Origin of the sequence: Achromobacter xylosoxidans (assembly GCF_002192695.1) — a bacterium.
Taxonomy (GTDB): Bacteria; Pseudomonadota; Gammaproteobacteria; order Burkholderiales; family Burkholderiaceae_B; genus Achromobacter; species Achromobacter xylosoxidans_C.
Genome location: NZ_MTLG01000002.1, coordinates 111,684 through 156,919, shown reverse-complemented (window position 1 = coordinate 156,919; position 45,236 = coordinate 111,684). Strand labels below are relative to the sequence as shown.

The following is a 45,236-nucleotide window of genomic DNA, read 5'->3' as shown; positions in this document are numbered from 1 at the left end:
GTCAGTTTTCGATGCAAACGCTGGGTCAGTTTTCAGTGCAAACCAACACGCAGATGCCAGCGCGCAGCCACGCGATGCAACACGAGCGTGCGGTCGTCTTCCATGTGGCGATTGGCAATCACCTCATTGCCATCTGGATCGACAAAGTAGGCTGCCGGCAGATCCTGGCCAGGCGCGAAGCGCAGCCACGTTTGGGCGCCGTCATCCCACGCGGCTTCGGGTCCGATCGCCGTATCACCGCTCATGGTGTAGCTTTGCCAATTGATCGCGAGGTCGGCGCTGGCCAGGTCGCGCTGTACCTGTGCCTTTTCCTGCTCTGCGACAGTCTTGGCCTCATCGACCTCAGGGTAGCGCAGCACCACTCGGAATACCTCGCGCCCCTTGCGTTCCTTGGCGTATTTCAGGAGGAATGAGTAATTCCGTTTGGTCGTGATGTAGAGCAGGTTTGTGTCTGCCTGCTCCACGATCGGCTTGAGCAACAGGTGCTTGCCCTTTGGGGCGAAGTCATAGGCCGCTGAATCCCCGAAAGCATGGGTCACATACTCTTCGTCGTCGTTGAGCTGGATGTGGGTGGCCACGCCCAGTGTGGTGTCAACTTGAATGACATCGGCGGCGTCATAGTCGGTCCAACGAATTCGCTGATCCTTGGGCGACGCCTGCGGCTTGTCCAGCGACCAGGCCGGCGGTGCGGCCGCGCAGAGCGCGACCACCGCCATGGCCAAGAATGCCTTTAGGCGATTGTTCATCGGTTGTGTTCCATTCCGTGACTGTTTTCGCGGGCGTGATGGTGCGCATGCTGTAGACCCATTTCCGACTGTTTTTCGTGGTCTACGTCGCGAACCAACCCCACGCCGCCAACCGCCTTGAAGGGATAGCTGATCGCCAGTGCCTCTTCCTTGCCGGTCACTTCGAACGAGTGGTTGAGCGTGGTGCGGGCATGAACGATGAGGTCGCCCGTGTCCTTGTCGAGCTGCACCAGGCAGTTCGGCGTCGTTCCGACGACCGGCCCACGATATTCCCGACCATCCTCGGGTTGGCGGATCTGACGATCTTGCTCGCCGTAGAGCTCAACCGGCCGGCGGGGCTCACGAGTGCGCTCTTCGAAGTGTTTGCCGATTCGGTCAGCTGCGAGCATGACTGTCGGCAGGCGCAGGTCCGCTTGCTTGTGCAAATGATCTTTTGCCAGGCGAGATGCGCCATAAAGGTCAGCCTTGGCATACCGCTCGAGATCGCGAAGAAGCGCGACGCGCTCGGCGTTCGTCAGCCGATGGGCGTTTTCGAGGCGGCTGGCGAGTTCGTTGATTTGCTCTTTTTTCATGGCGATTACCTCAGCACTTCGATTTCGGGGTTGTAGGTGACGACCTGAAAGCCCAGTGGGTTGAGCCACCGGTCCTTTTCCTTCATGTCCGAGTTGACGTAGCGATATGCGACCGTGGCCACGAGATGCTCGGGCGGCGGCGTTTGGGCCGGGCCTTCGATGGCCCGTGTGAAGCGCACGGTCGCCGTGTTGTTGGGGCCCAAGGTGATACTGGTCACGCTGGGCTTCAGGCGAGTATGGTTGGCGTAGCGCTTGTCCAACGCCTCATAGCCTGTCTTCGGGTTGTCTTGGAACTTGGCGTGGAACGCCCTTTGGACATCCGGAGAACTAAACAGGCCGCACTGGTTGTAAGTGTTCTGAATGGTGTTCCAGTCATAGCTTTCGCAGGCCATTACGTACGCGAAGATGCGTGCCTTGTCGGTGCGCTCGCCATAGCTTTCCACCGCATCGCCCAGGCGCGTCACGTGCTCAATCTCGCCAGTGGCGTCATTCACGCGAACGACGAGCGGAGGCGGTGGTTCGAACATGAAAAGCACATGGGCCGCAATGGAAATTGACACCAAGGAGATGAAGTAACTAGCCCAGCTGTGGCGCCATGCTTTACTGCGGGAATCCAAAAGCATGGTGAGCAGATCGCGCTCGAGGCCTCGCGTTCGGTCCAGTTCTTGCTGCAGCGAGAGCTTGGGATCATCGGAGGACATGGGTGCCTCCAGTGGCCAGACGGACGTTTTGAGTGTGTCGCACGAAAAGTACGGACGACAGAAGGCGAGCCGCGCTAAGCGCGGCCGAAATGGCGTGCTTCATCGGTTCTCCGCAGAGAAAGTGGGGGGAGTTAAATCAGGGCGGCCTGGCAGGTGCCAGATCGAAATAGAAAGGCACAGCGAATGCTGTGCCCCGAGTAACGCAAGTGAATACGGACTTCCGCGAAATCCTATTGCTTGAGCGAATTCGTCATTCTGCGGGTCATCTCATCACTCTGCTGTTGTGCATGTTCTCTCCAAAAGCGATCCATGCGGTCATCGTTACTTTTCCGAGATGCTTGCGAGGGAAGGATTAGCATCACAGGCCACTTCACGCACAAAAGCCAAAGTGGCCGGATCAACCAAGTCCACGTGGCACGAGCCAAACTTATCCACTGAAAGGCGGAGATAGGCTTCTCGCCCGTGGTCGTGCTCCCGAAAGAAGGAACTTGAGCGGGCAGATCTGCGCTTGGCAGGGACTGTTGCGAAAGTGGCTTACCCAGTGGTGTGATCGGGGCCATCTAAAGTCCTCAAGTCTGCGGGCTATATATTGGAAATCCGCGTTGCTAAAGCATGTTTAATCTTAGCCGATCTTCCCGATTACGGGAACAGCAATTCCACCGCCACCACCGCCGGTAACCTTGCCTGCCACGATCGACACTTGCTCCAGCATGTACTTGGAGCACATCATAAAAAAGACGAGCGCCGTGAGCATCGAGAAGATATTGATCTGATCGGCCTTCGTGAGATCAAGTAGGCCCTTCTGCAGCATGCCAAACATCCCCATGATGAACATGAAGACAACCATGAAGAGCCCCGCATAAATTCCGTAATACAGGGCTTGCCGTAGCCACATGACGAAAACTTCCTTTAGCGGATTGAACAGCAATGCCAAGATGCAAAAGGGTCCCATTACAACCACTAAGCCCATTCCGACTTTCACAGTTATGAGTACCAGCATGCCGATGGCACTCATGATGGCGGATATGACCGTGATGATCAGGGCGACGATGACGAACACAAATGCCCGTCCGATGTTGGAGACACCATCGGGCGCACGTTCTTGAATCTTAGTGCCAATTTCCGCTCCCTTGTTGGCCGCGTCATCCATCATTTCGGAGGGTGTCTTCAAAGTTCCCGTAAATATCTGCGCTACGGAACTCGGCAGGTCTAGCATGGCACCAGCAATTTGTTGCTGATAGAGACCGCCGGTGCCTGCGATGCCCACGATGACACCGATATTCACTACCCTCCTTGCGGCGGAAAGCACTGGCGTTCGAATGGCGCCTGACATCATGAGCCAGCCATACCAGACCAGCGCGATTGACAGGCCCAATGATACGGCAGGCAGGATCTTTTCCGTGACCGAGGCTACCATCGGGGTAATGACGCCGGTAAGCATCGTGGTCACCGATTGATCGATCCAGTTGGCGATTTCTCCGAGACTGGTTAGGGCAACCGCGGTCGTGGCCATTAGCGTGCTCCTGGAAGCGGGGCGCGGATTGCGTCGATGCTGAAGGAAGACTCCGCCAACTTCGCCTTCTGCTTTTCGATCAGCGCAGCCTCGCGCTCCAGCTGACGCTGCAGGCTGTCGATGTGCATCTGATCCGCCGCCACATTGGCCTGTTCAACCAGCATCCGGGCGTTCAGTTCAGAAATGCCCTTCGCATCCGTGGTCTGGTTGATTTCCGCTTGGAGCTTTTCGAGCTGGCGCTTTCTTGCAGCCGTTGCGTAGTCAATGTTCTCCAACAACGCCTTTGCGGCGGTGAGGTAATCCCATTCCCGATCCTCGACTTTCTGCTTGTCGGAAATGTAGATACCGGACAGCGTTTCCTCGCTCTTGATCCGCTTCACGGAGCGCGAAATCGAGCCATAGGACTCCTCCGCGCTCTTGAGCACCTCTTGAACATCTTTCGGGAGCGCTTTTCGGATCTCGGGGTCGTTCCAGATGTCCCCGAGATTGCGCGTTCCCGAGAAGCCCTGTAGCTGGGCGCGGGCGGTGTCGAGCTGCGCCTTGAGCGTTGCGATCTGTTCAAGGTACTTGGCGATTGTGGCCGCATGCTCTGCGGCCCGCGCGCCGATGCTCGCTGCATCGACGACGGGAATCCCGCTGGCATGGGCGGGCGCCGTGCTGTTCGCAATAAATACGCTTGCCAGGATGATGGCGAGGCTGTTCCGCCGGGATGAAATCACTTTGGACATGGTTAGCTCCTTGTCGCCTCATCGGCGAGTTTGAGATACAGCGGCAACCACTGCTCAGGGTCGTTGCCAAGCTTCAGAACGGCTTCTTCGGCAAGCTCAGCCATGTCGGCGGAGCCAGAGAAAACGAGAAGGGAATCGGGGCACTTGGAGAGGTCCAGTTCTGCTGTGACCGTCGCTTCGCCCTGCTTGATAAGGAATTGACGGCTGAACTCGCCCAGTTCCTTGATCAGCTTGAACTCCGATGGCGTGAGCTTGAAGTCATTCACGTATTCCCCCTCGGAGGCCTTGGGGTTGGGTAGGTAGATTTGCGTAGCAGATTGTTGAATCATCGACCGTCCCACTGGATTGCCGCTGATGGCTTCAGGCTCCTGCGTTGCGAAGACGAACACGCCGTTCTCCTTGCGGATGGTGCGGCTCTTGTCCTGCATGAAGGTCTGAAAGTACGGGACCTTCAATGGGTGTTGCACTTCATCGAAGAAGTAGGCAAATCTCCGTCCGTCGAGCATTTGTTCAGTTCGATAGAGCAGGTACGTGATCGCGGCATCACGTATTTCACCCTTGTCGAGAAACTCCGTCAGATCGAATCCGAAGAGATCGGTGCTCGACAAATCGAGTTCGTCGGTCTTGTTATCGAACATCCAGCCATTTTCATGACCCGCGCACCAGCGTTCGAGCCGGTCGCGCAAGCTAAGGGACATGCCCTCTGACGGTGCGGCGGGGAGGAACTGCAGCAGCGTCGACAGTTGGCGTTGCGGTCTGTCGATAAACTCCACCAGCTTCTTGATTGCTGTCTCGATTTGCTTTTGCTCCGCCATGGTCGCTGGATCTGCCCCATTGGCGGCGAGCTGCTTCGTCATGCTGGCCATGAAAGTGACATTGCTCTTGGTTGGCTCGAGTTGAAGGTAATTCCACCCGGTCGACACTCCCCTTTGCATGGGGAAGTATTTGCCGCCCATCGCCATGACCGTGACCTGTAGACCCCGGTCTTTGTCGAATACCGCAGCCGTGTAGTCGAACTTGCGCGCCTGTGCGACCAGATGCCCCAACAGGACGGTCTTGCCCGTCCCGGATTGCCCCAGGATGGACGTGTTGCCAAGGCGACGCTTGCCGGTTTCATCGACTTCCGCGAGCGAGGCATGAAAGTTCATGTAATAGGGCGTGCCGCCGGTGGTCTTCAGCATGGTGACCGCTGGGCCCCAAGGGTTGCCCGCCGGCTTCCCGAAGAGGTAGTTGTGCATCGACGAGAAGCACAGGAAATTGGGCGACGTGATCGGGCACGGGCGCGGTCGCCAGTTCCAGTTCCCCGGCAGCTGAGCGGCCCAGGCCGCGATAAGGGAGCGATCAACCAGGCGTGCCACGACCTCGCTGCTGGCAAGGGCGCCGCTGATGTCGGCCGCTGCTCGCAGGGCCTGCTCACTATCGTCGCCGAAGACCTGCAACGTCGCGTGGTGATCCCCCATGACGAACTTGCCGGCGGACAGATCGTCGCGAGCCCTCTTCAGATCCGCGATCTGCGATTCGGAGTAGTCTCCAGAGTCTTCGAGCCATTTGATCTGGCGGGACAAGGCTTTGAGCCCATCGGCCTTCGACATGGAGCCGAAGGATTGAGAAAGGATGAACTCGTATGGCTGATTCAGCAGACTGTTCAGGTGGCCGGGTTTCGTGTTGTTGCTGTACTCGCGGACCTCCAGCATTACGTAGCGCTTCGTCCAGTCAGGCCCACGCATTTCGGCCTGCTCCCCGTGCGTTGAAAAGAACTGACGGCTGGTGGGAAGATAGTTGTAGAGGCGCGCACTGGTGACGGGCACGGGCGAGTGCTTCCCATTGAGCAGCAAACCGAAGAACTCCGCAGGTTCAGAAAAGTGCCCTGTGCGTTCCTCACCGGCAACATCAAAAGACCGCTCGACGATGGTCAGCTTCTCGGGTCCGTAGCGTTTTAGCGTGCCTGCTAGCTTGCGATTGATGTCGTTAAGCTGCTCGATCGCCTGCGATTGCCACGCAAGGGCTTGACGCGCTGTACGCTTCTCGAACCTGGAAAGAAGGCGCAACGTCGGATCGACCTGAGCCCGCGTCAAGATCGTGAGGTACATCTCGTTGATCATCGGGGGCTTGCCATCGAACACCTTGCTGTATGCGGCGTCATGGGCGCGAGAGAAGGCGTCGGGATAGTCGCTCTGGGGGTATTCCGAGACGCGCCGACGGACGAGATGCGACCAAAGCCCAAAACCTGTGGGCCAACCACGCAGGACGTTGTTGAGCTCTTCGATCCATTCCTTGTGCTCGGCTTCGGAGTATCCCTGGAAGGTTCGTCCGTCAATCCGCCAGGCGCTCAGGTACTCCCAGTTGCGTGTGGCGATTACGGAGTCTGTGACGTGGTGTGAGAACGGCACATACTGGCTGACCGCCGGCTCGTAGGCAGGCATCGCCGGTGAGATTTGAGTCATGTCTTTTTGGCTCCGAGCATCCGGCACCAGCGCCGGCGCTTGCTGTAGGGAATCGGCGTGAGCGATATGGCACCCCAGAAACGTTTGTTTGGGGCCAAGAGCTTTGTCTTGAACCACAGTTCCCATATCCAGAACGCGCGATCATCATTGCGGCTCAGGACCGCCAGGATCGGGTAGAGGATCGGGCCGAGTAGCCATCCCCAGAGTGTGAACATGGCGGCGGTGACAGTGAGAAAGACCAGGGCCACGAACGCTCGGGTCGGCACGCCACCTTTGATCGTGGCGATGCGGGTGGCACCCTTGAACAGAGGGTACTGATTGGGCGGCACGGCGGATCCGGCAGAAGGCTGTGTAGACGTGGCTGCAGGCCTTTCGGCGAGCGCCTTCGCTCGCGCGGTCATGCTGTGAAGAAGAGCTTGATGATGCCGCCGGCCAGCGCGCCGGCGAAGATCACGCCGCCGGCCCACTGGATTAAGGTGTCCTTGCGGATCACTTCCATCGAATAGAGAAGCCCTAGGACGCCTGCGATGATCAGTGCAGCAACCGGGATGAGAACCCACAGCCAGTCGCGCAATGTGTCTGCCGCTTGCGTAACCTTGGCCAACTGCGCCATTGCCAGGTCGGGGTGAAGAAGCATGAGCGCGATAAGCGCTATGTTCGCGGCCAGGGAGAACAGGCGGGAAGAAGGACGTGCTGCGATTTGCATTTGCAAACTCCATAGAAGACCCCGCCCAAGGATTAGCCTGGGCGGTATAGGTAGATAAGCGGGGAGGGCGAGCGCGGCGTTTAGCTGCTAAACATCGGGTGAACTGCTAGCGGGGAGAGTCGGCGCGCGGGCGGCTTATCGGCGTACCGAACACTGACTCGGAGGGCTTGTTGAAAGCGTCTGGATGAGCATTGCTGAAAGCGTCCTTGCGGCCTTTCTGAAAGGCGTCCGGCTTGGAAGCGATGCCGGATTCCTGCGTCTTGGGCTGCTTGGGCGGAGGTGCTCTGGACGCTTGCGCATTCTTGACGATGGCGGGCACAGGGAGACCGGCGCCCGCAATAAGCTTGCCGACATACCCGTTCTTGAAGCCCGCCGTCAGATTTCCTGTGTTGTAGCAACTGAAGGCCGCGTAGAGGGCGTTTTGGCCTGGCCCGTGAAGTTCCGCAGCGCGCTTGTAGCAGTTCACAAGAACACGCTGAGCAGATGCCAGATTCACGCAGGGATCAAAGATCGTTTCGGGGGTGACGCCGAGCCACTTCCAGTTGCGAACATTAATCTGGCCGTAGCCGACGTCGAAATCCACGCCCTTGTCCATCAGCTTGCGTACTTCGTCGACTGCTTCGGACTTGGACGCCGGCCGGATACTTCTGTGCGGCTTGCTGTTGACGCCGATTACCAGAGGATTGAAACCCGACTCGTGGCGCACAACGGCGGCCAGGGTGCTGATGTGAACATCGGGAGCACACTGGCGAGCCAGTTCGGGGAAGTCCATGGTTCAGTTCCCTCCCCAGCCCGTGTTCTCCCTCGCGGCCTTCTTCGCAGCCTGTTCGCGCTCGTAGCGGGCCAATGCCCCCGGGTAATTCTTGGGATCGACCCAGAAGCCGTCCTCATCCGGCTTTCCGACATACAGCGGCATGTCATCTTTAAGGTTTGTGTACGTGTTCAGGATGTACGCGGAGCAGTACGTTGGCATGACATTCGAGATTCGTGTACCGCTGCTGCCAGCATCGCCTCCGAGCCCGATGGTCTGCCGCAAAGTTGCGTTCAGCGTGGCGGCATCACATTGTCCGGCGCCGCGGGCCAGTGCTTTTGCGAGATCGCTCATGCCTGCGATGCTGCCGACCACCGGGCACAGAGCAAGAAAGGCCTCTCTGGCGCTAAGCGTATCGGAGAGCTTCTTCTTTTTGATGCCAAAGAACTTCGACAGTGCAGGGCTGCATTCCTGCGGAGGGCTGCTACCGGATAGGCAAAGAAGGGCTTCGCAAGCAAGGGCCGCAGCTCCTGACAATACTGCTTGCGGGACCGGCCCTTGCGCGGCGACTGGCGTGGTCACTTGTGCGAGCGCAAGCGCGCCGACTAGAAAGAGGCGCTGTATGAATCGCATCAGTTGTCTCCCGAGGCTACTGGCAGATGTAATGGTTGGCTACGTCGATGAGCTGGCTTCCGATCCGCGTTTCCGTTCGGACGGTGCAGCCTTCCACCGAAGTGATATTCACGGAGTAGGTGCGGCCGACGCAAAAGTCGCCGTCACCGCCGCTACTCGTGTCGCAGCTCCCGTACAGCGTGGCTGTCCGGTTCCCGTTGGATAGCTGGCAGTTGCCCGCGGCACCTTTGTTGACGGAGCCGCCAGGCGAGGACAGTTGACCCATCCATATCCGGTTGCCGTCCGATCCGGTGGTACCGGATGCAAAAATGCAGTTCAGTTCGGCAGTCGGGCGATAGATCGTGGCCCCGAATGTCGTCCCGTAGGTGACCTGCATTTGCGCAGCGATGTTGCCAGCGAGGGAGTTGGGAAAGTGCTCCCCCGTTTCCGATCCACGCGCCTTGGCGATCACGACATCGAGCACACCGCTTGCTCTTGCGGCGGTGCAGCTGTCCTGCCAAGCCCCCCAGGGCTCATAGGCGATGTCATATGCATTGGCCTGCAGCACGTATGCCAAGCGATAGCGGATGCGTGATCCGGTGGTGCCGGCGGGGCACGCCGCCGTCTCGGACTGCGTGTCCGCGCGCCTGCATCCGCCATACCCACTGTGCCAGGCATACCCGGAGACGCATCCGCCGAGTGGTAGTGGTGCCCCCTGGTCCACACGGACGAACATACTGCCGAGATCCGTCTGTAGCTGCATGTCGGCCTGGTTCGCGGAAGAAGCTTGGCCCAGCGCTGGCACAAGCAGAAGCAAGAAGGCAAGCCAAAGGCCACGCCTTCCTCGTGACGAGGGTAGGAACATGATTTTCTCCAATGTAGGTTCTCCCTCCCGCATTGCGCGAAAGGAGCGAATTGCCCCCCAAGGTGGAAGGGCTAGTTCTTGCAGCCTTGGATCACGGATGCCCGCGCATTGAAGTCGGGCGGCGATATCACAATGCGGTCGCCAGCAACTGAGGCGCGTTGGGCTGTGCGGACATAGCTATTACCGGAGTTCTGGAAAGAACCACTGAAAGAACCACCGACTGTGACCGCGCCGGCCGCGTTCACATAGCCGGATCCCTGGATGCTTCCGCCGATCGCGCCGCCAATGTTGACGTCTCCTCCGCGCGCTGTCGCTTCAATTGCTTGCAGCGCCACATGCCGCCATGGGGTCAAGCCCGATGGGCACGAGATGGCAGGTATGGCGGCGTCATTGGGTAGGTCGATCAAAGCGGCGGTGATCGTCTGCCCCGCCTGGACGAACCAAACACCGCCAGTGCAGACGGCCAGGAGCTTATTGGCGGTGGAGGCGTACATGCCTTCGGTAGAGCATGCGGCGCCAGGCCAGACTGCTGTGTTCAAGATCAGGCCCGTATTGCTGGCAATCGCGCCGCCAACTGACAGCGTACTGTTTAGTGTGACGGGGCGGGTCTCGCCGTGACGTACAAACTGTGCGAACGGTGTGGCGCCCAGGCCTGCCGCTAGAACTGCATGACCTCGCTCGGCACCGAATCCAAACCAGGCTCGCGGAATGTCCATCAACGGGCCTCGAACATTCACACCGACATTGGCGTCATGGCCGCCATATCCGTCAGAGCCTTGCATAACCTTCGCAAGCAGCGCTTGATTGACTTCCGCACGTTTACCGAGCGGCGCAATGCAGGTTCCGTTCTGACGCAGGGTGCGTACGCTGCTGATGGGATGGCAAGTAAAGACGTAAGCGCCGGTCTTGCAACTCTCGCCAGGGCAGGCCCCATCCCGCACGAGGATGAACCTCGCGGTGTCTCCGAGGGACGGATAGAGAGGCATGCTTGTCGGCAGCAGGCCCAACGCCGCAAGATCGGCAACTCCGCCCTGCGCAATCTGAACCCCTGCTACTGAGTTCCAGGCAAGGGGCGGTGGATCTGGATAGACGCCGGGTGGGGCGCTGGCGATGTTCACTCCTTGCATCCAAGCCTCATGCTTGATCTGCAGGTCCACCAGCGCGCCTCGAATCTGCGCGAGATATCGGCCAGTGCTTTCCGCTGCGCTGTCGTCCGCCTGGCGCTTGACTTCTGCGGCCCCGAGTACGAGTGCCAGCGTCAGTAACACTATCGCGATTGTGATCTCGATGAACGTGAAGCCAGCTTGGCGGCGAATGGGACGTAACGGTGAAGCGTTGAGGTGCCTCATAGAATGGACTCCACAGTAGAACCCGACAGGGCGTGCTTGTGGCACGCCCAAGCTTCGGTTGAGGCGCTTACCGCGTAGCGAAAACGAACGTGTTGTTGTCCCCGTCGACGCAGAGGTTTTGGGCGGTGACAGGGTTGAACGTGCCGTTCTCGTTGTTTGCACCCAGCGTCTTCGCGACCGTGCCGTTGACGCTGATCATCTCCGAGACTCCATTCAGCGTCGATGCGAGAACCGGGCATGCTCGATGGTTCACGTTTGTCAGCGTCAGCGAAAAGGCGCTACCGGCGGGCCCACCGCCGAGTGCCGCAGGCGCGATGGTGATCGTGCCATTCGTGCCAACGCCAGAGCCGCCCAGGCGATGCGCGACCGTCGAGCCGACCACCTTGAACGCAGTGGATTCGCGCAGTGAAGGCGCGAGATTCTTCGCGTTATCGATCGCGGCGTACGGCGCGCCGGTATCACCTTCGGCCATGATGCGTGCCGTCGACATGAACCGCTGAAGCTCGCCGGCAGCGGCTGGAACACGACCTGAGACGAAGTAGCCTTTCGCTGATGGCAGGGCGATGATCGACAGAAGGATGACGATCGCTATGGCCAGGGCGATTTCGCCCAGAGTCCAACCCCCTTGATTCTTGGGGCTGCTAGCCAGGACGCGCTGGATGGCGCGCGGGGCGCTACGCATATCTTGTTGCATGTGTCTTTCCTGATTTAGAGATTTTTGGAGTTACTTTGGCAGCCGCGTCGTGCCAAACCGAGTTTTGTGTTGGGGGCCTACATGACCTCAATCATCATTGCGTTGCGCATGTCGGAGATCACGCCTTGATGCCAGAAATAGAGGCCAATCAGAACGCAGACCGCAAGTAGAAGGCAGATCCATTTGAGAACATTGGCACGGGATGCCACGCGCTTTAACACCGTGGTCTCCATGCGCTGTCTGGTCCTTTGCAGCGCTTTGTCAAGGCCAAGGGTGTTGGTTAGGTCCTCCAGGTACCAAAAGGATTCGCGGTCAAGAAGTCCCACATCAAATATTGCTGCACCTTTTTTTGCGTCGTCCAGACGGTCCTGAATTGCCTGCAGACGGCGGGATAGCCAGCGCGATGCCCCGGAAATCTGCATGTCGATGGCCTCTCTGATCTGCATTGTCTTTCCCGTTCTGGGCTTGACTGCCGTGGCAGCGGTACTGACGACCGCGATTGCCTGGACATCTCGGTAGAGGCGATAGGGTCCCCAGGTGTCGAGCCAGCGCCGAACTCTGCCGTCCATGTACGAGAACGAGAAATAGAAGGCGATCAGGGCTGTTGGGCCTACCACCCAAAGTCGCACCCCGTAGTCGCGGATCCACTGAGCCATCGCGAAGAATGCTTGTGTGCTTGGCTTCAGCAACTCCGGCCTGACGTCGGGAAGCGTGTCCAAAAGCATTGGTGCAGTGACGTAAGGTACGGCCACCATCACCATGAGCCAGACAAGCGTGACAACGATGAATGCAATCGCCAGGGTACTAACCAGCAAAGAACGGAGCTTGCTCGTCAGTCGGACGACGTTTGCCATATCACGCAATCCGCCTGCGAACGCTGCTTGTCCTTGACGCTGGAGCGATACGAACTCGGCAACCTCTTTCGGGGGGAGTGTGCGGTGCAGCGTTCTACCCAGGTCACCGAACTCGACGATGCGATGCGCCCAATATGCTGAGAGGACGCCTCGGGCGCTCTTTCCATAGCGGTGCGCATCGGCGTCCAGAATGCTAAGAATCGTTCTGCGCCCCTGCGTATCCTCCGTCATGTCTGCGAGATAGTCGTACCAGTCTGCGCGTGATCGGGCAAACTTCTGCGCGGCCTGGCCGACTCGCGTAAAGAAGAATGGGATCTTCATTCAAGCTTCCTTCGAAGGAGCAGCGTTTCAAAGGCCGTGAAGTGCGGCTCAATGTCTCGCGGGTCGAGCATCCCTTGGCTCATCTTGTAGATGGCGCAGTCCATGGTGGACTTTCCGTCCATGTCTGGCTGGTCGTATCGAGCGGTGCGATGGCCGGCGAAGATCTGGCGTAACCGAATCTCGTCTCCCTCTGTGATGGCTCGCAGCGCCTCGGGATCATTAGTCGGTTCGTACAGTTCGGCGCACACGGTGCGCCCGTCGTAGCCGAATAGCTCGGGGATGCCCTTCTTCCGGCAGCGTTCACATCCTTCCGGATTGCGCACCTTGACCGAGTCGTGTCCGAAGTCGAACAGTTCCTCAATATTGCTGAGGTATCTCGACCAAGTGGATCGGTCATGGTATACGCCCATTCCGTCGCGTGCTCCGTCCAGCAGGGAGTTGGCGGGCAAGGCGCAACTGCACAGCCGTGGCATAAGAGTCTGATGGCCGAGCAGCTTTAATACATTGGGCGTACCTAGCGTCGCACGCGGAATTCCGATCTCGCTAGATGCGAAGCGCAAAGGAATTCCCAAGGCGTTCCCTACGTGTGTTGTCGTGAACAGGTTGCTGCCGGAAAGAACGATATCCACAAAGGCTTCGCCGGTAAGCAGGTCACGAATTTCGCCGAGCAATACGTCGCTGGCCGCGGCTCGCTTAAGGGCCATGAGCTTGGCCTTCATGGCATTCTTGTCAGATCCATCCAGAGAACGGGAGACGCTCGCCTGAAGCGCGTCTGTGATGGTCAGCTCGACAGGATCCTCGATCGACATGATTTTCCGGGTTTTCGGCAGCCGAACGATGAGCTGCGAATTGGTCACCGTCTTGCCGGATCCGGGAACGCCGCCAATTACGATGGCCCCTCCCATACTGCGCATGGCTCGCTCGAACTGCGCAACTTGCGAGGGCAGGAAGCCGAGGGTCTCCATGTCGACTTGCTGCACCTTTGCATCGACGTCGAGCACGCGCAATGTAATTGCGGGACCTGTGTCGGCGATGAACGAGCCCCAGCGGAACATGTAGCCACGATCGTCGACGACCTCATACAGTCGGCCTTGCTGCTCGTTTGCCATGTCGAGAAAGAGACCGTTTCCGCCGCTCACATCGAGCCAGCCCACGTTGACCATATCGAGCAGCTGCTGTGTTGGCATGGCAAGGTGTTTGGGCGTCGTGTACAGACCATCGATTGATGCGCTGACGCGCGAGACGGAACTCGTCGTATCGATGTTCAAGTGCAAGTCGCTTGCTTGATTGCGCACGGACCATGCGAGCAGGTCATAGAACCCCTGTCTTACGGCTGATCGATCACCTAGGCCGCGAATCCGCGAGCTGCGCTCCCGGACATCTTGTAGCTGCATGCGCTCGCGGACCAGCGTCAGCAGGATGACTGGATTGATCGTGTAGATGGCGACCGAATTGCCATTCGCGGCCTGGACGGCGCGCTGGTGAACCGCACGATAGATGTCGGAGTCGTGCTCGCCAGGCTTGACGAATACGGCGTACTGGGAGCCATCCAGTTCCGCGACGCATGCAGTGACGGCGGCGGCCGACCCGCACCAGTCAACCTTCAGCGTGTGGAATGGCGGTTGCATTTCCTCGATGTCGCTGAAGGAATCGAGGTGCTCGATGTTCCCGTCCGCCTGCGGTTGGGCTGTGGCGGTCATCGAAAGGACCGGCAGGTCTTCGGCCTCACGGAAACTTACGGTGAGCAAACGCCTTAGGCGTCGGATCAGGGTCGTGATGCTGGGCATCATGGCGTCCTCTGGGTTAGGCAGTAGGTTGCTGTTTCTTGGGATTGGTCGAGGAAGCTGGCGCAGGGCGGAACGATGTTCTGCAGGAGCAGACCCAGGTCCGAGCCTGCGATCGGTTTTTCCGAACCGGCTCGGTACTGTGCTCTTCGTCCTCCTACGTCGACCGCCACACCGAGTTGCGACCCGACGCCGGTGATTGCGAGCAACCGCGGCACGGGAGCAGGCGCAGGCGTAGACGGGTCAGCGGCTTGCGGGACGGCCGCACCTGCTGGAGTGGAGGAAAGGGCTACTCCCAAAGGCCCTGCGGTCGACTTGCGCTTTTCTTCGGCCAAAGCGCGAGCGGCCTCCTGCTCCAGCAACTCCTGGACCATCTGGACGGCGGGTTGGGGGATCGTTGTCGCGGGCACGCCCACCACAGGTACCTGCGTCCAGGCTTGGCCGGGTATTGCGAAGGCCAGGCACAAGGCGACTGACCCGGCCACACGCCATTGGGCGCGATTACGGCGATTCGACATATATGGTTCCTCTCAATGTGGCTGAGAACGCGCTGGCAACCAGGCCTGGCGAAGTGTCTGGCGCATAGCGCACTTGCAACTGCGTGATTTCAGTTGTCCTGGGTAGCGATAGGCCGTGTAGCGAGCGCAGCGGCGCATTGATGACGAGTGCGCGACTTGCGGGCACTTTCATGCCGGCGGGCATGGGTACGGGCTGCTCCAGACCATTTGGAAGCTTTATGTTGGGTACGGAGATCGGTACCTTGGCGGGTGGCGATAACGTGAAATCTTGCAAGGCTGGGCGCAGCGCTTGCCAGCTGGGTTCCCAGTCCCGCACGACGTTCGTCTGTGTCGGAAGATCTTGCAGCTTCAGTCCCGACAGTGAATGTCCCTTCGGGATGCTCCAGGTGCCTTGTGCGCTGTCTAGGTCGGTATGCACGACCCTCCAGTCAGCAGAGGGAATCGCAGCGAATAGAGTGTGATTGTCTGCAAGTCCTGTGCGCCGGTACTTCGCAGTGCAGGTCCCAGCCCTGGGCAGGCAATCAATTTCTGCTAATCGCCAGCGGCCGGGTTCGACGGGTACAGCGCCGATCTGGCGAAGCAGGATCGTGAGCCCGGTCTCGCCCATCGGCCTGGCCGTCATTGCCCAAGCTGCGATCGCTTGCTTCCATAGGACTGCAGCATCCAGTTCGGGCTGTTGCGCCTTGAGCTGCTGCTGGATTCGCGCTTCCCGCTCCGCCCACCAACTGGATCCGTAGTCCCAAGCCTCGTACCCGAGGATCAGTGCAATTGCCAGCCACCAAATAGGCGACACCATCGTCAGGCTGAAGGTGGCGCGCCGCAATGAAGATTGCGTGTTCGCGTGGCCGGTCAGCTGCTGCAGTGAGAACGGGCGGACCGCTGGCAGGTAGTTGCTATGCACCTGCAGGTCGCGATGGCGCGCCATGGCTGCATCTATCCCCGCCTGCGCTGCGGTCGGGTCACTGAAGATCGTGTCTCCGCCCGCCTGTACAACCCCGTCCGCCACGACGGCGAGCCATACGGTGTCATCCGACAGAGTGAATGCCACCAGGTGGGTGCCGTGACGATGCAGCTGGGCAAATGCTGCCGCGCCTGAGAACAGACTGGCGCGGGTCTTCGCCCGACTTTCCTTGCCCTTCGCAGTCAGTAGCCCCACGGAAGGGCTGCGGGCGTCACTTTGGACGTAGTGCGTCGCCCGTTCCTTGCGTGCCAGCTTGAGGGCTTCCTTTTGGGGGTCTTCCCCAAGGACGGTTTGCCACCTGATTCCAAGCACCAGCTGATTCGAACTGCCAGGGATGGCCACCAGCTGGTAGGTGACCCTCCTGGCGCTTTTTTTGCGAAGTGCCACGATCAGAATCCTTCTTCTGGTATGGCGGTCACGAGCACGACGGTGAGCACCTGCTGCTCCTGTGATGCGTCGGAGCCACCGACAACCATGGGCGCGTTATCGTCGAGGCGCCGCCTGGTGGAGGTGTCTGCTGCCTGTTGAAAGCCGCCAATAACTGTTTGCTCGCCTGGGCGCACCATGACTTGCTGCACCCGTCCTTGGCCTCCAATGTCGGCCTGCTGTACGAACGATTGGTCGTCCCGGGATCCGACCGGCTGCTTCTTCAGGGAAATGAGCCGGGTGTCGTCGTAGGCAATCGTCAGCAAGACCTGGCCGTCGTCCTGGGCGTCCGGCACCACGGTAAGGAATGTGCCGACGGTCTTCTCGTTCTGGGTGACGGTGACGGTCGGCGCTGAGGTGTCGGATGTACTTTGCGTCTGCTGCAGGTTTTTGATGTATTCGAACGTGTTGCGCGTGTCGTACTTTCCCGGTCGGCGGTTCTGCAAGAGCATCGGCACGCTCTTGTGATTGATGATCGACCCGAGCTGAGACAGGGCGGTAAGGGCGATGTTGGACCCTGCAAAGGGGCCGCTGCCAACGGTTGCACCGATGCTGCCTGGAGCCTGCGCAGCGTCCAGCATTGCACCGACGCCGAGCGCCGACGCCTGGTTGTCGCGACCCAGGCTATTGAAAAGGATCTTCCAGTCGACGCTACCCTGGTTCAGACGATCACGTTGCACCGTAATTTCTTCGAAGACCAGGCGAACTCGCCGCGTCATCTGACGATTCTCGGCTTCAAGGAACTCTGCGATGCGGTCTTGGGCATCCTTCGTATCCGTCACGACGATGGTGTTAGACGCGCCATCCGCGAACTTGATGACGCCGGCACGGGTGAGGAACTGGCTCACCTTGCTGACCACGGCCGCCAAGTCCTTCGCCTCGTCTTTGGACGTCGTACTCGACTTCTCCGCGAGCGTTGAGTTGGTGGACCGCATGTCCCGCTGCAGGTTCTCTTCGGCGTTCTGCGTGGGAGCGCGGACTACATAGCTCTTCGTTTCCGTCCGATAAAAGCGGATTGCGCCGATCTTCTCGTCGTATCGCCAGTACACCCCCAGACGAAGCGAGATCGAATCCAGCACCGAGGCAAGGGGGGCCTGGCCGGCGGGCAGCGGCGCCATCTTGGTGCGCGCCACGCCCTGGGGCAGGGTCGGCCCGGCAATACGGTCAACAGCGATGCCTGGGATCAGCGCTGGGACAAGGGTATCTGCCGTGGATGCACCGAGCGTGGCAGCGGCGACCGTCCCTTGTTCGCTGGCCAGGCGGGGAAGGAAGTACTCCGCCGGCAGTAAAGCGTCACCGGAAACCTGCGTCAGTATTCCCGTCGCGATCTGGATTCGGTCGGCCAGGGTCTTTAGGTCGGCGGCATTGCTTTCGAAGAGCAGAGTGGTGTTGATATTGGCGCGCAACGCAGGCGGCAAGGTGACGTCGCGAGCCAACGGCTGCGGTTTGCCAGCAATCCATGGGAGATCGACGACCTGGCCCTTGGCCCGTTCTGTGTCGCCGGCCCTGTCCTTGAACAATTCCAGCGTTCGGGTGTGGGTTGCGCCTTCGCTGTCGGCGCGGGCATTGATTCGGTCGGTGGATTGGAGTGCGGAGCAGCCGGCAAGCGCTGCAAGCGCGATCGCGGCCGCAACAGTGCGGTATGCAGTCATTGGGGTTCCTGGTCTATGCCACGGCTAGGATTGCGTGGCAGGGGAGCGATTGCAGCTTCGGGTGAAGGGCACCACGCGCAGCACGCGGTTGCCGTAAAAGCACGGGCGGATGGGCGATTCGGTCATGGCAACCGCCTGGGAGAGGGCCTGGGTTGCCTCCTGGAAGCTCGCGGCCTCGAATTCGGCCGGCGCCTGGATCGGAAGATCGAAGTTCACTTCCCATTGATCCGGGCCGAAAGTCCAGCCGGCCTTGCCTGCCCATCGAGCCAGCGCCTGCCGCACGGTGCGGTCTTCCGGGCTGATCTTCCAGATTTCCTTCAGGATGACTGGCTCGGGGTCTGCCTGCGGGATGGCTTCGGCGGCGCTCGATTCGGCCGGCAGGGAAGACAGCATTTCTTGGCCAGCGACGAGGGAGGCGGCAATTTTGATGGCGGCGGGCTGGTCGTTGGCTGTTTGCTCGGCTGGGGCCCCGGCATGAGACGGGCCTGGGGCGGATTCACTCTTGCCCGGCGCTTCGGGTACTGGTATTGCGGCGACCGATGCAAGGGAGGTTGGCGTCTTAGTGGGCGGGGCAGAATTACCCGGTAGATCGGACGCCGGCATGGAGTTTGCCGCAGCGCCGGGAGACTCGGACGAAGCTGCCGGCTGGGCGGCCGGGCCTACCAGGCGAGGATCGACGCGATTGATTGCCACACGGGGCGTATCTTTCGGTTGGGCCGGCGCGGGCGGGGCGAAACCGCAGGCCGAAAGGAGGAAGGCCGTCGCGAGGACGGCCACCAGGGCGGGGGTGTGCATGGGGAAGACTCCGGGGGGCAAGGACTGCCCGAGATGTAGAGGGAAGCGCCTCGAGTGCGCGAGGGCGCGGTAGATGCCGGTGACTACGCCGATTCTGGCGACCAGGGCGTTAAGCCTTGGCGCTCGAGCTCGTGATGGACGGCGCGCACTTCACCAGGACTGCTGCCTCGGCGTACCAGCAGAAGTAGTTCCACGAGCGCCGGATTGGTGCGGGCGGTGGCGTCAGAGTTCGGCGCAACATCTAGCATCGTCAGGCGCAGCTGCGAAAGCTGCTCGGACACAGAGTCATCCACTTCCAAACGCAAGCGAAGGTACTGAGACAACCGCATGCCGAGTTGTGCCGCAGCCGCTTCGTACTTGGAATGGCTTTCCGCTGATAAACGAAAACTCACCGGACGTTCAAGCAGCGTGCGCATAGAAGCGTCCCTCCTCAACGACGATGTGGCCAACGGCCTCCGTAAAGGCCTGGTGGAACGCGGACTTTCTGACGGCTCGCTCGCTCGGGGAGTCTTGCTTTCCCTGGCAGTGATCGCGGAAGTGATGATCTCGAAACTGAGCCAGGGAGAGGGACGTCGGTTCTTCAAACCACAGTCGGGCGGCGTGGCGCCCGGCCCTTGCGGTGGAGGGGTATTCAAATGTCGCGTCAAAGCGGCGAGGCACGCGTGCGCCCGCGAGGGTCGTTGACCTCATATGGATCATTCCTAGGGGGCCTCAACATGGGAGGGGGATGGAGAAACTAGTAGCCAGCCACGAGCGGGGATGGGGCCAAAAGCGGGGCCATTCACGCAAATTAGTGCGACTTAATGCGGCTATCTTGCATGCTTCATGATGCGTTCTGCGCGCTAATTGGCGCTAATTTGCGTCCGCACAGATTCGATTCCTGTCGGGCGCGCCACCAAATCCAAGACTTAGGAATGGCTTGGGTCCACACTGGGCCTGATGTGGCTGTTCCGACTCCGGTTCAGAAGGTCTGATTGGCCTCTCCGGAAGATGCCGCGCAGCAAGCCAGCGCATCTTGTCTCCCCCTAGCTGATTTGCCATCTTGTCGATCCACTCCGAGTAGCGCTCGAAGAGCATCTTGACGTCTTGCGCCCATCTGCGTGGACGGATGCTTCAGGATATGCCACTTCAAGGCCATGTCGCGGGTGGCGCTTTCACGGGTTCTCAACGGCAAGCCGGGCATCAGCCCGGATCTTGCCGTTCGCCTGGAGCATGCCGGGGCCAGTACTGCCCAGGCTTGGGTCGCAATGCAGGCTAACTATGATCTGTGGCAGGCGCTACAGCATGAGCAGCCGCCCGTTAGGCCGTTGACCTCGACGGCAGCCGCGCACTGATCTTCTCAATTTGATCGCCGAACAGGCCAGCCTCCTGCCGCCTCAGGTCGTGGTCTGCACATGCAGCCGGCTGGACTTGCAGCGGTGCAAGGCGCGGTAGTGCTCCAGCGCGCGCCCGTTGGCGCCATAGGCGATGGACTCGATGCGCAGCAAGGGTTCGGGTTCCTTCATGCCCAGCAGTTCGCAGGTCTGGGCGTCCGGTTGCACCGCGTCTATCCAACGTTCCGCGCGCACGATGCGCAGGCCGTACTGGCGGCGCAGCACGTCGTAGAGCGAACGGTTTTCCAGGCGGGTGCGGTGCAGGCCCGGCACCAGGTCCGCGGGCACGGCGGTTTCCACCAGCAATTGCAGTTCGCCGTCGACGCTGCGCAGCCGCTTGAGCGCCACGACCTGGCTGTCTTCGGTCAGCCCCAGCGAGCTGGCTTCGTGCGCCGTGGGCGCGCGCAGTTCCTGCAGCAGCACCTGGGTGCGCACCGTGCGGCCCTTGCGTTCCATCTCGTCCGAAAAGCCCAGTACGGTGGACACGAAGTCTTCGTCGCGTTCGCGCGCCGACACGAAGGCGCCCTGGCCGCGGATCTTGTAGATCAGGCCGTTGCGGACCAGGTCCGCCAGCGCTTCGCGCACGACGATGCGCGAAATGCCATATTGTTCGCCGAACTCGGCCTCGGTAGGCAGCTTGTCGCCCACGGCCAGTTCGCCTTGCAGGATCTTGCCGCGCACCACGTCGCGGAACTGCGTCCAGAGCGGGGCGTCGGCGCTGCGGTCCAATATGGCTTCGGTGGAGATGGGGCTGCTCATGTCGTCAAAGAATTGGAAATCGATCCTGCGGCCAAGGCGGAATCGGCGGGCTCTGCCCAGGGCGCCTCGTCCGCAGGAAGTTGAACACAATGCCGGTCCCGCAGCGTCGCGGTGCAGGCCCGTAACTCGTCTTGCCGGCGCGCAAGGCTCCAGCCCAGCTCGGCCGCGGCGATATCCGCCAGTTCCGCCAGCAGCGCTGGCGTGACATGGCCGCGGATGGCCAGCAGGGTGCGCCGGATCACCAGGTCGGCCAGGTGCTGCACAGACGTTTCGCGGCACAGATAGCGGATCTCGGCTGTTGAATGATCTGCCGCGTGGCGCAAGGGCTTATCGCCCGCCGCCGCGAAATCCGCCGCCACGGCGCCCGCCCGTGAACCATAGCGCATGAACAGTTCGGCGACGCGCTCGCGGTCCAGCGCGGTGGCAGCCTGAATGCTGTCCAGAAAGCGTTGCCGTCCCGCCGCATCGGCGGGCATGCCCGCCCCGCCGCCGATAGCCACTTGCTCGGTTGACTGCCGCCGCGCGCGGTTCAGTTGCTGCAGCACCGCGTCGGCCGCCAGTTGCGCCAGCGAACGGAAGGTGGTCCATTTGCCGCCGACCAGGCACACCATCGGCACCTCGCGCCGCGCGTTGGGCGGGTCGATCACCACCGCGTGATCGCGCGATATCTGTCCGGGCTTGTCGGCATCCGACTGGGCCAGCGGCCTGACGCCCACGTAAGTGTAGACCACGTCCTTGCGGCTGAAATCCAGGCGGGGAAACACCTCATGCAACACGTCGAGCAGGTAGTCGATCTCCGCCGGCTCGGTCGCGGCGAGGTCGGGATCGTCCACCGGAATGTCGGTGGATCCCACCAGCACCCGGTCCAGGAAAGGGTAGACGATGCACACCCGGCCGTCGGACGCCTCGAAGTAGACCATGCGGTCCTGGAGTGCTGCGCGCAGCGCCGGATGGTCCAGGATCAGGTGTGATCCCTTGGTGCCCATGACGCGCGAGCCGTCGCCTTCCAGGGCGCCAGCCGCGCGGTCCAGCCAGGCGCCCGTCGCGTTGACCACCGTGTCGGCAGTCACTTGCACGGATTCGCCGGTCAGCGCGTCGCGCAGCGTGATGGCGCGGCCCTGGCAAGCGGTCACGCTGCAATAGTTCGACGCGACCGAGGCCGGGTGGCCGCGATGCGCATCGTCGATCAATTCCAGCACCAGCCATTCCGGATGCCGTATCCAGGCGTCGTAATACGTGGCCGTCCAGCGCACCGCCGCGCCGAACAGCGCGCTGTCCGCCGCCGGTACGCGTTCGATGCGATGTTCCGGCATGGCGCGCTGGTTGCGGCCCAGCTTGTCGTAGAGGCGCAAGCCCAATCCCACCACGCACAGTCCGCGCGCGCCAGGCGAGGCGTTCAGGCCGGCAAAGCGCAGCATGCTGCCCCACAGGCCGCCGAAGCGGCTGGACAGCGGCACCACGGTTTCCAGCGGCTGCACCAGATGCGCCGCGTTGCGCAGCAGCAGGTTGCGTTCGCGCGTGGCTTCCGCCACCAGGGAAAATGACCCGCTTTCCAGGTAGCGCAAGCCGCCGTGGATCATGCGCGACGGCGCGCTGCTGGCGCCGGCGGCCACATCGTCCTTGTCCACGATCAGGCAATCCACGCCCTGCAAGGACAGATCGCGGAATACGCCAGCGCCGTTGATGCCCGCGCCAACGATCACCGTCGAAAAATGGCGGCCCGCCAACGAGGCCGGACGCGCGAAGGGGGAGGTGCGCGGGGTCATCGGGCGGGTCCCGCAAGATGGTCGAAAGCGGGGGCCATGCTGTCCACCAAGCCGTGGAAGCTGGCGTAGAAGTCGGCGTGCGCCTGCGCCTCGGCGACAAGGGGCTCGACCCGTTCGCAGGGGGCGGGCAGCAAGTCGCTGCCGCCAGGGTTCTGCGACAGCGCGGCGTACAGGGCGGCGCCGCGCGCGCCGGTTTCGTCGTCGCCGCAGCGTTCCACCGCGTGTCCCAGAAAGCCCGCCAGAAGTTGTGCCAGCCGCAGGTCGCGGGCGCCGCCGCCCAGGGCGGCCACCCTGTCTGGCACGCCCAACCCAAGCGCCGCCAGGCGTTTCAGGTGCCGCGCGTGCAGCGCCACCACGGCGTCGACCACGGCGCGGGCCATGTGCGCGCGGGTGTGATGTCCTTGCAGGCCGACGTATCCCGCGCTGGCTCCCGCCGGCCAGCTGCCGCCATTGATGAAGGGCAGAAAACGCAGGCCCTCGGCGCCCAAGGGCACCCCCATCGCGCAATCCACCGCCGCGGCCGCGTCCGGGAACTGCAAGGTGCGAGCCAGCCAAGCCACGTTCGCCATCGACGAGGGGCTGTTTTCCAGGTAGAGCCTGCGGTCCGGATCGCCGAAGCTGACGATGGCGCCGACTTCCGGCTTCGGTTCGCGGGCTGGGGCCACTACCGCATTCACGCACCAGGTGCCGAGCACGGCCACGGCGTGGCCCTGGCGTTCCGCGTTCACCGCTTTCAGCGAGGCGAGCAGATCGATTGCGCCGAGCGCCACGGGCAGGCCGGCCGGCAAGCCGAAGGCGGCCGCCTGGGCTGGCCGCAGCCGGCCGATTACGGCGCCGCTGGGCGCGATGGGCGCCAGCGCCGTGGCGGCCAAGCCGGACAGGCCGGCGGCCTCGAAAGCCATCGTGGACCAGGCCCCGGCGTCGAGCGACAGCAGGCCCGCTGTACTGGCGTCGCTGGCGTCCGTGGCGATCTCGCCGGTCAACAGGAATCCCAGATAGTCCTTGGCGAACAGCAGATGGCGGATGCGGCGAAGTTGCGCGGGGTCTGCGCCGTAGAGTTCGGCAGCGATCAGCGACGACTGCCCCGACCATGGCCGGCAGCCAACTTCGTCATACAGCGCGTCGCCCATGCGGTGGCCCAGCGCCCGGGCACGGGCGGCGGCGCGCTGGTCGGTCGACGCCACCGCGCGGCCTTCCAGTAATTGGCCGCTGGCATCCAGCGCATACAAGCCGGCGCCGTGGCCCGTGCAGCACAGCGCGCGCACGTCGGCCGCGCGCGGGCCCAGTTGCGCCGCCACGCCTTGCAAGGCCCGCGCCAGCGCCGTCTGGATGGCGTCCGCGGGCAGTTCGCAACCGCCTTGCGCCAATTGCCGATAGGGCAGCGCGCCGCCCGACGCGGCCAGTGTGGCGCCGCTCCCGGCCTCGAAGGCAACCGCCTTCAAGCCTGTGGAGCCCATGTCTATGCCCAGGTAGATGTCTGTTTTCATGTCATAACATTGTCTACAGAAATTTCAGGCAGGATAGCAGTGTTTCCCCTAGTAATCTAAAAAATCCGTCTGCAATATAGTTCGTCGATGTCATAACAACGATTCGACCAAAACAGGTTGAACAACAGGCGCCGAGGACTGCAGGGTTCTTGGATCGATGCGAAAAAAGGAGCGGAACATGAGACGAGATTTCTTGAAGACCGTAGCGGCGGCGGGCGCCGGCCTGGCGAGCGCCAACGCCTTTGCGCAGAACACCCCGCAGGCCCCCGGGCTGCGCGGCAACGCGAGCGACGTCTACGTGATGAACGTGATGGTGTCCGGGGTGGAGTACTGGTTTCCTGTCTACGAAATGATGAAGCAGCTGGGCCATTCGCTTGGCGTGCGCACCCGCTATTCGGGCACGCCCGAATACGACGTCAACAAGCAGCTGGCCTCGTTCGAACAAGAACTGGCGCGCAAGCCGGCCGGCATCCTGCTGCATCCCATGAACCCCGACCCCTTCATCGAACCCATCAACCGCGCCGCGGCCATGGGCATCCCGGTGGTGACCTTCGCGGCCGACTCTCCCAATTCCAAGCGCGTGTCCTTTGTCACCTCGGACAACGACCGCGAAGGCGCGCAGGCCGCCGACGCCATCGCGGCCGCGCTCAATGGCAAGGGTGAATACGCGGTGCTGGAAAACCCCGGCCAGGACAACCATGACCGCCGCGTGGCCGCTTTCATCAACCGCATGAAGACCCAGCATCCCGGCATGAAGCTGGTGGGCCGCGCGGCCAGCAACCAGGACCCGAACAAGGCCTACCAGGCCACGCTGAGCCTGGCGCAGGCCAACCCCGGCCTGGGCGCCCTGTTCATGCCCGAAGCCAACTCGGCGCTGGGCGCGGCGCAGGCCTCCATCGAAACCAAGAAGAACATCAAGGTCCTGTGCTGCGACGTGAACGCCAAGATCCTGGACATGATCAAGTCGGGCGAGGTCTTTGGCTCCGTCAACCCGAACCAGGGCGTGCAGGGCTATATGGGCATGATGCTGCTGTTCCTGGCGCGCAACCAGCAACTGATCGACCCGATGAACGACGCCAAGCGCAATGGCACCAACCCCATGGCCGTGCCATTCCTGGACAACGGCCTGTCCATCGTCAGCAAGGCGAACGCCGACGACTTCTATTGGGACAAGTACCTGGCGCGTCGCGGCACCAAGGGCATCAACGAATGAAGGCGCCCGCAGCGCTGCTGGAACTGCAAGGCATCAGCAAGCAGTTCGGCGCGTCCAAAGCCCTGGCCGACGTGCGCTTCACGCTGCGCCGGGGCGAAATCCATGCCTTGTGCGGCGAAAACGGCGCCGGCAAGTCGACGCTGATGAAGATCATCGACGGCATCCACCAGCCCGACAGCGGCGACATCTACCTGGAAGGCGAGCGCGTGGTCATCAACGGGCCGGCCCATGCGATGCGCCTGGGCATCGGCCTGGTCCACCAGGAAATCTCGCTGTGCGGCGACGCGACCGTGGCCGAGAACATCTTCATGCCCATGATCAGCGCCGGCGCGCAGACCTGGATGGATTACGCCGGCCTGCAAGAGCGCGCCGCGGCCGTGCTGCGGCGGCTGGGCCAGGACATCGACCCGGGCTTGCGGGTGGATGCGCTGGGCATATCCAGCCAGCAGCTGGTCGAGATCGCCCGCGCCTTGACGCTAGACTGCAAGGTGCTGATCCTGGACGAACCCACCGCCGCGCTGACCGAAGTCGAGTCCGTGGCGCTGTTCCGCGTCTTGCACGACCTCAAGGCCCAAGGCATCGGCATTGTCTACATCAGCCACCGCATGGCCGAGATCTTCGAGCACTGCGACCGCGTCACGGTGCTGCGTGACGGCCGCGACGTGCGCAGCGCCGATATTGCGGCACTCTCCCCGGACGCACTGGTGCGCTGCATGGTGGGGCGCGATCTGGGCAACTATTATCCGCCCCGGCAGGCGGCTGGCGATGCGCCGGCCGAGACCCTGCTGGAAGTGGAAGACCTCGCCGATGGCGCCACGGTCCACGGCATCTCGTTCAAGCTGCGCCGGGGTGAAATCCTGGGCATCTCCGGCCTGATGGGCGCGGGCCGCAGCGAGCTGGCCGAAACCGTGTGCGGCCTGCGGCGCGCGCGGCGAGGCGCCGTGCGGCTGCGGGGCCAGCCCCTGCGGCTGCGCCGCTATGCCGACGCCCTGCGCCACGGCATCGCCTACCTGAGCGAAGACCGCAAGGCCGCCGGCCTGTTCCTGGACATGCCGATCGAGCAGAACGTGTCGTCCATGGCGCTGGGCCGCATCAGCTCGCGTTTCGGCCTGCTCAAACGCACAGCGGAACGCAACCTGGCGGTTGAGCTGGGCGCCCGGCTCAGGCTCAAGTCGGACGGCGTGGCCATCGACGCCAGTTGCCTGTCGGGCGGCAACCAGCAGAAGGTGGCCATCGCCAAACTGCTGGCGACCCGTCCCTCGGTGCTGCTGATGGATGAACCGACGCGCGGCGTGGACGTCGGCGCCAAATCCGAGATCCATCACCTTCTGCGCGACCTGGCCAACCAGGGCGTGGGCGTGGTGGTGATCTCGTCCGAGCTGCCCGAGATCATCGGCCTGTGTGACCGGGCCCTGGTCATACGCAACGGCAGGCTCGCCGGCGAATTGGCGGCAAGCGAGATGACGGAAGAAAAATTGCTGCGGCTGGCCTCGGGCCTGACCGCCGAGGAGGCGACATGACGAGCGACCTGAAAACCCAGCCGGCGGCGCAAGCGGTCCTGATACCACCTGCCGCCGGTCTGCCGACAGGTCCCCGCCCGGGACGCCGGCTGGGCAGCTTCCGCGAAGCGGGGCTGCTGCTGATCATTGCCGCGCTGTGCGTCGTCATGAGCTTCGCGTCGCCGCATTTCCTGACTTGGGAAAACGTGCGCGCCATGCTGCTGTCGTTTTCCATCGAAGGCATCGTGGTGGTCGGCATGACCATCCTGGTCATTGTCGGCGGCATCGATCTGTCGGTGGGCTCGGTGGTCTGCCTGGCCATGGTCATCACCGGCAAGCTGTTCCTGCTGGGATTGGACCCATGGACCGCCAGCCTGGCCGCGATCGCCGTCTGCACGATGGTGGGCGCGCTCATAGGCGGCTGCGTCACCCGCATCGGCCTCAGCCATTTCATCGCGTCGCTGGCGTTCATGGTGATCGTGCGCGGCCTGTGCCTGGCCATCACCCAGGGCACGCCGCAATCGCTGTTCTCCCTGCCGCCGCAGTTCAAGTTCATCGGGCAGGGAGCCATCGCGGGCATTCCCGCCGTCATCCTGATCTTCGCCGCCATCGTCGTCGTCAGCGACTTCGCGTTGCGCCGCGCCTCCTTGCTGCGCAAGGTGTTCTACACCGGCAGCAATGAAAAGGCGGCGCTCTATGCCGGCATCCGCACCGGCCGCGTGAAGTTCTGGGTCACCGTGCTGTGCTCGACCCTGGCCGGCGTCGCGGGGGTGGTCTACACGGCCCGCTTCGGCGCCGCCACGCCCAATTTCGGCGTGGGCATGGAGCTCAACGTCATCGCGGCGGTGGTGATCGGCGGCGCCAGCCTCAAGGGCGGCTCGGGCACCGTGCTGGGCGCGGTGCTGGGCCTGGCCCTGCTGTCGGTCGTCACCAGCTCGCTGATCCTGCTGGACGTGTCGCCCTACTGGCAGGACGTCGTCAAGGGGCTGATCCTGCTGGCCGCGGTCACCGTCGACCATCTCATGAACGTCAAAAAGGTTTCCCGATGAAGACTACAACGCTGGGCATGTCCGGCATCGCCTGCGAATCCGTCGGCCTGGGCACCTGGGCCATGGGCGGCTGGATGTGGGGCGGCGGGGACGATGCGGCCGCCATTGCCGCCATCCAGGCGTCCCTGGACGCGGGCGTGCGGCTCATCGACACCGCGCCTGCCTATGGCCTGGGGCACGCCGAAAGCCTGGTCGGCCAGGCGCTCAAGGGGCGCCGCCAGCAAGCCGTCATCGCCACCAAGTGCGGACTGGTCTGGCATACCCGCCAGGGCGAGCACTTTTTCGACGAGGAGGGTCAGGCCGTGCATCGCCACCTGGGCCGCGCTTCCATCTTCCATGAAGTGGAGCAAAGCCTGGCGCGCCTGCGGACGGACTACATCGACCTCTACATCACCCACTGGCAGGACGCCGGCACGCCCGTCGCCGAGACCATGGACGCCTTGCTGGACCTGAAGCGGCAAGGCAAGATCCGCGCCATCGGCGTCAGCAACGTGGATCCCGGCACCCTGGCCGAATACCTGCGGCATGGCCAGGTCGACGCCATCCAGGAACGCTACAGCCTGATTGACCGCGAGATCGAAGCCTCGCTGATGCCGCTGTGCCGCAGCCACAACGTCGGCATCCTCGGGTACTCCTCGCTGGCGCTCGGCCTGCTGGCCGGCCCCATCGATCCGGAGCGCCGCTTTACCGGCGACGACCAGCGCGCCGGCAACCCTCGTTTCAGCGTCGCCAACCGCAGCCGCTTGCAAGGTTTCTTCGCGGAACTGGAGCCCCTGTGCCAGCGGCTGGACTGCTCGGCTTCGCAGCTGATGATTGCTTGGACCGCGCGCCCAGGCGGCGTGTCCGTGGCGCTGTGCGGCGCCCGCACCCCGCAGCAGGCCATGCAGAACGCCGGCGCCGCCGCCCTGGAACTCTCGCCTGAAGACATTGCCGCCATCGACCAGGCGGCCGGGCGCCACCTGCAAACACTGGATTGAACAAGGAATCCCCATGCTGCACAGAAAAGAAGCGCGCCTGAACCGGCTGCTGAACGGCGGCCGCTGCCTGGATATCGCCGTCGACCACGGCGTCTGCAATGAACCCAGCTTCCTGTCCGGACTGGAGGACATGCCGGCCGTGATGGAACAACTGGCCGCCGCGCGGCCCGACGCCATCCAGCTGAACTATGGCCAGGCCGACCTGCTCCAGCAACGTCCGGGCCGCGACAAGCCCGCGCTGGTCATGCGCCTGGACATGGGCAATCCCTACAACGCCACGACCCACCGCGTCATGTGGGCCGTGCTGCAGAACGAGCAGGACCCGGTGCTGCCTGCGGTCCAGATGGACGCGGCCTGCGTGGTGGTCAACCTGTTCATGCTGCCGGACGAACCCGACCTGTTCCGCCAATGCGTCGCCAACATCGCGCGAGTGCGCGCGGACTGCGACCGCTACGGCATGCCGCTGATGATCGAGCCCCTGGTCATGGCGCCGCACTCCGCGCGCGGCGGCTATATGGTCGATGGCGACGCCGAGAAGATCGTCACGCTGGTCAGGCTGGCGCGCGAAATGGGCGCCGATATCGTCAAGGCCGACCCCACCACCGCCACACGCGATTTCCACCGCGTGGTGCAGGCGGCGCGCTGCCCGGTGCTGGTGCGCGGCGGCGGCCGGGAAGACCTGCGCCAGGTCTTCGAGCGGTCGCGCGAGTTGCTGGATGAAGGCGCCGTGGGGCTGGTGTACGGCCGCAATGTCTACCAGCATGCCGATCCGTCGTCCGTGGTGCGGGCGCTGATGGCCATGATCCATGACGACGCCAGCGCCGGGCTGGCGTGGGACATGTATGAGGCGGGCGGCCGATAGGACGCGAGGCTCATTGGCCGAAATCCCCGACACCCCAGCCAGATCCTAGTGCTCCTCCTTGGCATGGTTGACCGTGTACTTGGGAATGGCGACGGTAAGGTCTTCCTCCGCCACGATCGCCTGACAGCTCAGGCGGGACTGCGCTTCCAGCCCCCAGGCGCGGTCGAGCAGGTCGTCCTCGGACTCGTTCGCTTCGTTCAAGGATTCGAAACCCTTGCGCACGATGCAGTGGCAGGTGGTGCAGGCGGCACTCATGTCGCAAGCATGTTCTATTTCAATACCATTGGCCAGCAAGGCCGCGCAGATCGTGATGCCGGCCCGCACCTCGAGCTCGGCGCCTTCGGGCGCCAGCTCGGCATGCGGGAGTACGGTAATTTTGGGCATATCTGATTCCTGGCGATCAGCAAGCTGATGCGGGTTCGTCCGACGTGCCGGCGCGACGGCGCCGCGGCACGGCGCCGGTGCGGGCGGCGGGTTCCTGCTCTTTGTCGTCCGGCTGCTCGAGCGTGTGCAGGATGGGGCAATTGGGACGATCGTCGCCCGCGCAACAGCGGATCAGCGCCTTGAGCGTTTCTGCCATCTGCCGCATGCTTTCGATGCGCCGGTCCAGTTCGGCCAGGTGTTCCTGGGCCACGTGCTTGACGTCCGCGCTTTGGCGCGACTGGTCATGCCACAGGCCCAGCAGATCCTTGGTCTCGGCGACTGAAAAGCCCAGATTGCGGGCGCGGCGGATGAAGTGCAGCCGGTGAACATCGATCCGGTTGTAGGCGCGGTAGCCGGACGAGTTCCGCTGCGCCGCGGGTATCAGGCCGATCTGCTCGTAGTAGCGGATCATCTTTGCCGACACCTTGGAGGTCTTGGATGCTTCGCCGATGTTCATGGGAGTCTCCTTGCTCAAAGGAAAGGGTAGTGGCTTGAGAGAAGACTAAGGCTTTCCAACATGGGAAGGTCAAGCGTGTCGGCGGCCGCTGGGCATCCAGCCCGGCGAGTTACTGTGGCGTAAAGAAAACGTCGGCATGCATATCCTGGGCGTCCAGCCCGCGCTCGGACGCCAGGGCCATCGCAGCTTCCACCATCGCCGGAGGGCCGGCGACATAGGCTTTCCAGCTTTTCAGGTCCGCCAGGTCTGCACTGACGGCTTGCGTGACGTGGCCGGTCCGGTATGACGTGGCTTGAGCCTCGGACAGCACCGGCACAAAACTCAGGTTGGGGTGGCGGCGCGCCAATTCCTCAAAATTCCGGACGAAGTAAAGATCCCGCTCCATGCGAGCGCCGAAGTAGACATGAATCGGTTGCCTCATGCCGTGCGCGAGCGCGGTTTCGACGATCGAATGGATGGGAGCCAATCCCGATCCTCCCGCGATGCAGAGCATCGGTCCGGGATGCTGTTCGCGTAGATGCGAGGCGCCGAGCGGGGCGCGCAGCGCGACGCGTTCGCCCGCTTTCAGCGCAGTGTGGACATGGTTCGAGGTGACGCCGCCTGGAACACGGCGGATGTGGAATTCCAGTACGGAATCGCCCGGCCTGTTGGCCATTGAGTAGCTGCGAGTTGGCGACTGCCCGAACGTGATGTCGGCATACTGCCCGGCGGCGAACGCCAATGTGTCCGTTCCGTCGGGCCGGATCCTGACGCGCCTGATGTCGTGGGTCAGTTCGTCCATGGAAACGACGGTCCCTTCCACATTCTGGATTGGCGCCGCGGCTGCTTCGTCGTCGTCCCCAAGCCAGGCCACCGCCGCATCGGTCTTCGGAACCGCGCGGCACGCCAGGATGAAGCCGCTGCGCTTTTCTTCTTCCGTCAACGCGTAGCGCGAGTGCGGCAGCATTTCCACTTCGCCTTCGATCAGGCGCGATTTGCAGCTGCCGCAGCGGCCGGAGCGGCAGCCGTGCGGATAGGCAACGCCATTTTGCAACGCTGCTTCGAGTATGGTGTGGCCGTCCGGAACCGGTAGCCGGGTTCGCGCTTGCCGGATATCCACTGTCTTGCTGCTCATTTCGAGGCTCCCTCAATGAGCGCAGCCGTGATTGCGGGCCTCGCCGTGTGGGATTGATGCTCATCGCGAGAGCGGTTCTGCATGGTTGCTCCAATTGCTTCAGATGGGTGTGGGCGGCATCAAGATGCCCTTCGCCTTTCAGATGGCGGGCCAAATCTATTCCTTCCAACGATTGCAAGGTCAATAGCCCGCGGAATCCGCCAGCGCATGCTTGACCTTCCTGTCGTTGGAATGCCTAGCCTTGCCGAATTCCTGCAGAGCGCTTCGGAAGGGCCGAAGCCCTGCTGTACAGAAGGGACATGTCGATGCGTCGAAAATTCAGAATTGCTGTCGCGGTCGGAGCCATCGCGGCGGCCGGAACCATTGCGTGGGCGGCCGGTGAATCGTCCGGAGATAAAAGCAAGCCGCCTTCCGCGACCGCGCCGATGGCGCCGCAGGTACCGGTTGCCGAGGTGATCCAGCGCGTCATCGCGCCATCGACCGACTTCACGGGATACCTGGCGGCTCCGGAGACGGTTGAACTGCGGTCGCGCGTCAGCGGCGCGGTCGATGCCGTCAGCGTTCCCGAGGGCGGCCTGGTGCGCAAAGGGCAACAGCTGTTCCAGATCGATCCGCGGCCATTCCAGGTGGCGCTCGACACGGCCACGGCGCAGCTGCGCCAGGCCGAGGCGCTGGCCAGCCAGGCCCAGGCCGATTTCGACCGCGCCCAGCGGCTGGTGGCGACCGGCGCGGTGTCGCGCAAGACCTACGACGACGCCGTGTCCGCGCGCAACGCCCGCCAGGCGGAGATCCTGGTGGCCAAGGCCGCCGTGGCGGCGGCGCGGCTCGACCTGTCCTATGCGCGCATCACGGCGCCGATATCCGGGCGTGTGGACCGGATCATGGTGACCGAAGGCAACCTGGTCAACGGCGGGGCGGCGGGCGTGGCCAATCTGCTGACCACGATCGTGTCGATCGACCCCGTCCATGTGTACTTCGACATAGACGAAGCGACCTACCTCAACGCCGTGCGACTGGCCCGGCCCGATTCCCGCAGCGGCAAGCCGTCGCTGCCGGTCGCCGTGGCGCTGGCGACGGACCAGGGCTTTCCTCATCAGGGCGCGCTCGATTTCGTGGGCAACCAGATCGACCGCGGCACCGGCACGATCCGCGCCCGCGCCGTCGTGCCGAACCCCGATGGCCTGCTGGCTCCGGGGCTGTTCGCGCGCGCCAGGCTGGCTACTGGCGCCGAGCGTGCGGCCATTCTGGTCGATGACCTGGCGGTGGGCACGGACCAAGGCAAGAACTACGTCCTGGTCGTGGGCCCGGACAATCAGGCCCAGTACCGCGTGGTCGAGCTTGGCCAGATGGCGGACGGCCTGCGCGTGATCAGTACCGGCTTGCAGGCCGGAGAGAAGATCATCATCAAAGGGCTGGTGCGTCCCGGTATGACGGTCACGCCTCGCTTGGTGCCCATGCAGCAGGTAGCCGCCGTGGAGGCCCGGCCATGAAATTTCCCCACTTCTTCATTGCCAGGCCGATCTTCGCCATCGTCCTGTCGCTGCTGATGCTGCTGGCGGGCGGCATCGCGTTCTGGCAGCTGCCGCTGAGCGAATACCCCGCCGTCACGCCGCCCACGGTACAAGTGACGGCGAGCTATCCCGGCGCCAATCCGGAAGTGATCGCCGATACGGTGGCGGCGCCGCTGGAACAGGTGATCAACGGCGTGGAAGGCATGCTGTACATGAGTTCCCAGATGGCGGTCGACGGCCAGATGGTGCTCACCATCGCGTTCAAGCAGGGCACGGACCCGGACATGGCGCAGATCCAGGTGCAGAACCGGGTCTCGCGCGCCTTGCCGCGCTTGCCGCAGGAAGTGCAGCGCATCGGGGTGGTGACGCAGAAAACCTCGCCCGACGTGTTGATGGTGGTGCACCTCGCTTCGCCGGAAAAGCGCTACGACTCGCTCTACTTGTCGAACTTCGCCATCCGGCAGGTACGCGACGAACTCGCGCGCCTGCCCGGCGTGGGCGACGTCCTGGTCTGGGGCGCCGGGGAGTATTCCATGCGCGTCTGGCTGGATCCCGCCAGCGTGGCCGCGCGCGGTCTGACCGCCAGCGACGTGGTCGCCGCCCTGCGGGAGCAGAACGTGCAGGTCGCCGCGGGGTCGGTGGGCCAGCAGCCGGATACCTCGGCGGCCTACCAGGTGACGGTCAACACGCTGGGGCGCCTGACAAGCGCGGAACAGTTCGGCGAGATCGTCGTGAAGACGGGCGCCGATGGCCAGATCACCCGGCTGCGCGACGTCGCGCGCGTGTCGTTGGGGGCGGACGCCTACACCTTGCGCAGCCTGATCAATGGCGAATCGGCGCCTGCCCTGCAGATTATCCAGAGTCCCGGCGCCAACGCCATCGACGTCTCCAACGCGGTCCGAGCCAGGATGCAGGAGTTGCAGCAGGGCTTCCCGCAGGATGTGGAGTACCGGATCGCCTATGACCCCACGGTCTTCGTGCGCGCCTCGTTGCAATCGGTGGCGGTCACGCTGCTGGAGGCCATCCTCCTGGTCGTCATCGTGGTGGTGCTGTTCCTGCAGACCTGGCGAGCGTCCATCATTCCCCTGGTGGCCGTGCCCGTGTCGTTGGTGGGAACCTTCGCGCTGATGCACATGTTCGGCTTTTCGCTCAACACCTTGTCACTGTTCGGCCTGGTGCTGTCGATCGGCATCGTGGTGGACGACGCCATCGTGGTGGTTGAAAACGTCGAGCGGCACATGGCCCTGGGTGAATCCCCCCGGCAGGCCGCGATCAAGGCCATGGATGAGGTGACCGGGCCAATCATTGCGATCACCTCGGTGCTGGCGGCAGTCTTCATTCCCTCGGCTTTCCTGTCCGGGCTGCAAGGCGAGTTCTATCGCCAGTTCGCGCTGACCATCGCCATTTCGACCATACTCTCCGCCATCAATTCCCTCACGCTGTCGCCGGCGCTTGCGGCCATCCTGCTGAAACCGCATCAGGATACGGCCAAGGCCGACTGGCTCACGCGTCTCATGGGCAAGACTTTGGGCGGGTTTTTCCGGCGCTTCAATGTCTTCTTCGACGGCGCCTCGAATGCCTACGTCGGAACGGTGCGCCGGGCGGTGCGCGGCAGCGCCATCGTGCTGCTGCTGTACGCCGGCTTCGTCGGCCTGACCTGGCTGGGCTTTCACCAGGTGCCGAACGGCTTCGTGCCGGCCCAGGACAAGTACTTCCTGGTGGGCATCGCCCAGTTGCCCAGCGGCGCCTCGCTCGACCGCACAGAAGCGGTTGTGAAGCAGATGTCCGAGATCGCGCTGGCCGAACCCGGCGTGGAAAGCGTGGTTGCCTTCCCCGGGCTTTCGGTCAACGGTCCGGTGAACGTGCCGAACTCCGCGCTGATGTTCGCCATGCTCAAACCCTTCGACGAACGCCAGGATCCTTCGCTTTCCGCCAACGCCATCGCCGGAAAGCTGATGGGCAAGTTCAGCCAGATTCCGGACGGGTTCGTCGGCATCTTCCCGCCGCCTCCCGTGCCGGGCCTGGGGGCCATGGGCGGCTTCAAGCTGCAGATCGAAGACCGCGCAGGATTGGGGTTCGAGGCGCTGGCGCAGGCGCAGGGGCAGATCATGGCGAAGGCCATGCAGGCGCCCGAACTGGCCAACATGCTGGCCAGTTTCCAGACCAATGCGCCGCAGTTGCAGGTGGACATCGATCGCGTGAAGGCTAAGTCGCTGGGGGTGTCGTTGACGGACGTGTTCGAGACCCTGCAAATCAATCTGGGATCGCTCTATGTCAATGACTTCAACCGTTTCGGACGCACCTACCGGGTCATGGCGCAGGCCGACGCGCCGTTCCGCATGCAGGCCGGCGACATCGGGATGCTCAAGGTGCGCAACGGCAGCGGCGAGATGATTCCCCTGAGCGCGTTTGTGACGCTGACACGCGGGTCGGGCCCGGACAGGGTCATTCGCTACAACGGTTTTCCATCGGCGGACATCAGCGGCGGTCCCGCGCCGGGATATTCCTCGGGGCAGGCGACCGATGCGATAGAGCGCATCGTGCGTGAGACGCTGCCCGAAGGCATGACCCATGCGTGGACGGACCTCGTCTACCAGGAGAAGCAGGCCGGCAATTCGGCGCTGTACATCTTCCCCCTGGCGGTGCTGCTGGCTTTCCTCATTCTTGCTGCCCAGTACAACAGCTGGTCGCTGCCGTTTGCCGTGCTGCTCATCGCGCCCATGGCCTTGCTCTCGGCGATAGGCGGCGTCTGGCTGTCCGGCGGGGACAACAACATCTTCACGCAGATCGGCTTCGTGGTGCTGGTCGGCCTGGCGGCAAAGAATGCCATCCTGATCGTGGAATTTGCCCGCAGCAAGGAAGACGAAGGGGCCGATCCGCTGACGGCGGTCCTGGAGGCGGCCCGGTTGCGCCTGCGTCCCATCCTGATGACTTCGTTCGCCTTCATCGCCGGCGTGGTGCCGCTGGTGCTTGCCACGGGCGCTGGCGCGGAGATGCGCCATGCCATGGGTATCGCCGTGTTCGCGGGGATGGTGGGAGTGACCCTGTTCGGCTTGCTGCTCACGCCGGTGTTCTACGTCGTGGTGCGCAAGCTGGCGCTGCGCCGGGAAGCCCGGCGGGTCTCAGGCCGTTCAGGCAGGCAGCACGCATGATGGCCAGGAGGAATATCCACATGAAGCACTTTTACATCCGCTCCCGGCTCGGCTCGATGCTCGCGCCGCTGACGCTGGCGGTCGCGTTGACCGGCTGTTCCCTGGCACCGAAGTACGAACGTCCTGCTGCGCCCATCGACACAGCCTATTCCTCGGATGCCCAGGACGTGCGGCAAGGTCCCGATGCGATGGCCGCGGCCGACATAGGATGGCGCGACTTCTTCCGTGATCCGCTGTTGCAGCAATTGATAGAAATCTCGCTGCTCAACAACCGGGATATGCGCCGCGCCGCGCTCAACGTCGAAGCGGCCCAGGCGCTCTACCGGATCCAGCGCGCGGCACTGCTGCCGAACCTGAGCGTCGCGGCCGGCGGCGCATCCGAGCGCATTCCGGGCGACCTCGGAGCCGCGCGGGACGGCCAGGTCGCAAAACGCTATGACGTGGCCGGCGTGACGACCGCCTGGGAGCTGGATCTCTGGGGCCGCATCCGCAGCCTCAGCGACCAGGCCTTGGCCTCGTATCTGGCGCTCGAGGAGAACCGGATCGCGACCCAGCTGAGCCTGGTGGCCGAAGTGGCCAATGCCTACCTGACGCTGCGCGCGGACCAGGAGCTGTTGCGGCTGACGGAAGATACCCTGGCCACGCAGCAGCGCTCGTACGATCTGACGGCTGACCTGGCCGCGGCCGGCCACTCGACGCAGCTCGACCTGCGCCTGGCCGAGATTACGTTGCGCAACGCAGAGGCCAACCGTTCCGCCTACACCCGCCAAGTTTCCAGGGACCGCAACGCGCTGGTGCTGCTGCTGGGGCAGCCGCTGACGCCCGTGCTGTCCAGCCAGCTGGATGCCGCGACGACGCTGCCGGACGGTATTGTTCCGCCGGATCTGCCGGCCGGACTGCCCTCCGATCTGCTGGTCCGCCGGCCTGACATACGCGCGGCAGAGCAGATGCTGCGTGGAGCGAATGCCAATATCGGCGCGGCGCGCGCGGCTTTTCTGCCGGCGATCAGCCTGACGGGCTCGGCGGGAACCGCCAGCGCCTCCCTGGATGGCTTGTTCGATTCCGGATCGCGGGCCTGGGCATTCCTGCCGCAGATCACGCTGCCCATCTTCCGGGGAGGCGCCTTGCTGGCCAATCTGGACGTGGCGCACGTAAAGAAGCGCCTGGAGATCGCCAACTACGAGCAGGCCATTCAGGTGGCATTCCGCGAGGTGGCCGATGGATTGGCGGGCAAGCGCACGCTCGACGACCAGATCCGTTCAGAGCAGTTGGCCGTGGCCGCCAGCCGCAGCGCGTACGAGCTGGCGGAGCTGCGCTTTCAGGAAGGCATGGATGACTATCTCACCTTGCTCGAGGCCTATCGCTCGCTATACGGCGCGCAGCAGATCCTGGTGCGTACCCGCCTCACGCGCTTGAACAACCTGATCGACCTGTACAAGGCGTTGGGAGGCGGGTGGTCCGAGCAGACGGTGCCGGCGCCTGCCGGAGCATAGGAACCCGCCAATTGCGTGAACCCCGGGGGAACGTTGCCAGGCCCCCGGGGCCTTGCCGTGATGCAGGCTATACCGCCTGCTTCCAGGCGCGCAGCTTCGACAAGGCGTTGGCGTAGGCCATGCCCGTGAAGATCTGGAGCTGACCGCCGAGGGTTTCGGCTCTCTCGCCCGAGGGGGCGAAGAGAGCGGCGTCCGAATGACGGGCTACGCAACCGACCACGCGCTCCTGGCCGAGTCTGGTTAGTTCGTGCAGGTTGTGAAGCGTGCAGGCGGTGAAATCGCGCCTGAACGGGCGAGCCAGGCGGCCGACCCTGTCCAGTACGGCCTCGCGGCTGTAGTAGGGGGCGCCGGCCCCCCTCGTCCCGGCTGCGGCGAGCTGCAGAATCATCGTGTTCCAAAGCATCACGTCGATCAGCACCGTTGCGGCATCGGTGTGCAGGCGCCGGGCGTGCCCCACCTCCGCCGTCTTGCGGTAAAGGCTTGCGCGTATGGTGGCCGCTTCTATGCGGAACTGTCTGTGGCGGTCGCAGATGTTGCGCAGGAGCTCTTGCCTGGATGCGGGCAGTTTCATCGGGATCCTTTCACCAAGTCGTTGCAAATAGGCCGTCGGCTCGAGCCCGACGCGTCAGAACGCCGCGGGCACGGTGCTGGCCGCAGGCGCGTGGGCATGGAGCCGGTCCGCCTGGGCCACGGCGGAAATCCTGGGGTTTTCCACGGTGGGAAGGTCAAGGCCGCCGGAAAGTTGCGCAGCGTCTGTCGAAACCACCCAATAAGACTTAAAATCCGCACACGTTTCGATCCGCGCCTGCCCAAGCGGCAGGTTCCTCGCACGTAGATCCCACTCCATTGCAGCCCGCCATCGGCCAGACTTCCGCCTCCACGCCGCCAAGTTCGTCCTATGCGGCCCGCATCCATCAGGTGCAGGTCGACGCATTGCGCCGAAGCTTTCCGTTCGCCCTGGCCGGGTCGCTGATCAGCGCCTGTTTCTCCGCGTTCGCCTTGGTCGGCGTGCTGCCCCTGCACGAGATCCTGCTGTGGCTGGGCGCCACGCTGATGGTGGGTGTGCTGCGCTGGGTCTCGGTGGTGGCGTACGACCGCCGTCGCGCGGATCCGTCGGCGGCGCAGCGTTGGGTGCGCCGCATGCTGGCCGGCAATCTTTGTTCCGGCACCCTGTGGGGATTGCCTCTGGCCTATTGGACGTTTTTTGTTCCGCTGGAGTACCAGCTGTTCTTCATCGTCATCCTGTTCGGACTGGGCACGGGCGCCATCTATTCGAACTACATGATGCTGCCGGTGATGTACGCGTTCGAGGTGCCGGCTTTCGCGCCGATGTTCATCGCGCTCGCGGCGCAGCCTTCCGCCATCCATCTGGCGCTGGTGACGGGCGGCCTGGCCTACCTGATCGCGACCCTGGCCTTCATCCATCGCATGAACCGCACCCACCTCGATGCGCTGCGGCTGGGGTATGAGAACCTGGCGCTGCTGGAACAGGTGCGCCAGGAGAAGATAGCCGCCGAACGCAGCGACCTGGAGAAGTCCCGTTTTCTGGCGGCGGCCAGCCACGACCTGCGCCAGCCCGTGCACGCGGTGAACCTGTTCCTGGGCCTGCTGGCCAACGAGCCCTTGTCGCGGCACGGCCGTTATCTGGTCGACAACATCACCAGCGCGCTGTCCGCGATGGGCCATCTGTTCGACGCCTTGCTGAATCTTTCGCGGCTGGACGCGGGCGTCATCGAGCCTCGCTTCGAGACGTTCAGGATGCAGCCGCTGCTGGACCAGCTGAATGCCGAGTATGCGCCGCAGGCCGGCGAGAAAGGCATACGGTTGTGCGTGCGTCCGTGCGCGGCCAGCGTGCGCTCGGATCCCGTGCTGCTGGAACGCATGCTGCGCAATCTGATCAGCAACGCCATCGTGCACTCCGCAGGCGGCCGCGTCCTGGTGGGGTGCCGCCGGGCCGGGAATCGCTTGCGCATCGAGGTCTGGGACAACGGCTCCGGGATTCCGAAGGCCGAGCAGGAGCGGGTCTTCTGGGAGTTCCATCAACTGGCCAATCCTGAGCGCGACCGCAGCAAGGGCCTGGGTCTGGGCCTGGCCATCGTGCGCCGCACCGCCAGGCTGCTGGGCCACGAACTGGCGCTGCGCTCGGAAGAAGGCCGCAGCACGGTTTTCACGGTCTCGGTGCCGGCTTCGGATCCCGCCGCGGCTGGTCTGTCCGTCGGCGATGCCGGCGTGAGGCTGCCCCAGGGGCCCGCAACCGAAGACAGCCTGCGCGGCAAGCTGGCGCTGCTGGTGGATGACGATGCGCAGAACCTGGCGGGCCTGTCCATGCTGTTCGAAAGTTGGGGCTGCCGCGTCATCGCCGCGACCAGCGGCAATGCGCTGCTCGAGCGCGTGCTGCCGCTGGCGGAAACGCCTGCCCTGATCGTCACGGATTACCGGCTGCGCGAACACGAGACCGGCATCCACGTGATCGAAAGGCTGCGCGAGGAATACAACGATCCCGATCTGCCTGCCTTGCTGGTCAGTGGCGACACTGACCCGGCGCGGCTGACCGAGGCCGCGGCCCGCGGCGTTCCGCTCTTGCACAAGCCGGTGCAGGTCCAGGCCCTGCGCGAACGCGTGACCAACCTGCTGCACGCCAAAGCGGCAGCGTCCCTTGCTGGAGATGCCGAATGACGGCAGTGTTATTGGTTGACGACCACGCCATGTTTCGCGAAGCGCTGGTCATGGCGCTGGGCCAGACCGTCCCTGGCCTGACGATCCACCCCGCAGCCGGTGGCCAGGAGGCGCTGGAGGTGTTGGAGCTGCATGCGGCGATCCAGCATGTGATCATGGATTTCTATTTGCCGGACATGGCCGGCGCCGACCTGCTCAAGCGCTTGCGTCAGCGCCGCGGACAGCTGCGCGTCCTGGTGCTGTCGGCCTCGCAGGACCCCGAGGACAGGCGCCGCGCGCTCGAGGCCGGCGCGCAGGGCTTCCTGAACAAGTCCGCCAGCTGCCAGGAGCTGGCCGCCGCGCTGGAAGCGGTCAGCGGGGCGCCGCCGCCGCAGCGCAGCGCGTCCTTGTCCCTGTCCGCAGGCGGACAGGACGAGGCGGCCTTGCTGCGTGCGTTGACGCCACGCCAGAGCGAAGTGCTGAGCCTGATGTGCGACGGGCTGCGCAACAAGGAAATCTCGGAACGGCTGAACATGACCGAGAAGACCGTCAAGACACATGTGTCCGCCATCCTGGGCACCCTGGGCGTGCTCAATCGTACGCAGGCGACGCTAGTGGCGCGGCGCGGCGGCGTGTTCGGGAAGCCGGTCTAGGCAACTGCCCGCTGTCGCTGGCCACTTTGCCGGCGACGAGCGAGATCTCGCGTCCGGCCGCTGCAATCGTGTCGGGCCGGTGCGCCACGATCACGCGCGTCATGTCGAGCCTGGCGATTGCCGTGTTGACGATCCGTTCGCGTTCCAGGTCCAGATGGCTGGTGGCTTCGTCCAGGAACAGGATGGCGGGCTGCTTGTACAAAGCCCGCGCCAGCAGCACGCGCTGCTTCTGGCCGCCGGACAGCACCGTGCCCATGTCTCCCACCAGCGTGTTGTAGCCCATGGGCATGGCGCAGATGTCGTCGTGGATCGCGGCGATCGCTGCGCAGCGGCTCGCGCGGTCGGCGTCGTATTGCGGATCGAAGAAGCTGATGTTCTCGCCGATGGATCCGGCGAACAGCACGTCGTCCTGCAGTACCGTGCCGGCGATACGGCGCAGGGACGACGCGCCGGCTCCCCGCGCCGGCACGCCGTCGATCAACACTTCGCCGTCGCTGGGCGCCAGGATCCCCAGCAGGATGTTGATCAAGGTTGTCTTGCCGCCGCCAGAGGGGCCGGTGATCGCGATGGATTCGCCGGGTTCGATCCTGAAGCTGACGCCGTCCAGCACATAGGGTTCCTGAGGTCCATAGCGGAAGCGCAGATTGCGGACTTCGATCACGGGCGAGCGCGCGTGCCCGTCCTGCATGCGCGGCGCCTCGTCGGCCGGTTCGGGGGTTTCGCGCACGATGTCGGCCAGGCGCTCGCCTTGCAGCCGCAGCATCTTCACCTCCACCAGCTTGTCCAGCAGCGCCGCCACGCGCTGGTCGAACAAGGTCTTGTAGACGATGAACGCCAGCAGCGCGCCCACGGTGAACTGGCCTTCCAGCACCAGCCTCGCGCCCAGCCAGAGTATGGCGATGGAGGACAGGCCGAACAGCAGGCCGTTGTAGGTGCGGAAGAACAGCGTCCACTTCTGCACGCGCAGATCGGCGTTGATCTCGTTGACCAACAGCGACAGCCAGCGGGAACGCCGGTCGTCCTGATGCTGGAACAGCTTGATTGCCTTGACGCCGCGCACGGTTTCCAGGAAATGCGATTGCTCCTTGGCGGCGTGCACGATGTGTTCTTCGGTGGCGTAGTGCAGCGGCGCATAGCCGAACCAGCGGGCCAGCCCATACAACGCCATGGCGCCCACCGCTATCCATGCCAGGGGCGGGCTGTACAGGAACATCAGCACCAGCGTGATCAGCATGACCAGGCCGTCCAGCACCGCCTCCAGGAACGAGGTCGTCACGGTGCGCTGTATGGCGTCGATGGCGCCGAAGCGCGACACCACGTCGCCCAGGTGCCGTTTCTCGAAGTACGCCACCGGCAGGCGCAGCAGATGCGTGAAGACGTTGGTGCGCCATTGCAGGTTCAGCGTGGTTCCCATGACCATCAGCATCCAGCTGCGCGCCACCGAAGTCAGCTGCTTCATGATCATCAACAGCCCGAAGGCCAGCGCCAGGGTGGTCAGCAGATCGCGGTCGCCGGTGTTCAACACGTGGTCCACCACCCATTGCAGGAAGAATGGCTGGACCACGGTGAGGACTTCCAGCGCCAGCGCCAGCAGCAGTACCTGCGAGAACGCGCCGCCCAGGCCGGAAACCTTGCCGGTCAGCTCGCGCAGCCGCACGCGCTTGTTGTCCCGGGCTTCCTGGAAATCGGGCGTGGGCCAGAGTTCCAGCGCGACGCCGGTGAACGACGCGGACAGCTCGCCGATGGAGCATTTGCGGGTGCCGGACGCGGGATCGATCAGCGTGGCCGAACGCCCGTTGATGGCGGTCAGCACCACGAAATGATTGAACTCCCAATGCAGGATGCAGGGCAGCTTCAGCTTGCTCAAGGCGCCCAGGCTGACTTTGACCGGCCGCGATGCGAGCCCCAGCTGGCTGGCGACATGGATCAAGGTGGCCAGCGTCGCGCCCTTGAGCGACACGGGAAAGCGGCCGCGCAGGGTGGCCAGGCTTTGCTCATGGCCGTGATAGCCCGCGATCATGCCCACGCAGGCCAGGCCGCATTCGGCGGCTTCGGTCTGCAGCAGCCTGGGCACGCGCCGTTTGACCCCCAGCGTCAGGCGTTCGAGCATGTTCATAGTTTCCCCGACAGGCGGTAGGCGGGATCGAACGCCCATTGGTACAGGCGGCGCGTCTGCTGCAGGATGTCCGCCTCCAGCCGCATGCCGGGCCGCAGTGCCAGCGTCTGGCCCTGCGGTCCGCGCGCGGGCGTGTCCAGCGACACCGTGATCCGGTACAGGTCTTCGTGGGCGCCGCCGTTGGCGGCGGCTTCATTCAATTGCCATTCGGGCAGGGCGCTGCGCGTCACCGTCTGGACCACGCCCTCCTGCTGCCCGAAGGTCTGATACGGATAGGCCGCGAAGCGCATGAGCACCCGGTCGCCGGGCGCGACGAAGCCCACCGCGCGGCTGGGCGCCAGCAGTTCGGCCTGCAGGCGGGCGCCGTCGGGCACGATGGTGGCCAACGGCCGCTTGTTGTCGACGGCCTGGCCCGCGGCGGCGGTTACGGCGGTCGCGACGCCCGCCTGGGGCGCGGTGATGACGACGCGGCGCCTGGCTTCGCTGCGGCTGAGGTCCACGGCTATGTCCGCCATGTCCCGGTCCAGCTGGGCCAGCTGGTTCTGTTGCCGCAACGCCAGGTCCGCCAGCGCGGCCTGGCGGTTGGACAGGTCCATGGCCAGGCCGATGCGGTCGCGCAGCAGCGCTTGCAGCTGATTGCGCTGTTCCAGCAGTTCGGCGCGCTTCTGGTCGGCCTCCTCGGCGGAAAGATAGCCTTTTTCCATCAGGCCGTGATAGCGGCGCGCGCTGTCTTCGGCCAATTTGATGCGGGCGCGCTGCCCCTCGATCTGGCTGTCCATGGCGGCCAGCTGCGCCTTCAGGCTGGCGACTGCCGTGGCCTGGTTGTCGTGTTCGCCCTGCTGCAGCAATAGCGTCTTCTGGCGCGCCAGCCGCAGGCTTTCCTCGCGCTGCCGGATCTGGCCGCTGATCGCCTCCTGGGTGTCACCCAGGGCGCTTTGTTGGTCGCCGGATACCACGTAGAGCACCTCGCCTGCGGCGACATGCTGGCCTTCCCGGACCCGACGTTCGAGCACGATGCCGGCCTGCGGCACGTATAGCTTGATGAGCCCGGTGTCGGGCGCCAGCTGGCCGCTCACGGTTGCGCGCTTGGTGTACGAGCCGAACGCAAGAAACAGGCAGACGGCCAGCACGAAGCCCGCCAGCACGGCGGTGACCAATGCGAACGACACTGGCCGGATCAGGACGATATCGCCCAGCCCGACCGAGCGTTGTGCGGCAAGCGCTTGTTTGCGATAGAGCGTCACGGCGTTGGAGGCAGCGCAGGAAAGCGTGGTGAGAAAAGGCCGGCCGGCACGGGAAAAAAGCCGCGGCGAACGCGCCGCCGCGCTATGAAATCGGATGCCAGTCTGGGCATCCGTCCGATGCGGCCAGGATCCCTACTGACTACTTCGGCATGTAAAGCGTCTTGCCGGCGACCAGGCTGTTTTTCTGGGGGGCAAAGGTGATGCTGGTACGGTTCGGTCCCCAGCCACCGCTGACCACCTGGGTTTCCTCGGCGCTCAAGGGTCTGATCTGTTGTTCCGAGTCGTGCCGCTGATCGGGCTGTTCAGTTTTTTCCATCTCTATCTCCTGCTGCGTGCTGACGAAGGAAGCCGCGCCAGCGTCGGCCGAGCATCGCCCGAAACGAGGCGCCCGTCGCGATGCGCTGCAAACGGGAAGCCAAGCTCCCAAACACTGGCATGCTC

The 45,236-nt window shown here is 63.6% G+C and carries 40 protein-coding genes; 11 read left to right on the top strand and 29 right to left on the bottom strand.

Annotated elements, in window-relative coordinates; translation table 11 throughout:
• Positions 1 to 32: 32 nt before the first annotated feature.
• From BRO63_RS01275 to BRO63_RS01185, 19 genes are all read right to left on the bottom strand, one after another.
• On the bottom strand, positions 33 to 746 hold the full coding sequence (locus tag BRO63_RS01275) for a TrbG/VirB9 family P-type conjugative transfer protein (RefSeq protein WP_256943220.1): 714 nt from the start codon (positions 744 to 746) through the stop codon (positions 33 to 35).
• Entirely contained in the window at positions 743 to 1,318 is a 576-nt protein-coding gene (locus tag BRO63_RS01270) for a hypothetical protein (protein ID WP_088138169.1), read from the bottom strand. The genes BRO63_RS01275 and BRO63_RS01270 overlap by 4 nt, the downstream gene beginning before the upstream one ends.
• A gap of 5 nt (positions 1,319 to 1,323) precedes the next feature.
• The gene (locus BRO63_RS01265) at positions 1,324 to 2,019 is read right to left on the bottom strand and encodes a virB8 family protein (RefSeq protein WP_088138168.1); all 696 of its coding nucleotides are present in this window, start codon (positions 2,017 to 2,019) and stop codon (positions 1,324 to 1,326) included.
• 622 nt (positions 2,020 to 2,641) lie between these two features.
• Positions 2,642 to 3,532 (bottom strand): type IV secretion system protein, encoded by an 891-nt coding sequence (locus BRO63_RS01260; protein ID WP_088138167.1) that lies wholly within the window; start codon positions 3,530 to 3,532, stop codon positions 2,642 to 2,644.
• The gene (locus BRO63_RS01255; RefSeq protein ID WP_088138166.1) at positions 3,532 to 4,260 is read right to left on the bottom strand and encodes a type IV secretion system protein; all 729 of its coding nucleotides are present in this window, start codon (positions 4,258 to 4,260) and stop codon (positions 3,532 to 3,534) included. Before BRO63_RS01255 ends, BRO63_RS01260 begins: the two co-directional genes overlap by 1 nt.
• A 2-nt stretch (positions 4,261 to 4,262) precedes the next feature.
• Positions 4,263 to 6,704: a VirB4 family type IV secretion/conjugal transfer ATPase gene (locus tag BRO63_RS01250; protein WP_252978956.1), complete on the bottom strand. Its 2,442-nt coding sequence runs from the start codon at positions 6,702 to 6,704 to the stop codon at positions 4,263 to 4,265.
• Positions 6,701 to 7,033 (bottom strand): type IV secretion system protein VirB3, encoded by a 333-nt coding sequence (locus tag BRO63_RS01245; RefSeq protein WP_252978955.1) that lies wholly within the window; start codon positions 7,031 to 7,033, stop codon positions 6,701 to 6,703. Before BRO63_RS01245 ends, BRO63_RS01250 begins: the two co-directional genes overlap by 4 nt.
• A 68-nt stretch (positions 7,034 to 7,101) precedes the next feature.
• Positions 7,102 to 7,410, bottom strand: coding sequence for a TrbC/VirB2 family protein (locus BRO63_RS01240; RefSeq protein WP_088138164.1), 309 nt, complete (start codon positions 7,408 to 7,410; stop codon positions 7,102 to 7,104).
• A gap of 106 nt (positions 7,411 to 7,516) precedes the next feature.
• The gene (locus BRO63_RS01235) at positions 7,517 to 8,182 is read right to left on the bottom strand and encodes a lytic transglycosylase domain-containing protein (protein ID WP_088138163.1); all 666 of its coding nucleotides are present in this window, start codon (positions 8,180 to 8,182) and stop codon (positions 7,517 to 7,519) included.
• A 3-nt stretch (positions 8,183 to 8,185) separates the two neighbouring features.
• Positions 8,186 to 8,794, bottom strand: a complete 609-nt coding sequence (locus tag BRO63_RS01230) for a TrbM/KikA/MpfK family conjugal transfer protein (RefSeq protein WP_088138162.1) — start codon at positions 8,792 to 8,794, stop codon at positions 8,186 to 8,188.
• A 16-nt stretch (positions 8,795 to 8,810) separates the two neighbouring features.
• The gene (locus BRO63_RS01225) at positions 8,811 to 9,638 is read right to left on the bottom strand and encodes a hypothetical protein (RefSeq protein ID WP_088138161.1); all 828 of its coding nucleotides are present in this window, start codon (positions 9,636 to 9,638) and stop codon (positions 8,811 to 8,813) included.
• Between the two features lie 71 nt (positions 9,639 to 9,709).
• Entirely contained in the window at positions 9,710 to 10,987 is a 1,278-nt protein-coding gene (locus BRO63_RS01220) for a type II secretion system protein (protein WP_088138160.1), read from the bottom strand.
• A gap of 67 nt (positions 10,988 to 11,054) precedes the next feature.
• On the bottom strand, positions 11,055 to 11,681 hold the full coding sequence (locus BRO63_RS01215; RefSeq protein ID WP_088138159.1) for a type 4 pilus major pilin: 627 nt from the start codon (positions 11,679 to 11,681) through the stop codon (positions 11,055 to 11,057).
• Between the two features lie 77 nt (positions 11,682 to 11,758).
• On the bottom strand, positions 11,759 to 12,856 hold the full coding sequence (locus BRO63_RS01210) for a hypothetical protein (RefSeq protein WP_088138158.1): 1,098 nt from the start codon (positions 12,854 to 12,856) through the stop codon (positions 11,759 to 11,761).
• Positions 12,853 to 14,646 carry an ATPase, T2SS/T4P/T4SS family gene (locus BRO63_RS01205; RefSeq protein WP_088138157.1) on the bottom strand — a complete coding sequence of 598 codons (1,794 nt, stop codon included), beginning with the start codon at positions 14,644 to 14,646 and terminating at the stop codon, positions 12,853 to 12,855. The genes BRO63_RS01210 and BRO63_RS01205 overlap by 4 nt, the downstream gene beginning before the upstream one ends.
• A 495-nt stretch (positions 14,647 to 15,141) precedes the next feature.
• Entirely contained in the window at positions 15,142 to 16,506 is a 1,365-nt protein-coding gene (locus BRO63_RS01200) for a type 4b pilus protein PilO2 (RefSeq protein WP_179215011.1), read from the bottom strand.
• A gap of 2 nt (positions 16,507 to 16,508) precedes the next feature.
• On the bottom strand, positions 16,509 to 18,197 hold the full coding sequence (locus BRO63_RS01195; RefSeq protein WP_088138155.1) for a type II secretion system protein GspD: 1,689 nt from the start codon (positions 18,195 to 18,197) through the stop codon (positions 16,509 to 16,511).
• A gap of 24 nt (positions 18,198 to 18,221) precedes the next feature.
• Entirely contained in the window at positions 18,222 to 18,992 is a 771-nt protein-coding gene (locus tag BRO63_RS01190) for a toxin co-regulated pilus biosynthesis Q family protein (RefSeq protein ID WP_088138154.1), read from the bottom strand.
• 83 nt (positions 18,993 to 19,075) lie between these two features.
• Positions 19,076 to 19,408, bottom strand: coding sequence for a hypothetical protein (locus BRO63_RS01185; RefSeq protein ID WP_252978954.1), 333 nt, complete (start codon positions 19,406 to 19,408; stop codon positions 19,076 to 19,078).
• Positions 19,409 to 20,128: 720 nt separating this feature from the next.
• Here BRO63_RS01185 and BRO63_RS01175 point away from each other — a divergent pair.
• Positions 20,129 to 20,326 (top strand): HigA family addiction module antitoxin, encoded by a 198-nt coding sequence (locus tag BRO63_RS01175; protein WP_218824079.1) that lies wholly within the window; start codon positions 20,129 to 20,131, stop codon positions 20,324 to 20,326.
• A 42-nt stretch (positions 20,327 to 20,368) separates the two neighbouring features.
• Here BRO63_RS01175 and BRO63_RS01170 read toward each other — a convergent pair whose 3' ends face one another.
• From BRO63_RS01170 to BRO63_RS01160, 3 genes are read right to left on the bottom strand one after another with little or no spacing between them, the layout of a single operon-like run.
• Positions 20,369 to 21,124, bottom strand: coding sequence for a GntR family transcriptional regulator (locus tag BRO63_RS01170; RefSeq protein WP_088138151.1), 756 nt, complete (start codon positions 21,122 to 21,124; stop codon positions 20,369 to 20,371).
• Positions 21,121 to 22,890, bottom strand: coding sequence for a glycerol-3-phosphate dehydrogenase/oxidase (locus BRO63_RS01165; RefSeq protein ID WP_088138150.1), 1,770 nt, complete (start codon positions 22,888 to 22,890; stop codon positions 21,121 to 21,123). The genes BRO63_RS01170 and BRO63_RS01165 overlap by 4 nt, the downstream gene beginning before the upstream one ends.
• Positions 22,887 to 24,377, bottom strand: coding sequence for an FGGY family carbohydrate kinase (locus tag BRO63_RS01160; RefSeq protein ID WP_088138149.1), 1,491 nt, complete (start codon positions 24,375 to 24,377; stop codon positions 22,887 to 22,889). The genes BRO63_RS01165 and BRO63_RS01160 overlap by 4 nt, the downstream gene beginning before the upstream one ends.
• A 178-nt stretch (positions 24,378 to 24,555) precedes the next feature.
• Here BRO63_RS01160 and BRO63_RS01155 point away from each other — a divergent pair, with 178 nt between their 5' ends.
• The 5 genes from BRO63_RS01155 to BRO63_RS01135 are packed head-to-tail and all read left to right on the top strand — an operon-like array spanning position 24,556 to position 29,977.
• Positions 24,556 to 25,590 carry a substrate-binding domain-containing protein gene (locus BRO63_RS01155; RefSeq protein ID WP_088138148.1) on the top strand — a complete coding sequence of 345 codons (1,035 nt, stop codon included), beginning with the start codon at positions 24,556 to 24,558 and terminating at the stop codon, positions 25,588 to 25,590.
• Complete coding sequence (locus tag BRO63_RS01150; RefSeq protein WP_088138147.1) at positions 25,587 to 27,110, top strand: sugar ABC transporter ATP-binding protein; 1,524 nt, start codon at positions 25,587 to 25,589, stop codon at positions 27,108 to 27,110. Before BRO63_RS01155 ends, BRO63_RS01150 begins: the two co-directional genes overlap by 4 nt.
• Complete coding sequence (locus tag BRO63_RS01145; protein WP_256943219.1) at positions 27,107 to 28,138, top strand: ABC transporter permease; 1,032 nt, start codon at positions 27,107 to 27,109, stop codon at positions 28,136 to 28,138. Before BRO63_RS01150 ends, BRO63_RS01145 begins: the two co-directional genes overlap by 4 nt.
• Positions 28,135 to 29,115 (top strand): aldo/keto reductase, encoded by a 981-nt coding sequence (locus BRO63_RS01140; protein WP_088138146.1) that lies wholly within the window; start codon positions 28,135 to 28,137, stop codon positions 29,113 to 29,115. Before BRO63_RS01145 ends, BRO63_RS01140 begins: the two co-directional genes overlap by 4 nt.
• Positions 29,116 to 29,128: 13 nt before the next feature.
• Positions 29,129 to 29,977 (top strand): class I fructose-bisphosphate aldolase, encoded by an 849-nt coding sequence (locus BRO63_RS01135; protein WP_088138145.1) that lies wholly within the window; start codon positions 29,129 to 29,131, stop codon positions 29,975 to 29,977.
• 45 nt (positions 29,978 to 30,022) lie between these two features.
• On the opposite strand, the gene fdx is transcribed toward BRO63_RS01135, so the two are convergent.
• The 3 genes from fdx to BRO63_RS01120 form a co-directional block, all read right to left on the bottom strand.
• On the bottom strand, positions 30,023 to 30,361 hold the full coding sequence (gene fdx / locus BRO63_RS01130; protein WP_088138144.1) for an ISC system 2Fe-2S type ferredoxin: 339 nt from the start codon (positions 30,359 to 30,361) through the stop codon (positions 30,023 to 30,025).
• Positions 30,362 to 30,377: 16 nt separating this feature from the next.
• Positions 30,378 to 30,857, bottom strand: coding sequence for a Cu(I)-responsive transcriptional regulator (gene cueR, locus BRO63_RS01125; RefSeq protein WP_088138143.1), 480 nt, complete (start codon positions 30,855 to 30,857; stop codon positions 30,378 to 30,380).
• Between the two features lie 109 nt (positions 30,858 to 30,966).
• Positions 30,967 to 31,971 (bottom strand): 2Fe-2S iron-sulfur cluster-binding protein, encoded by a 1,005-nt coding sequence (locus BRO63_RS01120; RefSeq protein WP_088138142.1) that lies wholly within the window; start codon positions 31,969 to 31,971, stop codon positions 30,967 to 30,969.
• 425 nt (positions 31,972 to 32,396) lie between these two features.
• Between BRO63_RS01120 and BRO63_RS01115 the strand changes: the two genes are divergently transcribed.
• The 3 genes from BRO63_RS01115 to BRO63_RS01105 are packed head-to-tail and all read left to right on the top strand — an operon-like array spanning position 32,397 to position 38,127.
• A complete protein-coding gene (locus BRO63_RS01115) occupies positions 32,397 to 33,461 on the top strand; it encodes an efflux RND transporter periplasmic adaptor subunit (RefSeq protein WP_306425662.1) in 1,065 nt (354 codons plus the stop codon).
• On the top strand, positions 33,458 to 36,634 hold the full coding sequence (locus tag BRO63_RS01110; RefSeq protein ID WP_088138141.1) for an efflux RND transporter permease subunit: 3,177 nt from the start codon (positions 33,458 to 33,460) through the stop codon (positions 36,632 to 36,634). Before BRO63_RS01115 ends, BRO63_RS01110 begins: the two co-directional genes overlap by 4 nt.
• A 20-nt stretch (positions 36,635 to 36,654) precedes the next feature.
• Positions 36,655 to 38,127, top strand: coding sequence for an efflux transporter outer membrane subunit (locus tag BRO63_RS01105; RefSeq protein WP_088138140.1), 1,473 nt, complete (start codon positions 36,655 to 36,657; stop codon positions 38,125 to 38,127).
• Between the two features lie 67 nt (positions 38,128 to 38,194).
• On the opposite strand, the gene BRO63_RS01100 is transcribed toward BRO63_RS01105, so the two are convergent.
• Positions 38,195 to 38,698 carry a ClbS/DfsB family four-helix bundle protein gene (locus tag BRO63_RS01100; RefSeq protein ID WP_088138139.1) on the bottom strand — a complete coding sequence of 168 codons (504 nt, stop codon included), beginning with the start codon at positions 38,696 to 38,698 and terminating at the stop codon, positions 38,195 to 38,197.
• A 275-nt stretch (positions 38,699 to 38,973) separates the two neighbouring features.
• On the opposite strand from BRO63_RS01100, the gene BRO63_RS01090 reads away from it, so the two are divergent.
• Both BRO63_RS01090 and BRO63_RS01085 read left to right on the top strand, forming a co-directional pair.
• Positions 38,974 to 40,803, top strand: a complete 1,830-nt coding sequence (locus BRO63_RS01090) for an ATP-binding response regulator (protein WP_088138137.1) — start codon at positions 38,974 to 38,976, stop codon at positions 40,801 to 40,803.
• The gene (locus tag BRO63_RS01085) at positions 40,800 to 41,435 is read left to right on the top strand and encodes a response regulator transcription factor (RefSeq protein ID WP_088138136.1); all 636 of its coding nucleotides are present in this window, start codon (positions 40,800 to 40,802) and stop codon (positions 41,433 to 41,435) included. The genes BRO63_RS01090 and BRO63_RS01085 overlap by 4 nt, the downstream gene beginning before the upstream one ends.
• Here BRO63_RS01085 and BRO63_RS01080 read toward each other — a convergent pair.
• The 3 genes from BRO63_RS01080 to BRO63_RS34120 form a co-directional block, all read right to left on the bottom strand.
• Complete coding sequence (locus BRO63_RS01080) at positions 41,374 to 43,551, bottom strand: peptidase domain-containing ABC transporter (RefSeq protein ID WP_256943218.1); 2,178 nt, start codon at positions 43,549 to 43,551, stop codon at positions 41,374 to 41,376. The two genes, BRO63_RS01085 and BRO63_RS01080, sit on opposite strands and share 62 nt — an antisense overlap.
• Positions 43,548 to 44,795 carry an HlyD family secretion protein gene (locus BRO63_RS01075; RefSeq protein WP_088138134.1) on the bottom strand — a complete coding sequence of 416 codons (1,248 nt, stop codon included), beginning with the start codon at positions 44,793 to 44,795 and terminating at the stop codon, positions 43,548 to 43,550. Before BRO63_RS01075 ends, BRO63_RS01080 begins: the two co-directional genes overlap by 4 nt.
• Before the next feature lie 139 nt (positions 44,796 to 44,934).
• Positions 44,935 to 45,111, bottom strand: a complete 177-nt coding sequence (locus BRO63_RS34120; protein ID WP_179215010.1) for a hypothetical protein — start codon at positions 45,109 to 45,111, stop codon at positions 44,935 to 44,937.
• Positions 45,112 to 45,236 lie beyond the last annotated feature (125 nt).

Coding starts and splice junctions, on each gene's coding strand:
- BRO63_RS01275 (WP_256943220.1), bottom strand. CDS start 746: ATGAACAATCGCCTAAAGGCATTCTTGGCCATGGCGGTGGTCGCGCTC.
- BRO63_RS01270 (WP_088138169.1), bottom strand. CDS start 1,318: ATGAAAAAAGAGCAAATCAACGAACTCGCCAGCCGCCTCGAAAACGCC.
- BRO63_RS01265 (WP_088138168.1), bottom strand. CDS start 2,019: ATGTCCTCCGATGATCCCAAGCTCTCGCTGCAGCAAGAACTGGACCGA.
- BRO63_RS01260 (WP_088138167.1), bottom strand. CDS start 3,532: ATGGCCACGACCGCGGTTGCCCTAACCAGTCTCGGAGAAATCGCCAAC.
- BRO63_RS01255 (WP_088138166.1), bottom strand. CDS start 4,260: ATGTCCAAAGTGATTTCATCCCGGCGGAACAGCCTCGCCATCATCCTG.
- BRO63_RS01250 (WP_252978956.1), bottom strand. CDS start 6,704: ATGACTCAAATCTCACCGGCGATGCCTGCCTACGAGCCGGCGGTCAGC.
- BRO63_RS01240 (WP_088138164.1), bottom strand. CDS start 7,410: ATGCAAATCGCAGCACGTCCTTCTTCCCGCCTGTTCTCCCTGGCCGCG.
- BRO63_RS01235 (WP_088138163.1), bottom strand. CDS start 8,182: ATGGACTTCCCCGAACTGGCTCGCCAGTGTGCTCCCGATGTTCACATC.
- BRO63_RS01230 (WP_088138162.1), bottom strand. CDS start 8,794: ATGCGATTCATACAGCGCCTCTTTCTAGTCGGCGCGCTTGCGCTCGCA.
- BRO63_RS01225 (WP_088138161.1), bottom strand. CDS start 9,638: ATGTTCCTACCCTCGTCACGAGGAAGGCGTGGCCTTTGGCTTGCCTTC.
- BRO63_RS01220 (WP_088138160.1), bottom strand. CDS start 10,987: ATGAGGCACCTCAACGCTTCACCGTTACGTCCCATTCGCCGCCAAGCT.
- BRO63_RS01215 (WP_088138159.1), bottom strand. CDS start 11,681: ATGCAACAAGATATGCGTAGCGCCCCGCGCGCCATCCAGCGCGTCCTG.
- BRO63_RS01210 (WP_088138158.1), bottom strand. CDS start 12,856: ATGAAGATCCCATTCTTCTTTACGCGAGTCGGCCAGGCCGCGCAGAAG.
- BRO63_RS01205 (WP_088138157.1), bottom strand. CDS start 14,646: ATGATGCCCAGCATCACGACCCTGATCCGACGCCTAAGGCGTTTGCTC.
- BRO63_RS01195 (WP_088138155.1), bottom strand. CDS start 18,197: ATGACTGCATACCGCACTGTTGCGGCCGCGATCGCGCTTGCAGCGCTT.
- BRO63_RS01190 (WP_088138154.1), bottom strand. CDS start 18,992: ATGCACACCCCCGCCCTGGTGGCCGTCCTCGCGACGGCCTTCCTCCTT.
- BRO63_RS01185 (WP_252978954.1), bottom strand. CDS start 19,408: ATGCGCACGCTGCTTGAACGTCCGGTGAGTTTTCGTTTATCAGCGGAA.
- BRO63_RS01175 (WP_218824079.1), top strand. CDS start 20,129: ATGTCGCGGGTGGCGCTTTCACGGGTTCTCAACGGCAAGCCGGGCATC.
- BRO63_RS01170 (WP_088138151.1), bottom strand. CDS start 21,124: ATGAGCAGCCCCATCTCCACCGAAGCCATATTGGACCGCAGCGCCGAC.
- BRO63_RS01165 (WP_088138150.1), bottom strand. CDS start 22,890: ATGACCCCGCGCACCTCCCCCTTCGCGCGTCCGGCCTCGTTGGCGGGC.
- BRO63_RS01160 (WP_088138149.1), bottom strand. CDS start 24,377: ATGAAAACAGACATCTACCTGGGCATAGACATGGGCTCCACAGGCTTG.
- BRO63_RS01155 (WP_088138148.1), top strand. CDS start 24,556: ATGAGACGAGATTTCTTGAAGACCGTAGCGGCGGCGGGCGCCGGCCTG.
- BRO63_RS01150 (WP_088138147.1), top strand. CDS start 25,587: ATGAAGGCGCCCGCAGCGCTGCTGGAACTGCAAGGCATCAGCAAGCAG.
- BRO63_RS01145 (WP_256943219.1), top strand. CDS start 27,107: ATGACGAGCGACCTGAAAACCCAGCCGGCGGCGCAAGCGGTCCTGATA.
- BRO63_RS01140 (WP_088138146.1), top strand. CDS start 28,135: ATGAAGACTACAACGCTGGGCATGTCCGGCATCGCCTGCGAATCCGTC.
- BRO63_RS01135 (WP_088138145.1), top strand. CDS start 29,129: ATGCTGCACAGAAAAGAAGCGCGCCTGAACCGGCTGCTGAACGGCGGC.
- fdx (WP_088138144.1), bottom strand. CDS start 30,361: ATGCCCAAAATTACCGTACTCCCGCATGCCGAGCTGGCGCCCGAAGGC.
- cueR (WP_088138143.1), bottom strand. CDS start 30,857: ATGAACATCGGCGAAGCATCCAAGACCTCCAAGGTGTCGGCAAAGATG.
- BRO63_RS01120 (WP_088138142.1), bottom strand. CDS start 31,971: ATGAGCAGCAAGACAGTGGATATCCGGCAAGCGCGAACCCGGCTACCG.
- BRO63_RS01115 (WP_306425662.1), top strand. CDS start 32,397: ATGGCGCCGCAGGTACCGGTTGCCGAGGTGATCCAGCGCGTCATCGCG.
- BRO63_RS01110 (WP_088138141.1), top strand. CDS start 33,458: ATGAAATTTCCCCACTTCTTCATTGCCAGGCCGATCTTCGCCATCGTC.
- BRO63_RS01105 (WP_088138140.1), top strand. CDS start 36,655: ATGAAGCACTTTTACATCCGCTCCCGGCTCGGCTCGATGCTCGCGCCG.
- BRO63_RS01100 (WP_088138139.1), bottom strand. CDS start 38,698: ATGAAACTGCCCGCATCCAGGCAAGAGCTCCTGCGCAACATCTGCGAC.
- BRO63_RS01085 (WP_088138136.1), top strand. CDS start 40,800: ATGACGGCAGTGTTATTGGTTGACGACCACGCCATGTTTCGCGAAGCG.
- BRO63_RS01080 (WP_256943218.1), bottom strand. CDS start 43,551: ATGAACATGCTCGAACGCCTGACGCTGGGGGTCAAACGGCGCGTGCCC.
- BRO63_RS34120 (WP_179215010.1), bottom strand. CDS start 45,111: ATGGAAAAAACTGAACAGCCCGATCAGCGGCACGACTCGGAACAACAG.